Origin of the sequence: Paenibacillus kribbensis, assembly GCF_002240415.1 — a bacterium.
Taxonomy (GTDB): Bacteria; Bacillota; Bacilli; order Paenibacillales; family Paenibacillaceae; genus Paenibacillus; species Paenibacillus kribbensis.
The window spans coordinates 1,846,544-1,904,214 of record NZ_CP020028.1 but is presented as its reverse complement, the minus strand read 5'-3'; the positions used below and the strand labels follow the sequence as shown (position 1 = coordinate 1,904,214).

Below are 57,671 nucleotides of genomic sequence, written 5' to 3'. Positions count from 1 at the left end.
CTGAAATGAGAATAGCTCCTTTTTTGACACGTGTATTTTTATGCACAACAGGGCGACCCTGCTCGGCGAAAATTTCAGTGACTACCGCGTCGGCGTTGCTGATGAGATGACGTGGGCTGTAGAGCGGCTCAGGAGCAGGCTGTGAGGCTTCGACCACCTGAATCGTCACCAGTGTTCCCTGCTTCTCTACACCGATCCAGGATGCCTGTGGAAGCTTTTGCATGAGCGCACGCGAAAGCTTGTCCTGGCTGGAAAGACGAAAGCTCCATTGAAACGGATAGAGCCCCTCCTGTCGGGCAGCTTTGAGAACGGATTCCGTCGAGAGCTTGTCATTTCCCTTCACTTCAATATCCCAAATGAGTGATGACATCAGGAGGAGACCGATCCAGAATAAAGCCAGTCCTGCCAGAAAAAATTTGCGTTTGGCAAGTCGGACAGCGACGAAGGGAAGTCCTTGTCGCTTCAGAATATGCATTTTACAGCCTGTCCTTCTCAAAAGCGGACGCAGCAGGAAGACGTGCGGCAGCAGAAGGTTCATTTCTGCAAGTTTCGTACCCATCGGCCGCACGTTCCAAACAGGTATATGATGCTCGGTGAGCAAATTGATGAAATCTTCCACGCTTTCGCCCCTAACGGCAAGCGTCACCGTGCCACGCAGCTTTGTTAAAGCAGGATGTTTCATGAGCCTTCCTCCGTTCCTTCCATTTGAATATCCGTGATCTGTCCTTCCACACTGACCTGGTCCGGCAAAATGGACGTAATGACCAGGTTATGCCCTGACACCCGCAGCTTGCCTTGCGCAAGCGCCAGTACAAGCCGATCCGGTGTGAAATCCATAACCCCCCGGTGATTCTCCACATAAAGCTGGCGACTGCCAATGAGGGTTAACCGCGGCAGGTCAAATAGAATGTCCTGCGGAAGCTCCAGCGTTTCGCTGACCCACTTTCGCAGTTTGCGGCTCATCCGGCTCATACGGCGAAATCTCCTTTCCTGTCATCAAAGCAGCTGTTATCCAACAGCTAGTTGAAGTTTTGATGATAGCTATGCTTCTATTTACATGAGCTGCCGATAGCGCTTATATGAACGTCATCACACCAGCGCCACAGATATCTGTACTGTACATTTTATGATCCACTCATCAGATTTATGAGGCGAAACTGACAATTCATAACAACCACTATATTGCATCTCAAGCAGAGCAACATTTACAAAAATCTACATCAAAAAAAGACAACCCCGTTTTGTATTTCAAAACAAGGTTGTCTTTTGCCATTTTATCGTATAAACGATTATTTCTCGTGGTCATGATTCAAAAGTGAATTTTTTCTGGAGTATAAAAAGTAAACCACCAAACCAATGACAAGCCAAATGATAAAGCGAATAAAGGTCTGGCTATTCAAGTTAAGAATGAGTACAGCACACGAAATGATGGCCAGGATCGGAATATACGGGACCCCGGGACATCGAAACGCTCTCGGCAGATTGGGTTGTGTTTTTCTCATAACGATGACGGCGACCGAAATCAGTATAAATGCTGACAGGGTTCCGATATTCACCAAACTTGCCAACTCATCCAGCGGGATTAGCCCGCCCATTAATGCAGATAAAGTACCAAAAAACAACGTGTTAATATACGGCGTTTTATATTTAGGATGAACCTTTGATAATACTTTGGGCACCAAGCCGTCACGTGACATGGCAAACATGATGCGAGTTTGACCATAAAGCATAACCAGCATGACCGTTGTCATCCCCAAGATGGCCCCTATATCCACAATACCCGCAACCCAGTTCTGACCTGCAACCTGCAAGACAAGTGACACCGGGTGGGAAATGCCTTCAAAATCCATAAATGGCACAATACCTGTCATAATCCCGCTGACAATGACATATAAAAGCGTGCAAATGACGAGTGAAAAAATGATCCCCCGCGGTAAATCACGAGCCGGGTTTTTAGTTTCTTCTGCGGCAGATGATACGGCATCGAAACCAATAAAGGCAAAAAACACAAGTGCCGCGGCTCCAAACACTCCACTAAAGCCAAATGGCAAAAACGGTGTCCAATGAGCTGGCTTCACATATTTAACAGCAACGATGATAAATAATAAAATCACAATAATTTTTACAACAACCATGATATTGTTAATTCGTTTTGATTCCCGGATTCCAAAATAAAGTAATAACGTAATACCCATCAAGATCACAAAAGCCGGAAGATTAAAATAGGTGGACTGGTCCTTTAAAGCGCCTGGTGCAGCAGTTAATTCAAGAGGAATATGAATGCCGAGTCCATTCAGGAATGACACAAAATACCCGGACCAGCCTGCGGAAACCGCACTGGCGGCCAGCATGTATTCCAAAATTAAATCCCATCCGATAATAAAGGCCAGTAGCTCCCCCATCGTGGCATATGTAAAAGTGTAGACAGAACCGGACACTGGTACAGTGGATGCAAACTCGGCGTAAGCCAATGCAGCGAATAAACAGGCAAGCCCTGCAATCACAAAAGAGATAACCAAGCCCGGACCAGCCGTGACTGCTCCTGTGCCTGTCAAAACAAAAATCCCTGTTCCGATAATGGCTCCAATCCCGAGCATGGTCAAATCAAACGCGCCAAGGTCTCTTCTAAGTGTTTTTTCTCCCCGCGTAGCAGCAACCAGCTGTTCAATGCTTTTTTTTCTGAACAGGCCTTTACTCATCCATTCCATCCCCCTAAAATTTAAATTTTATACGTCTTACAAACCGTGTTTCCTCACCTCGATAAAACGCATATTTTAGCTAAATTTGGAGTAATTTTTCATAACTATTTATCGTTGAGAACATTATATATAAAAAAGAAAAAATGAAAACTGCTTTTGGAAAGCTCCATTTATATTGTTACATTTGATCATTTTTCACGTAATTATTTTCACAAATAAACCACTAAACTAGACAAAATGCCACCTTTTTTGATGACAACAAATGTTAGAATGCTGTGCGTTACATGGGATTATCACATTCATTGTCAGGTAATTGGAGCATTTGTCGTTAGCAGCTTTTTTATTCTGGACATGATTATGTATTCCTGATGTATTAGTAAAAAAAGATCCGCCACAGTCAAAGCCGTGACGGATCTCACTATCATTTAACGTCTACCTTTACTCATATACTTTTTGGCACGCGGAGGACCTAATATTTCAGCCCAAATCACACCTCTGCGCAGGTCAGCCGCATTGACCGTACTGCGTTCTTGCTCTACTGGCTCTAACCCATCTGTGATCTCCCCTGACTCTCTCTGATTGGATATGCGGTCGAGGCGGGCTAAAACCATTCTGCGCTCTTCCTCCATGGCACGAATCCGCTCTTCCAGTGTCGAACCGTTATCCGAGGATTCCTGTTCCATTGGTCCTGCCAATTCCGTCCGATCGCCCATTACTTCTTCCATCCGACGAGCTTCCATCACCGTTCGTCGTTCATTAGGAAATTGGCGTTGCAATTCTCCGGTAACATCCTGTCTGCTAGTCGGACTTTGCTCCTGTCCATGTTCCACGGTGATAGGTCTGGATGACGCCTGGGGTCTGCGCGAGCTCTGATCACCGCCAAAGGTGGGCATCCCATTTCCCGAAGGAGATTTTCGACCCGTGCCTTGAATGCTTTTTCCCAGAAAGGATACCAATGCAAAGCCAATCACGATCAGGATGTACAAATGCTCAAAGATCCAGCTGCTAAAGTTCATTACTCACCGCCTTGCTGCCGTCATTCATCGGCTATATCCCGTTGCTTAATCCCGGTTTTTGTTGTCATTCCCCGAGTTCTCACTCGGTTTGCCCAAGGAGCCGCGCATTTGCGTATCTGCCTCAATATTTTTCAAATTCATATAGTCCATGACGCCAAGCTTTCCACCACGCAGCGCTTCAGCCATAGCCAACGGCACTTCAGATTCGGATTCCACCACACGCGCTCTCATTTCTACCACACGCGCCTTCATTTCCTGCTCCTGCGCCACTGCCATCGCACGCCGCTCTTCTGCTTTCGCCTGGGCAATACGTTTGTCTGCTTCCGCCTGCTCGGTTTGCAGGAAAGCTCCGATATTTTTGCCTACATCCACATCCGCAATATCAATGGACAGGATTTCGAACGCTGTCCCTGCATCCAAGCCTTTGGACAATACAGTTCTTGAAATCGAATCCGGGTTCTCCAGCACGTCCTTATGCGAATTACTGGAGCCGACGGTTGTAACAATACCCTCACCGACCCGTGCAATAATCGTTTCTTCTCCGGCCCCCCCGACAAGTCGATCAATGTTGGCACGTACCGTAACACGTGCTTTAACTTTTACTTCGATACCATCCTTGGCAACTGCAGCAACAATAGGTGTCTCAATAACTCGCGGATTAACGCTCATTTGGACCGCTTGCAGCACATCCCGCCCCGCAAGGTCAATCGCAGCAGCACGTTCAAATTCAAGCGGAATATTAGCCCGCTGCGCAGCAATCAATGCATTGATCACGCGGTCTACATTACCACCCGCGAGAAAATGGCTTTCCAACTGGTTGATATTCAATCCCAGACCGGCTTTGGTCGCCTTAATCAGCGGATTCACAATTCGGCTTGGCGTGACACGCCGCAAGCGCATGGCCACCAGCGTAATGATACCAATCCGCACTCCTGAAGCCAATGCCGAAATCCACAGCATCACCGGGAAAAAACTGAAAAATACGCTCAATACAATAACCACTAATACGGCAAGCAGCAAAATGCTGACGATACCCGATTCGAACACTCGCATCATCCTCCAATAATTTAATTCTTCGTTTATCTGCGTGCTTAGACGCTAATGTCCGCCTTGACCACAATTCGTCCGCCTTCTACTTTGGATACGATGATCGGCGTATCTGTGGCAATAAACTCGCCATTCGTTACAACATCGACACGCTCATCAGCAATAAGCACCGTTCCGGCTGGACGAAGTGGTGTCAGACTCACACCCCGCTGACCTAATAATATTTCCCGATTCACAACCGAAGAAAAACCTTGGTCAGCCGTTAAGCTTTCTTTAAGTATAAAACGGTTCCATATCCCTCGGTCCTTGAATACAATCGCAATAATCGCCACCACAGCAACGGCAGCTACAAAGGCAATGCCCAAAGATATAAATGCATGCTGCATGTCGTAAGCCGCTCGAACAACGCCAGCGACCAAGCTAACGGAACCCAATATGCCCAATATACCAAAGCTTGGAATGAACATTTCAAGTATAAGCAAAGCCAGGCCAATGATAAACAACAGCCATGTCTCTGGACCTGCAAAACCAGCGATATAATTGCCGAAAAAATATAAACCAAATCCGAGTATGCCCAAAATTCCCGGTACACCAAAGCCGGGTACAAGCAGTTCAATAACTACACCCGCGATACCGATAAATAAAAGCAATGTCTGTACGATCGGGTTGGTTAATATTTCGGCAGCTTTCTCAGCCGATGTTTGCTTCACATAAAATACATCATCTGTGCTGTAACCCATCCATTGGATCACCTCTTGTTCTGAGGAGGCAATGTGATCCGCATAACCCAGCTTAAAGGCTTCCTCGCTGGTTAAAGAAATGATCTGGCCTTTTTCCTTATTAAAGTTCAGTTCCGGGATAGCTACCGTAATTTTGGAGTCTACCATCCCCCTCGCAATATCCGGATTACGTCCGCCAGATTCTGCGGCAGATGCCATGCTGCTCTTCCACCAAGCTATTATTTTCGGGTCGGTAACAGCCTGCCCCTTGCCGTCTACCAACGCTGCAGCTCCAATAATACTTCCCGGCTCCATAACGATCTTGTTTGCACTAAGCGCAATATAGCTCCCCGCCGAGGCCGCTTCGCCCCTGATGTAGGCTACGGTCGAAATCGGGCTGTCTTTAATCAGTTTGCCCAGCTTCTCCGCTGTATCTACCCGTCCGCCAGGCGTGTTAATATCCAGCAAAATCAAACCTGCTTTGGACTCTGCTGCTTCCGCAAATCCACGTTCCATAAAACGGCTCAGGCCTTGTTCAATTTCCTGATCTACGGGTATAACGAACACGGCTCCGCCTTTGGCTGCGGCCTCCACTGATCCGGAATGAAATAATGGCAGCAGGATAACTGATACCACAATCCATAACGTTAAAAAGATCATTTTTCGACTGGAGTGGTGCTGTTCTCTGTGCATCTCTCTCCCCCCTTTCGATCTTGCTTTATTACAGCATACCAAACTTTGTTAGGTAAACTACACAATTTTCAGGATTTAATGTGAAATTATTGGGGTTGTTGCTATTCCTGACGGCTGTCACATACTTTACGCATTCAACAGTCATCACGTTTCACACAACTAAAGATAGCGCTTTCATTAAAGGAGTTTTTCACATTATATGATTCTACGATAAACACATGGCAGATGCAGAAATAACACCCTCTGTGAACAGAGGGTGTTGTGTTTTCCTGTTTGTCGCAGGTTTATTGCAGAAATTGTTGAACCGCCTGGTTCACGAGCTTACCGTCAGCGCGACCTTTTACCTTAGGCATCAAGGCCGACATTACTTTCCCCATCTCGGCTTTCGAAGAAGCACCGGTTTCCTGGATGGTCTGCTGTACAATAACTTTAATTTCTTCTTCTGAAAGTTGTTCAGGAAGGTACTGAGCGATGATCTCTATTTCTGCTTTCGTGCTTGCCGCAAGTTCATCGCGACTGGCTTTTTCAAATTCATGGAGGGCATCTTTTCGCTGTTTGATCTCACGACTCAGAATATCAAGCACTTCGTTGTCGTCCAAATCCCGTTTCAAATCTATTTCAAGATTTTTAATCGTAGAACGAACCATTCGAATGGTGGAGAGTTTGAACTTGTCCTTACTCTTCATAGCTTGCTTCATATCTTCGTTTAATCGTTCGCTCAAATTCATGGTTGCTCAGCTCCTCCTAGAACTTTCTCTTACGAGCAGCCTCGGACTTTTTCTTGCGCTTTACGCTTGGCTTTTCATAATGCTTGCGTTTCTTCACCTCAGCCAATACGCCATCCTTAGCAATGGAACGTTTAAAGCGACGAAGTGCAGCATCAATTGTCTCGTTTTTGCGAACTTTAGTTTCAGACACCAGTTTTCCCTCCCTCCGACCAGACCGTCCAAGAGCAATAACACGGTTCATCAAATTTTATTATAGGTGATACGGAAACCGGGTGTCAACCTATAAGAAAAAATGAATACTTACAAGGAATCTTTTTCTCCATTCACTTCAGTATTACTAAAAGACAAGCTCTGTCATTTTTAAGCATGTGAGTCCGAAATACTTGTCAGGGCCCCTAATTTAGCGCCGCCCAGCAGGTGATAATGCAGATGCCCAACCGCTTGCCCACTATCCGGACCGCAGTTGTTAATCAGCCGATAGCCGGACTCAGCGATTCCCAGCTTTTTTGCCACCTCAATTGCAACACGATGAATCTCTGCGATGAGAGGAAGATCCTCCTCCGTCACAGCATTCATGGAAGGAATGTATTTCTTCGGGATGATAAGTACATGTACTGGCGCCGCAGGCTGGATGTCATGAAATGCGAGCACATTCTCAGTTTCCAGTACCTTTTTGCTAGGGATGGTTCCATCCACAATTTTCAAAAACAGATCGTCCATTCAAAACTCTCCTTTGCCAATGAGCCGATCATAAGCAATAAAAGCAATTGCTCTCGGCATTCAAAGTTATGTATGTCCTACAACCGAATAGAAGCATATACAATTATATGTATCATAACGGAAAAAGGGGCTTAATACCAGTTCCCCTTCACCACTTCCTCTATTATAGATTTCACGCCCGCATCAATCTGATCCGGCTGTGCACGTGAAATGCTGATGCGTAAAAACTTTTCTTGTTCCCTATAGCTCGTCAAATAAAAACCTTTGCCAGATACAACCTGGATCTTCCTCTCGGAAAGGCGCTGTACCAAACGCTCCATATTCACGGTTCGAGGCAGCTTAAACTGCATATAAACTCCTGATGCTACAGTTGAGGCTTCAATGAGTCCGGCCTGATTATATCGTTCCACCGCCTGGTTGAGAATATGGATGCGCTCTGAATACAGTTTGCATATCGTATGCTTATGGCGTTCATACATTCCGTTTTTAATATAAATATCAAGCGCAGCCTGAGATAACATGGAAGTATCGACGTATCGTTTATATGCCTGGAACGTCTTTAATAGAACTTCTGGCAAAACTGCGACCCCTAGACGCAAGCCCGGGAAAATGATTTTGGAGAAGCTTTTCAAATAAACAACATGATTCGTCTGGTCATATGCATATATGGGGTCAAAGCTATAATCGACCTCCAAATCAGCCATATAATCATCCTCTACGATGTACACATCATATTTGGCGGCCAAGGCAGCTATAGCCTTTCGCTTTTCCGCATTGTATGAGCTTCCCAAGGGGTTATGATATCTTGACATGGTATAAAAAAACTTGATGCTTCCGCTTTTAAATTGATTCTCCAATTCCTGCAAATCTATACCTGCTGCTGTGCGGACAATCGTGCTGACAGGTATGTTCTCTTCCTCCAAAAAACGCAAATAAATATCGTAGCTTGGCTGCTCAACCAAAACCTTTTCTTTACCGTTAGGAAACGACATCTTAGCAAGTATTTCCAGAGCCTGCTGAACACCTGAAGTCACGATAATCCGATCCATTTTTGCAAACACCTGATTATCAGCCAAATGGGAAACCAATGTATGACGCAGTGTCTCCAGCCCTTGCGAATCCCCGTAAGTGAACAGATGATATTTGTAGGTATCTATAGCCTGATTTAGACAATGCTGAAAATCCAAATATGGAAATACGTTTAAGTCCGGGGATGCGGAAGTAAAATCAACGACGTCATTCATATGGCTATGGCGCACATCACCGTAATTCTCCACTACATAGTATCCGCTTTGCGGTATGGAATAGATAGCATGCTTCTTCTCAAGTTCGGCATAGGCCCGCAAAATCGTACTTTTGCTGCACCCGTATAACTCCGAAGCGTCACGGACAGACGGCAGCTTGTGACCGGATTTGTATTGACCCTCACGAATTTTAAGCTCTATATCCGATAAAATGGAAACATATTTTTTCACAAATATCCTCCTATCGTAATTTTTCTTTATATACCTGATGTTAACACGCCTGGTGGATAACAGTAACGGGACCTTCGTCCTGTCCAGTATATATCATGGAGGATATAGATAAAAAAGCTGCTTCTTCTTGGCGGAAGAAACAGCTTTTATGGTGTGATCATCTATAATTCGTCAGTAAAACCGCTTTGCTGTACATGTAGAAGATGTTTATTATGCGAGCTGACTAAACGAAGACAGTAGGGATATTCACTATGGCGATGAGGCAACCTCTGCTTAATAATAAGGCAGCAAGGCAATCGCAGTCAGCGCAGCCAGTGGCAGAATCAGACGATTAAAGCGTCGGCGACCGTAAGGGAAGCCGTATCCGTATCCGTATCCATATCCATAGGGAGGATAAGGTGGATAGAACCCATATCCCCCATAGGCTCGGGAGCCGCCACAGCCGCAGTTGCTGGGTGGATAAGGGAGATTGACGTTTGCGTTCACATTCGCGTTGACGTTCGCGTTCTCCATCTCGCCCACGGGAACGGCTAAGTACAATTTTTCATCATCGACATGTTCTACAATCCCATCATACATGGTTCCATCCTTCACCCATACGCATACATAACGATACATATGCTTTTGACACAGTGTTTTAGCATCCGTTTGTTCCGGTGCTGTAACGGTTGGCATGCTATTTTCCATGGTTATTTCCTCCTAGGCTCTTGCATGTATACCGTATGTTATTCAAAAACGGGCTATGTGCTACAGAAAATTGGGCGAATTTCGGGTTGCAAAAAAAAGAAGCACCCCGGAGGCTCTTGGCAGAGCCCCTCTGAACGGACGTATACCGGGAAATCCCTTCCTCAGCATACGTCCGCCGGGGTGCTGTATGATTAACTTGTCGGCTTAGCTGTATTATAACAACGCTTTGAAACTGTATCTGTGATCTGCATCACGTTGTTTTAAAATGTTTCCATAACGACTCTGGAGCCGCCTCCAGCCTGCTCAGCGGGTAGAACGACCAGCTTGCGCGGAAGTCGGGCCCGCAGCTCAGGCACATGGCTGATCACACCAACAGACAGTTGATCATGATGCAGCTTTTCCAGGGAGGTAATCACCGTGTCAAGCAACTCAGGGTCCAATGTTCCAAAGCCTTCATCCAGAAAGAAAAATTGAAGCGGGTATTGGCCCCGCAATTGAATCTGAGCCGATAGTGCAAGCGCAAGCGACAGGGAGGTTAGAAACGTCTCTCCGCCGGACAAAGTCGATACCGGACGCTTGACACCACCGTTGGCATCATCACTAATGACAAAACCACCACTGGAGTCTACCTCCAACGCGTAACGCTGCTTGGTCAGAAAACGCAAACGACGTGAAGCCGACTGACTGACCTGCATAAGCTGCTCCTCAGCAATGTATTCAACAAAGGCATTGCCCCGAAAAACAGATTGGAGCTTGGACATCTTTTCTGCCTCGCTACGCAATTGTATACGATTGGACTCCAACTCCACCCAGCGAACATGCCTACGCTGCAAATCCTCCAGATCACGCTCGGCCTTGGCACGATTCTGAAGCGCCTCTTCGTCACGTATACGGCACTCGCGGAGCTGCGCGGCAGTCCTTTCCCACTCTTCCTCCGTAACGGTTGCTCCATCCAGTTGCTCTTCCACATGTTTTAAGCGGGAAGACAGCTCTTGTTCTCGCTGTCGGTGCAGGCTCACTTCACGTTCATAACGTGCGGCTTCATCGGGTCTCAGACAGCATTCCAGAACCTCTGCTTCTGTCGCAAAAGTTGAATCTTCCAGACGACTGCTCCAACGGGTCTCAGACATCTGCCGTCTTTCTTCAGCCGAGTCGGATGCCTGCCGGGCAATCAACGAAGCATGAACAGCCTGCTGCTTGCGTTCCTCCGCTTCAGTATGGCGACGTGCTGCAGCTGCGGCTTCGTTTTTGAGTCTCTGCAGGCGTGAAGCCGTTTCTTCCAACAAGGAAGCTGCCTGTCCTTCTCCAACCCATTTTCGGAGCTGTTCCCGCTTTTCGCGCAACGAATCGTCTTTGCTCTGGAGCCGTGCACGACGGTCAATCATGATTTTATCTTCCTCGACGATGCTCTGCTGTATCTGCTGAATACGTGCAGCTTTTTCTTCGAGGAAGGTCACGCTCGTCTCCAGCCGCGACCGCAGCTCCTCTGCACGCCCATCGCGTTCCTGCATGGCGCGATAACGCTCCGCGGCTTCGTCCGGCGCCACGTCCGGCAGCTGCGTCGCCCATTCGGCGCGCAATCCTGCGCAGCGCGCAGCGCATGCCTCGCGCCTGCTCCGCGCCTGCGCCAGCGCTGCGGCAGCCGCCTCCTGCTCCGCAGCTGCGCGGATACGCCGCTGCTGCCCGGCGGCGTCTGCCTCGCGCAAGGCGTGCGCCTCCGCAGGCAGCGCACGGGCACGGGCGGCCAGCTCAGCCGCTGCCCGTTCCAGCGCCGTGCAGCGCTCCGCCCAGGCGGCGGCACCGCGCGGGTCTGCCGGCGCTGTGGAGGGCGCGGCAGACTCGCCCGTGGCAGCAGCGCCGCTGTCTGCGACGGCGGGCTGTGCCAGCAGGCTGCGCTGCTCGTGCAGCTGCTGGCGCAGCGTGAGGCGCAGCTCCTGCAAGCCGAGCCGCAGGTGCTGCAGCTCGTCCGGTGCAGCCGCATCCGCGCCATGGACCACGGCGGCGGCAGGTGCAGGGTGGTGCAGCGAGCCGCACACCGCGCACGGCTCGCCCTCGTGCAGCTCGGAGGCGAGACGCTGTGCGAGATGGCCCAGCTCCTCGGCGCGGAGCTCACGGCGCAGCTGCTCCTCCTCGGCTGCCAGTGCCGACACGTCGGCTGTAATTTCTGCCTCCAACGTTAGCAATGCCTCGATGCTCTCAGCCGCCTGTACAGCAAGGGCAGAACGTCGCGCCTCCGTATCCTGTGTCTCCTGCTCCGTCAGCTTGAGGTGTCCGTCAGCTTGCGCAAGCCGTTTCTCCTGAACGGCGTACTCCTGTTCAGCTTCGCGCAATTGCTCATTTGCTGTCTCCAGCTGCTGCAGCCGTTGCACCGCCTCTTGCAGCATACGCCGCTCATCTGCCCGCACTTCATTTTGCTTTAGCTCCTGTTGCAGCTCCTGCTGCCGCTTCAAGCCTCGTGCCTGCAGCTCTTGCTCCTTGGCGAGTCCTTCGCCATATGAAGCAAGGGTTTGCTCACTTTGCACCAGCTCTGCCGCGAGACGCTCCCGGTCGGTCCGTAGCACCTCCGTATCACGCTCCAGCTGAAGCGCCTGTTCCAATTGATCGATCCGAAGCAGCAGCCTCGGCTCCTCCGCACCCAGCGCTTGCCGGGCCTGTTCGTCTGCTTGTGCAGACACAAGCGCAGCCTCCTGCGCTGAGACGGCCTGAACCGCCGCTTCTTCGGCGGCCTTTTGACGTTGATTCGCTTCGGCAGCGGCTTCCTTCCAATCCGTCAGCACTGGCAGCAACGCCTCGGCTGCCGACGCTTGCCGCAGCTTGTGCTCCAGCAAAGCAATGGATGGCTCCAGTGCTGCCAGCTGCCCCAGCTCATTCGCCCGGCGACTGTGCTCCATAACCAATTCGCGGGTTTTGTTCAGCGCTTCCGCCTCGCGAGCAACACGCTCCAGCTCATGACGTGAAGACTCTGCATTGGCAATTGCTTCTTTGAGACGCACCTCCACATGTTCAAGCGCTTCAGCACTCGCATCCCCCAGGCCTTGCTGCTCCGCTTCCAGCTCTTTCAATGCAATGTCATTGTCCTTCACACGACGGCTGAGCTTCTGTGCCAGTTGATCGCCGTATTTCTCCAAATGGAACAAACGCTGCAGCATCTGCCTGCGTTCACTACCCTTTAAGGACAAAAATTCCGCAAACTTTCCCTGCGGCAATACGACGGCACGCGTAAAATCGTCCATTTTCAGGCCGATATACTCCTCCACACAGCGCGTCACATCCTGCACCTTGTCAGCAAGCACTTCCTCGCCGTCCTCTGTGAGCGCAATAAAACGACTGAGCGTATTATTAACAGATACGCCTCCAGCGCGTTTGAAACGTCGTTCCACACGGTAACGACGAGGTCCCTGCGCTGACATGAGTTCAAACGTAAAGGCCACGGACAGCGTGTCTTCAGCATGATTCATGATGCCTTGAGTACCATTCACCGCCCGCTCCACCTTACCGTACATAGCCAACGTAATGGCATCGAGCAAAGTTGATTTGCCACTACCAGTTGGACCAAAAATCCCAAACAGTCCGGTTTCGGTCAGCTCGTCAAAACGAATTTCCTGCGGCTCCCGATAGCTTTGCAGCCCCGCCAATTTCAGAAGAATCGGTTTCATACATCCTCCTCCTCAGCGTGGTCTCTTGCATTATCCTGCTCCACCAGCTCCAAAAAAAGCTGCACCAATCCATCATCCGGCTGTGCCCCGCCTGTCTGTCGCTGATAGAAGGCTCGGAACAGCTCATGAACCGGCAATTCTGACCGTTGATGCTCCAGCTGTGCTGCAGCCATTTCCGGATACAATGGACGAATGTGAATGATGCCTTCACGGCTTTTACGCAGCCGCTGAATATCCCCCATCGACATCGCTTCATCGAGCGTAATCTCCAGATCAATAAAAGCATCCATATCCAGCCCTTCGTCCAGCCAGCGGTATACTTCTTCCAGACCTCCCCGTGCGCGCCACCTTACCAATGGACGTCCACTGGTAATATACAGTTCCTCGACCTGTGCAGGCTTGCCAGCAACCACGTCAATCAACGTAACCGATTTGGCTTGTCCCGCCTCGGAAAAGCTGTATGCCAGCGGAGAGCCGCTATAACGCATCAGCCCGTCTCCCTTGACATACTGGGGACGGTGCAAATGTCCCAGCGCTGTATATTGCGCCCCGATGCTCAGCGCTGACGGATCAACCGTATAGGCTCCCCCGACCTGAATCGGACGTTCGGAGTCTGACTCCAGCCCGCCAAGCACATAAATATGGCTCATCGACAAATTAACGGTGTCGGGCCGAAACGCTGTACCCAGCTGTGCCATCAGCAACCCTACACGGCGGCTATATGCCTCGCGTAATACCGTTTCATCTCCGTCCTCAGACAACAGCTCGTTCAGACGAGACTCGGAGGGATACGGCAGGGCTGCGATGCATGCCATTTCGCCCGTTCGTGGTGTATGAACACGCACCGCTTTCCCGCTGGGCAGTCCCAGCAGTGTAATTCCGCGCCCGCTTACCAGCGGCGTGACCGAGGATACCCTTTCCGGCTGATCGTGATTGCCTGCAATAACGACCAGAGGTCTTCCTCCAGCCGTAAGACGGGCAGATGCTTCATAAAACAACTGCTCGGCGGCCGCCGAAGGATTGACCGAGTCGTAGACATCTCCAGCCATCATAATCAAATCTGCCTGCTGATCGTCAGCCATTTTTTCCAATTCTTCCAAAAACGCTTCCTGCTCCTTCAAGCGACTGCGTCCTTCCAATGTTCGACCCAAATGCCAATCACCTGTGTGCAAAATCCGCATACTATTCCTCCTCTCTCACATAACTACAGCCGCACACTCTCTCCAGCCTCTAAAAAATACAGCCACTTCTCAGCAACCTTTTTACCTGTAATTGCTTCGATCACACGGGCATAAAGCTCCAATTGAAAACGATACTGCTCCGTTAAATGAGACAGCGTACGGTATTCGGATACCCGGTCTGTTTTATAATCCACCAGCACAAGCCCTTCCGGCGTTTCAAACAGGCAGTCAATAATCCCGTTCATCAGCACTTTATCGTCCTGTCCGCCTTCCGGACCTGCTTTCTGTGTTTCCTGTGCTGGCAGCATCGATGGCAGGCTGTGGTTCCAGTAATCGACTGCCTGCATCGTATAAGTAAACGGAAGTTCACGTTGAACGTGGGTTGCCTCGAGCATTCTGCCACCCAGCTCACTGGTGAAAAAGCGCAATATTTTATCCGTATCCAGCGCCTTCGCATGAACCTCCAGCAATATGCGCTGATTCAGCAGACGGGCCTTGGTTTCCTCAATAACATCGGCGTTCATCACCCCATCCAGCGGCAAATGCAGCATCAGCGTATGATACACCGTTCCGCGTTCCGTTGGTGTCAGACGTTGATTTCCCATAAACTTAGGTCTGCGTAAATGTAATGCATTGCCCCCTGTGTGAGAATCTTCTTGATCCTCCGGTGACTCTGCTCGTTGAGAGGCAGATAGATTCAGCCAATCGTCCGCTCCAATCTCCTGCATTTCGAGCCATCTTTTCATCTCGGTAACCGATGTATTGGCTGCCGTCCTGCCTGCCCGTTCATATGGATAGGTCCAGGAAAGAGCCGCAGCAATATCCGTTTCACTTTCTCCCTTCATGGCCAGGGGCATGACCAGAGGCTCCGCATTTCTCAGCGCTTCTGTCTTCATGTGGCGCTCTTCACCCGGCACCTCTTCCTCATGATCCGAGCTCGCACGGGAGCCGGAAAGAGTTTCCGCTGCCACAATTGTAAAAAGCCAGTCTGCCCCCGGTATGTGATCCAGCCTGTGAAAATACCCAGCTTGGACACCCGCCGCTTCCCTCAGTGCGACAGCAGAAGGATGGCGAATCAAAGCAGGACCTACCCAGTCCAGATAACTGCGTCCTGCCGCCAGCATATAGTCCGGCAGGACGGTTTCCGTATGCTCTTTGGCACGTGCCCAGCCTGCAGCGCGTGAAGCGATATCCTTCACCGTTCCGGTCATAATAAGCTTTTCACGAGGACGTGTAAGCGCCACGTACAGCACCCGCATTTCCTCAGCCAATAGCTCTAGCTGGGAGCGTCGACGAATCGCTAAATTAGGCAGCGTCGGATAGCTGACCCGGTTTTGTTCTTCCACATATTTGGGGCCAAATCCCAGCTCCTTGTGCATAAGAAACGACGCATTCAGATCCTGCTGATTGAACATTTTAGCCGTCCCGGCAATGAAGACAACCGGGAATTCAAGTCCTTTACTTTTATGAATGGTCATAATACGAACCGCCTGATCAGGCTCTGTACCGCCACTGCTGGAACCCAGATCACCGCCTCGCTCCCGCAAACGGGAAATGAAGGTCAGAAATCGGAACAATCCACGGTTAGACGTTGAAGTCTCATATTGTCTGGCCCGGTCATACAGCGCCCGCAAGTTGCTTTGACGCTGTGAGCCGCCAGGCAGTCCGCCTACCCAATCCAGATATCCCGTTTCCTCCAGCAAATTCCAAATCAAAGCACTTAAGCTGCCTTGTCTGGCTTCCTTGCGCCATGCTTCCAATTTACGCAGAAATAAACGTAAACGGGCATGCAACGTATTTCCGTCATTCCTGTCACTTAATTCAAATGAAGATTGTGAGTCCTCAGTGAAAAGATCCAGCTCCATGATGTCAGTGGAAATGCCTTTTTCACTCCCCTTGAGCGGGTCCGCCTCTGCTGCCGCCAGCAAAGCGCCATAAAATAGTCCGTCCGGCTTCTCTAATCGAATTTGAGCCAGCTCATCCTCGGTCAGGCCTACAATTGGCGAACGAAGCACGGAGGCAAGCGGGATATCCTGCTGCGGATTATCAATAATGTGCAGCAGAGACAGCATCACCTCAACCTCCGTTGCTTTGAAAAAGCCTGTCGTCTGCTCTCCGGAAGCCGGAATGCCTTCAAGCCGCAGTTCCTCCACAATTAGGGGAGCCCACACGCTGGCCGAGCGAAGCAAAATGACGATATCGCCGTAAACTGCCGGGCGCATCGCTTTTAAACCTCTGTCGTAAATCAACAGTGGTTGTCCTGTATCTCCAGTCAGCTCCTTAATCCGTTGCGCGATCGCACGCGCTTCTAATTGCGCCGTTTCCAGCTCCGCAAGCTCGGCCAGTTCGTTTTCCTGTACGCCTGACTCATCACTTAATTCAGCTCCTTCCAGAGCATCCGAAAGACCGTTCCCGCCTTTATCAACTAACAGCAGTTCAGGTACGTAGGCAGATACAGCAGCTTGCTCCGTTTGCTCGGGATAGGATGCGCCGTGCACCAGCCACGCCCGTTCGTCATATTCAATTTCAGCCACATCAACACTCATAATCTGCCGGAATACCAAATTAACCGCATCGACAACTTCCTTCCGACTGCGGAAATTACGCGCCAAGTCTATCAAAAGGCCATCTTCCTGCTCCTGCATGCCATACCGTTGATACTTATTCAAAAACAGCCCCGGCTCGGCCAGCCGAAACCGGTAAATACTCTGCTTCACGTCTCCTACCATAAAACGGTTGCCCGGTTCCTCGCGCGATACCAGCCTTACGATATCTTCCTGTACGGTGTTCGTATCCTGATATTCATCCAGCAGCACTTCATCAAATTGTGCCTTGTATTCAAGCGCAGCGTCCGAAGGCAGCAGTCGATCCGGTGTAGAATCGGGATGACGCAATATTTTGAGACAATAATGCTCCAAGTCCCCGAAATCCACCATCCCCTTGGACTGCTTGTGCTGTTGAAATCGTTCTCCGAAGGCAATGACGGTCTCTGCCAGTTCGTCCATCAGAGGAGCTGCTGCGTGCAATTCCTCCAGATAGGCTTCCGCTCTTCTGCCGAACAGGGAAGCTTTCATATCTGTAATCATTTTTTTCGCTGCCTCACGCAGCAGCTTGACCCGCTCCTGCAATGCAGGCTCGGTCTGATCTTTTTTGACCGGCTTGAGCTTGCCGAAGGAAGCCATCTGAAAGTGATCATACAGCGTTGCCCATGGCTGTGTCTCCAGCTCCTGCAGCAATCCCTTCACCATCGCCGCATCCTCTTGCAGCGTTGCTGCATAAGGTGCAGGACCGCCGGGCTGCATAGCTGCTTCATGCGCCTGTTCCAGCAAGCTTGCAGCCCCACGTAGGGAAAGCGCGGCATCCGCCAAAATGCTGCGAACCCAAGGAGTCTCTCCCAAAGCGGCCACATCCTGTACACGAAATGCTGCCGCCGTCTCCCTCAACCAATGCTCCGGCCAAGGATGACTTTGAGAAAAATCGTACAGCCGCTGAACAAGCACATACATTGCATCATCGGTGCGTTCCCCACTAAACCAATCCACCAGCCTGCGGAACGTGCTGCCTTCATCATGAGCCTCATATTTTTCCTCAAACAGCTCTTCCAATAGCTCCTGTCGCAGCAATTCCGTCTCATGCTCATTCATAATCCGAAAACCGGGATCCAGGGGAATGGCCTGATAATGCCTGCGAATAACCTCCATACAAAAAGAGTGAAGCGTCGTAATCGAAGCCCGATTCAGCAACGATAGCTGACGGCGTACATGCTCACTTTCCGGCTCCTGCTCCAGTACGCGCTCCAGCGCTTCCCGTATCCGCTGACGCATTTCGGCAGCTGCAGCCTTTGTAAAGGTCGCCACCAACAGCCGATCCACGCTGAAGCCGAGCCGGGGATCGACGATTTTACGAATAATACGCTCTACCAGTACCGCTGTCTTACCAGACCCCGCCGCCGCTGCCACCAGCATGTTGTTGCCGGACTCCGCAATGGCACGCCACTGGTCATCACTCCACATGCTGCCTTCCGGCTTCGGTATGTCTTTTGCGTTGAGTATGCCTTTTGTGCTGAGTATGCCTTTCGTGTTAGAAGCTCCTATCATTGGTCCATTCCTCCTTTCCCTTCCTGTGTATGACCCAGCAGATTCCATATTTGATCCTTGCCAGGTTTGCCCCATTGATTGTAGCCACTGCCTTCCAGACTGTCGTCAAATTGACAAACAGGCTTGAATGAGCAGAACGTACATGCTGTCTCCTGCTGAATACGATAAGGCTCAATGGCTACATCGCCCTCTGTCATCCGTGTTCCAATCGTTCGAATATTGTTACGCACCGAAGCCAGCAGACTATCCCACTGTTCCGGCGAAGCGACGGACGCACTGCTGTAAAAACTGCCGTCTGCCTTCACCGCAACAGGTAAAATGGAGGAATACCCCTTATCCAGTGCTGTATCCATTTGCCCAACCACGTCTCGATCCGCAAGCAATAATCCTTTCATTTTGAAGCGTTTCAAAAGCTCCTGACGAGCCTGTTCCGCGCTAAGGCCGTTAGGCGACTGCAACATTGGATTGTGAACGTGAAAATATAGTGTCCCCGCCGGATAGGCCGTTTCGCCCAACCATTCCTCTGCCGCATTCAGCAGCACGTCCAGATAGGTGAGCATTTGCAGGGACAAGCCATAGTACACCTCATGCAGCTTCAGATCCTTTTGGCTTGATTTGTAATCGATAACCCGCAATAGCAGGCCTTTTTCTCCCTCTGCCACATCCACACGGTCAATCCGTCCGACGATTTCCATGACAACGCCGTTATCCAGTCGAAAGGTCAGGGGCGGAAGCGGTTGGCCCGGTCCAAAGTCCAGCTCCAGCCCAATCGGCTCAAAGCTGCCTCTACGCGCATGCTCACCCAAAATCAATGAAGCACGGCTCACAATATCCTTCAGCTTGCGTAAAATATAGCCATAGCGCTTGGAGCTCATTAAAATCTCGCCTTGCAGGCGAGGAGCCAAACGCTCCACTGTCGTTTCCGCCTCCTGGCGGCACTCCTCCGTGCTGAGACTCCCCCAGCTTATGTTTCTTTCCCGCAGATTGATCGCCATTTCCCCGAGCGCTGCATGGAATAATTGTCCGATATCCGGTGCCTTCAGGCGATACATTTGCCGCTCCTTCAAACGAAGACCGTGAGAGGCAAAATGCGAAAACGGACATGCGACAAAACGTTCCATCCGGGATACACTGGTACGCAGCTTGCTGCCGTACAGACGGTGACTCGTTTCCTTCTGCAATTCGGCGTGGTTTTCGTAAAAAAGAGAGGTCAGCAGCTGACGCAGCTTATCCTTCTCACGCCCTTGCTGGCTGGCATACCAGCTGTATACCTCCCACCAGGGAGACAGAATATCTCCGCCACGCCGCCAATGCCTTAATTGCGCAATGAGCTGTGGCAAAGCCTCGGACGGATGGGAAGCATACTCCCATTGGGCTGCCCAGGCATCTCCCGGCAATGGGTATCCAGCCAATGGACGTTCTTCCAGATGCGGAAACAGCTGCCGGACATGGCGAACCAACTCTGATGGCAGCAGCGACTTCCCTTCTTCATCGGTCACAGCATAACTCATCCACAGGCTTTTGCCAGGGGACGTAAGAGCCGAATAAGCGAGAAAGCGTTCATCCAACAGACGTCTTGTCATATCCGGTGCCAGCTCTACGCCTCGTTCGTTCAAAGCGGTACGCTCCTGCTCATTCAGCACGCCGTCCTCATGAAACACAGCCGGCATCACACCTTCGTTCATACCGAGCACAAAGGCATGCTGTATGCCAGCTACACGTGTACGATCCGTGTTGCCGACCAGCACCTGATCCAAAGCTGGCGGTACAAGTCCCATACGGAACTCAGCCAATCCCGTTTCCAGCACACCCGCGAACAAAGAGGTATCCAGCCTTTCATCACCCATCATTTCGACAATCTGATCCAGCAGCTCAAGCACCGCATCCCATACCTGACGATGCTCCTTGGCCTGCTCGGGATTTCCAGCTTCCTCAGCCTGACGAACAAAGACGTCCAGTTTTTGACCGATTTCTGCATCCTCCAGCAGCAGATATACCGCTTCACACTTCTCGAGTGCTGTGCGAGCCTTGCCGAGTCGCTTCTCAAACGCACGTAAAGGCGTCACGATCACATCACGGCAAAGCTCCATCAAATCGAGTGTTTCATCCCGTTGCCGGTTCCGCTCCTGCTCCTCCAACTCCAGCGACAGACTGGGTACAGCCTGCCACGGTCGTCCGTCTGTCCAGCGGCTGCCTTGTATTCCACAGGCCAGTGCATAATTTTCCAGACGGTCCATGTCCTCACGGCTAACCCGACCATCCAGCGGCAACAGAAGATCCGTTTTGACCGCACGGAATACATCTTCATACCGCCAACGCCGCTGGACGATATCCAGCGAAGCCCGAATCATTTCCACTAAGGGATGATGCAGTACACTTCTTCGCTGATCCAGGAATACCGGAACCCCATATTGCTTGAATATCGGTTCCACCCACGGCTCATAATCCTCAATATGACGTACAAACAAAGCCATTTCCCGATAACGCGCGCCTTCATCCCGGGCCAGACGGCGCATTTCGCGTACGGCCCCTTCCAGCTCTGCACGACGATTGGCAGCAGCGTACAGCTTTATGCCCTCCGGCTGCTTGTCTGCCCATTGATCCCGTAGCTCCTGCGGTATCCGATACCCTGTACGATGTTCAAAATATGCCTCCAAATACGCCAACGCCGAACGCTCCTTAAACCTCGGCATTGGATCTGGGCGCAATAATTGGGTCCGCATCTCTATCATCAGCTCGTCGGCCATTCCTTTAAGCTTTACATAGGTAGCTGCCGACGGATGAAACAAATCCAGCTCATGCGGAAGCTGTCCGCTCTCGTAGCTGCGGTTGCAGGTCAGCGCCACCGTCAACGAAGAGGCGTGCAGCATAAGCTGCTCTACCACCTTGTATTCATGCGGCGTAAACCTGCGGTAGCCATCCATCCAAATATCTGCCCCGCGCACAAGAGATGACTCGGCAATCTGTTCTGCCAGCATGCGCAGCGTATCCTCACCGTCAATATATTTAAGCGCCAGCTCTCGTTCAAAATCCTCATAGATTAAACTGATATCCTTGAGCTTACCGCGCAAAATCGGGACCGTCTCCCCTGCGGCATGCATGCGCTCCAGCTGCTCTGGTACAGACCGGGTATCATTCCCATACTGCTTTAGCTCCGTAAACAACGTATTCAACCGGTCCACAAAGCCAAGCTGATCCCCCGAGTCTTTGAACAAACTCAGTTCATCCTTGCGACGACGTATAATTTTATATAAAAGCATCTTCTTGCCCTCTTCCGTCACCGGCACCAGCGCTGAACCTCCGGTTTCCTGCATGACTAAATAAGCAAGACGATGAAATCCCATCACCTGGGCGCGCACCGACCCCTGAATACCGTTTCCGGCTTCTGTAAGCAACGCATGCTCGGAAGCAAATGACGATTGCTCCGGTACGAGCAGCAACATGGGCTTGCCTAGCGGCTGCTCGCGTAGCATAGATGTCATTTCATGACGGATTAGCGTGCTTTTACCACTGCCTGAGCGGCCAATCAACAAACGGACCGACATGATGCGGCCTCCTCTCCAACGAACAACATTCTATTTAACAGTATAGCACACGAGGCAAGGGAGAAAAGAACGTACGTTTGCCATTTTGCAGCAATATATCCTTCCTCAAAAAACAAACAGTCCCGCAGGTTGGCTTGATGCATGCCTTCTCTACAGGACTGATGTATACATTAAACGAGCCTATTTTACTTATTTAGCCATCTTTAGCTATCCCAAAGACGATTCACTGTGTTTCCACACCTACAGCTGTTTTTGGCTGCGCACCTCAAAGATCGCGAATTTCAAATAATGGCCTTCCTCCACGCCCAAAATTTGCGGATGATCCTTGCCGGCTGCTCTCCAGTCCACCAGACGGAGGATTTTTCCTGCATCAGCCGCCGCTTCCTTAATCGTGTCCAGAAACAGTTCGGGACGCATATGGTACGAACAGCTCGCTGTCACCAGATAGCCCCCCTCATTAACGAGCTTCATCCCGTGCAGGTTGATATCTTTATATCCCCGCGTAGCTCCTTTGACCGCACTTTTCGTTTTGGCAAAGGCTGGCGGATCAAGAATAACCACGTCAAACGTACGTCCGCCACCAGCTGTTAGCGGCTTGGACGTATCCCCCTTGCCCCCGGCTCTGGCTGCTCGTTCCTCTACACCTTTGACCTGATTGCGCAAATATTGAAAAGCATCATCGACGACAAACTCGACGCGTTCCTCGAAGCCGTTCAGCTTGACATTATCCCTGGCGCTTTCAATCGCATGCTCGGAAATATCAAGACAAGTTACTTTTTTGGCCCCGTATTTACATGCATGAAGTGTAAAGCTTCCGGTATGTGAAAAGCACTCCAGTACGGTTGCGCCATCCCAAAACGGGAATTCAACAACCTTGCCGCTTTTATTTACAGGCTTCATAACCGTGGTGCCAGAGCCGCCTTGTTCTGCAACTTCCTGCATTGTAATTCCGCTGCGCGCACCCCAGCCTGTCATCAACGGTGCAATCGCCGCACGATTCTCACGCTGGTCGAAGAAATAACCTGTCTTCTGGCCCTCCACAATATCGACCTTGATTTGCAAGCCATTTTCCGTTACCACGACATGGCGCGGGCAATCACCGTACAAAGGCCCCTTCGTCTGTTCCAGTCCTTCCAACTCGCGGACGGATACATCACTGCGTTCATATATACCGACAGGTCCCATCACTTCAACGAGCGCGTCCCTGATTTCTTCCCTGCGCCGATCCATGCCCAGCGTTAACAGCTGCACGACCAATACATCACCAAAACGGTCTACAATCAGTCCAGGCAAAAAATCAGCCTCGCCGTACACTAGCCGATACGCATCTCCTCCGGTCACAAAACGTTCACGGTGTTCCAGACAATTGCGGAAGCGTTCAACAAAGAAGCTTTTGTCCATGGCTTCCAGCGGCTCGTACGATAGCACACGCACCGTAATTTGTGAAGCCGGATTATAGTAGCCTGTCGCCAAATATCGACCCTGATGGTTAACAATGCTGACCAGCTCGCCCGCCACCGGATCGCCCTCGACCTTGGCTATTTCATTTTTAAACACCCAAGGGTGTGCGTGCTCCAGCCTTTTTTTTCGGCCTCGTTCTAATATTACTGAAGGCAAAACCCTCACTCCTATTCTTGGATTACTCAAAGTCCTTATAAGCGTGGTGTTCGATGGGGTGCGGCTCCGCGATTCATTTGATCTTACGATCGCTGTTGCACGGGGATTCTTGGGATTTTATAAATGTTTTTAATGGTAAGAATCCCCCTGCAAAGGCGAACGCTACCGCTTCTCCAGATTCAAATGAACCGCTCCGCTACTACCCGCCCTTATATCAACGTCACGCTTTTAAAGCTTGTGAAGATACTACAAAATTATCGTTCCGTAAAAAACAACTCGGCCATGCTTGTCATGGCTGTCCTCGACAGATCATAGGCTGTTACATAACTGGTTTAGCGTTACTGTAAAAGAAGCGACATGCTTCAGTTAGCGTCAAAAGTAATTCATGAAAATATCCTGATTTCAAGGCATTGTAATAGCGATCGAAAGATCAAAATTAGCCATATGTTGCCTAAGTCACCAACATTAAATTACCTTAGAAGAGAGGTTCATGCCCGTGTTTATACACGTTATTTTGCCGCTGTGCGGTGGGCTGCTTATTTTTTTGGGCGGAATGAAGCTGATGGAAGCTGCTCTCCGCCATTTGGCTGGCCCCTTCCTTACTCGCTGGCTGAACCGGGCCACCGTCTCCCCTTGGCGGGGCTTGCTGTTCAGCTCATGCATTACCGCCCTGCTGCAAAGCAGCACCGCCGTAACGGTGCTGACCATCGGGCTGGTCAATGCTGAGCTTTTATCCTACGGCCGTACGCTCGGCATCATCCTCGGCACCAATATCGGCACCTGCCTGGTCACCGAACTGATGGGGCTGCAGCTGGGCAAAGTGGCTGTGCCGCTGCTATGTGGCTCACTGCTATGCTGGAGCACCGCCGTCCTGTGGGGAGAAGCTGTCCCCGGCCGCCAGTATGTATCTGCCGGAGCTCCCCACGGCTCCAATGGACTCAGCCGCCCGCAGACTGTACAATTTATCAGCCTTGCCTTTGCCGGATTTTCGCTGATTCTGATCGGCATCCGTGTAATGCAAGCAGTCGGCCCATGGATTGAGCAGGCCGGACTATTCCGCTGGTTTCTGGATCACGCTGCGGCCAACATGTGGTGGGCCTTCGCCGCCGGAGCCTGCCTGACTGCACTGGTCCACAGCAGCGCAGCCGTTATCGGCATGGCGATCAGCCTTGCGGCCGCAGGTGCCTTGCCGGTCGATGTTGGGATCGCCATTGTCATCGGCTCCAATGTAGGCACATGCGTGACTGCTTTGATCGCCGCTGTAGGCGGCAGCACGTCCGGCAAATTTGTGGCCTGGTCCCATGTGCTGCTGAATGTAGGCGGAGCCTTGCTTTTTATGCCGTTGATCCCCGGGCTGGAAATGGCTGCCGCCTGGATATCCGCCGAGCCCGGAGCCAAGGTCGCCCATGCCCAAACCCTGTTCAACGTGATCAGCTCTCTGATCGCCTTGCCCGCTTGCTATTTACCTGTATGGACTCGCTTAGAGCAACGCATGTCTCACCCTAGAATTAAACGTTAAGTCCCAGCATAGACAGCGCCTTGCTCAGAATGACATCATTATTATCATATCCACCTTGGCGCTGGAGACGCCATGCTTCCTCAGGCGTATGCCACGCGACACCTTTTATTTCTTCGATCTGCGCCTGTAAATCTCCATCCAGTGCCTCTACGAGATAATAATGAACTTCCTTGTCCACTTCCCCATATTCAGCGTGCTGGTACGTATAAGCAATCATATCCACATGCTGAATAATTCGCCCGTTTAGCCCTGTTTCCTCGCGGATTTCACGTAAAGCCGTTTGTTCGATCGTTTCTCCCGGCTCCATTTTGCCTTTAGCCAGGGATACCTTGCCATATCGGTCGGTAATCAGCTGGATTTCAAGCTGCTCCCCCTGTTTGCGAAACACCACACCGCCTGCTGAAATTTCCTTTTTTGCTGCCATCCTGTAATCTCCTTTCCTTGCGCAACAAGGATTCCGTCCTCTCTGTAAGGAAAGGCGAAATCCTTGTTGACCATCGCTATTGCCTGTTCAGGCTTTTTACACTCTTAAAGAGCTGTTTGCAGTCCATTCTCCAGTACGCGAACCAATTGACCTTCACTTTCATTAATGCCCGCCTTCGTCAGCTTCACTTGGCACACCTTGCCGACCAGATCTTCAGTACCTTCAAATACCAGTTGAATGTAATTGTCACTATAACCATAGAGTATGCCACTACCTTCGGTCCCTTTCGGCGCAACTTCCGGAATGACCTCCAGCACCTGACCTACAAACTTCTCAGCATACGCCAGCTGCATTTGCTCTGACAGTTCAATCAGCTCATGCACACGTGCATTTTTCACGTCCTCGTCGACCTGATCCTCCATACGTGCCGCAGGCGTTCCAGTGCGCTTGGAATACGGGAATACGTGCATTTCTGAGAAATTGATTTTTTTCATCAGCTCATAGCCGTTGCGGAACATTTCGTCCGTTTCCCCGGGGAATCCGACAATCACATCTGTTGTAATCGCCACATCCGGCATTGCTTTTCGAATCATAAACATCTTGTTATAAAATTCTTCTGTCGTGTACTTGCGGCGCATCCGTTTCAGCACGGTGTCGTCTCCTGCCTGAAGCGGTATGTGAAAATGACGAACCAGCTTGTTGGAGCGTTTCAGCACATCAAGCATTTTTTCATCGATCTGGCTGGCTTCAATCGAGCTGATACGAATGCGTTCCAGCCCTTCCACCTTCTCCAAATCCCACAACAGATCGGACAGGTCATAATTTTCCATATCGTCACCATAGCCGCCAGTATGAATACCTGTGAGTACAATTTCCTTATAGCCCGCATGCACCAACTGACGCGCCTGTGCGATAATGCTCGCGGCATCACGGCTACGGGATAGACCGCGCGACCACGGGATGATGCAGAAGGTACAGAAGTTATTGCAGCCATCCTGAATTTTCAAAAACGCACGGGTATGGTGAGCAAAATCAGGCACATCCATTTCCTCAAACACACGAGTCTTCATAATATTACGCACGGCATTCACCGGTTGACGTGACTCTTGAATCTCCTTCACAAACGGAATAATCTTGTCCCGATCCTGTGTACCAATTACGAGATCGACACCGGGAATATCCATAATTTCAGCAGGAGAAGTTTGAGCATAGCAGCCCGTTACTGCCACAATAGCATCTGGATTTCGGCGAATCGCGCGACGAATAATCTGACGGCTCTTTTTATCACCAGTATTCGTAACCGTACATGTATTAATCAAATAAACATCAGCAGTCTGCTCATCAAAATCCACCTGCTCATAGCCTTCTTTTTTGAATAGCTGCCAGATTGCTTCCGTATCATAAAAGTTTACTTTACAGCCCAAGGTGTAAAATGCCACTGATGGCATATTAAATCCCTCCCATTTCTCCTGTCTCATATAAAATGCACGCCAATGCAGCCATACCTGCGGTCTCTGCACGCAAAATACGTCTTCCCAGCCCTGTAGACTGAGCCCCGGCCTGCTCGGCCTCCAGGCTTTCCGCTTCAGTGAAGCCGCCTTCCGGGCCCACCACCAGCAGAACACGCGGCTTATCTGCCGACGCCCATGGTCCTGCCAAAGGCTGGATCACATCCCGTAGCTGCCGCCCCTGCTCTTTTTCATAACAATAGCATATCAAATCATACCCCGCAAAAGAAGCCAGCAGCTCTTTCCACGTCATGGGTGCGCTAATTTCGGGAATCCGATTACGATGGCTTTGCTCAGCCGCTTCCTTCACAATCTTGCGCCAGCGCTCCAATCGCTTGCCTTCTTTTTTGGCATCATACTGCACGACTGTACGCTCGGACAAAAACGGTATAAAGCCCGCTGCTCCGATTTCTGTACATTTTTGCATCACCGTCTCCATCTTGTCTCCTTTAGGAAGACTTTGGGCTATGGTGACCTGCACATGCGGTTCAGAGGTCATCTCCAGCAGCTCGACGATCGTCGCCGTAACATGATCCTGCTCAATCGTATCCAGCGCAGCTAGCGCTTCTCTGGATACCCCGTCACTGACTATAATTTTGTCACCGCTGCGGCCGCGCATGACTTTAGCGATATGCCGCGCATCCTCGCCCGCAACAATCACGTGATCTTCCAGAAATTGCTCTGCCGGAATAAAATAACGCTGCATTGTCTCTCACACCTATTCTAAAAATAACTAAACACCATCATATCATCTTTTGCGCCTGTATGACCAGCCTGTTCCCTTTTCCATTGACTTAATATTTATCTGTTCTCGCAAAAAAGGAGCCCTTAGGCTCCAAATAATCCGGTGATGTAAAAAGAGAACTGCAAAAACTGTATATATATCACTTGGGCCAGCGTGTAAAGAGGTTCAATCGTTACAGCCCGCACCTGCGGAATGACCAGTATAAGCAGAAAAATAAAGATGGACCACTGTTCAAACTGCTGAAGCTTGCGGCGCACAGGAGTTGGAGCCACATCCTCCACAATCCGGTACCCATCCAGCGGAGGCAGTGGGATCAAGTTGAAGATAAACAAAAACAGATTCAAATTGATCAGTGCATTGATAAACAGATAAATCGCCTGAGCTACCCGCTGGTTCTCCATGCCCGGCAGCACTTGAAAATGAAGCAGCATGGCATAGATCAATGTAGTGACAAATGCAAGCAGCAGGTTACTCAGCGGACCAGCAGCTGAAACAATAATGCCCATGAGGCGCGGACGGTTGAAATTGTCACGGTTAACCGGAACAGGCTTGGCCCAGCCAAAGCCCCCGATCAGCAGCAACAGCGTACCCAGCAAATCAATATGCACAGCTGGATTTAAAGTCACGCGCCCAAGCAGCTTGGCTGTGGGATCACCAAATTTATTGGCATAATACGCATGTGCAAACTCATGCACCGTAAAGGATATAATCACAGCCAGTAAATAAAATGGAAGAACATTTAAATTTACGCGAAAAATACTTTGTAAAAAATCCATACTTACCTCTTTCTCGCCACAAACGCCAGCCAATCTTCATCGCGGCGTATTTCGGCAATTTCAAAGCCAGCTGCCTTTAACGCAGTTTCGACAACCTCTTCTTTGTTCTTCCAAATCCCTGAAGCAATATAAGTACCGCCTGGCTCCAGAGCCTTATAGACATCATCAATGAACAGCAAAATAATCTCGGCTAAAATATTGGCAACCACCAGCTTAACCGGCAGCTGAATACCCAGCGTTGGATCGCTTGCATTGAGCACGGACAGCAAATCGCTCTCCTTAATAGTAATGCGCTCTTCCAGTCCATTCAGACGCGTATTTTCTCGCGCGCTTGATACCGCTACCGGGTCCAAGTCCAGGGCAAGCACATGCTTCGCCCCCAGTTTTACAGCCCCAATGGCCAAAATACCGGAGCCAGTACCGACATCAATGACTTCCTCTCCACCCTTAATCACAGATTCCAGTGTTCTCAGGCAAAGTGATGTCGTAGGATGCGTCCCAGTGCCAAAGGCCATACCAGGGTCCAGCTCAATGATTTTTTCATCCTCACTTGCAGGCTCATAGTCCTCCCAAGTCGGTTTGATCGTTAAACGATCCGATACACGTAAAGGCTTGAAATATTGCTTCCAGGCATTTGCCCAGTCATCCTCATTGACCGTTTTCAGCTCATACTTTACCTCACCAGGGTCAATATCGAAGGTTCTTAATTGTTCAACACGCGGCTCAATTTGTGAACGTATGCTGTCCATGTCCACTTCTTCGGCAAAATAGCCCTTGATGATCGCTTGTCCTTCAGGAATGTCGTTCAGAGGGCGATCATACCACTGCCCGTAAGACGTATCCCGCGGTTTGTTGAGCGAACCGGATTCTTCAATGGAAACCCCTCCCGCACCTGCTTCGTGCAGAAAATTCGAAATCATTTCGACGGCTTCTTCACTTGTATGTATTGTTATTTCATTCCACAGCATGGTTTTCATTTCCTCCTCATTTCACGTGCATACATTACATTGTACTATATACATGCATAGGAGTTCAAAAAAGCTAGAATCAACGGTGTTCAAAATGTTTTTGTAGTACTGGCGGGTGAAAAAAGAGAAAAACACAAATAAGACGGGCTATCCCACAATCGACCTATTGATGGAGATAACCCGCCCTTTTAAATTCTACTCGCTGTCGTTTATGATACGCTCCTGACGACGATCAGCTGCTTCGCTCCGCCGAATCGCTTCCAAATCCTGAGCATCTGCCTGCTCTGCCGAGAACTCAACATCCTCGTTTTTGGCAGATTGCGCACGCTTGATTTTCTCCGTTTTGGTCAGCACTTTATCGTATCGTTTGTTTGTTGGCATCTGTCACAGCTCCTTCCAAACTTCTCACAGCATTCCACCCGCTTGCTCCACAATGGACATCGCCTGATGATGAATGGACTCATCAACCACAGCAGTCAACAAAATATCGTGGCCAGTCGGTCCACCCTGTCCCCCATCGCTCATGCCGCTGGCGGATGGATCAGCCGCAGCCAGTATCGCTGGAGTTGCATCTGTAAAATCCACTCCCTGCGTTAGTGAAGACAAGCTGCTAATTTGTCCTGAAAATACAGGTAATCCAGCGTTGCCAGTGGACTGTCGCGGATATCGGCTAAATCGGTCTATCGACACATCCGCTACCCGAAGAGCTTCCAGTTTTCTAGCGGCTCCCTGTGCTTCCTCAGGACTTTTAAAATACGCCAAAATATTTTTTTCACCCATCCCCAAAAACTCCCTGTGTGAGATTGAGCGCAACTTTTGTTCAAGAACTATACAGTTGCGCTTTGCTATATCCTGCTCATTGGCACGAATTTATATTCTCCACAGAGACGGAACGGACAGTACCGAATTTAGTAGGCGGAATGCTGGGATTATAGTTTGTAAAGATTATGACTTTTCCGGATGCAGGACAGCGGCGGGCATCTCTCCTGCCTTGGCTACCCCCGTCTCCCAAGCAGCGCGAATGACAGCTTCCCGAACCTTTTGCACCACCTTTGGATTAAACACATTAGGTATGATATAAGTTTCACTTAGCTCTTCGGGACTGATCGCATCCGCAATGGCAAGCCCGGCAGCCAGTTTCATTTCTTCATTAATCGTCGTGGCATGGCAGTCCAGTGCACCCCGGAAAATTCCCGGGAAGCACAGCACATTATTAATCTGATTTGGAAAATCGGAGCGGCCTGTGGCCAATACACGTACGTGCGGCGCTGCTAAAGCCGGGTCAATCTCGGGCTTAGGATTCGCCATGGCAAAAACGATAGGATCAGCGGCCATGCTCTGAATATCCTCCACAGTCAATAAATCCGGGCCTGACACACCGATGAAAACATCAGCTCCCACAATCACCTCGGATAAACTACCACTCAGATTTTGGGGATTGGTCATATTGGCATACTCTGTCCAATGCGGGTTGCTGTATTCCACTCCACGATGAATGGCTCCTTGTCGATCAACGCCAATCAGATTGCGCACACCTGCCTTGAGCAGCATACGAGAGCAAGCCATACCAGCCGCACCGATACCTGCAAATACAACTTTGACATCCTCCATTTTCTTGCCGCATACCTTCAGTGCATTGACCAGGCCAGCTAATACGACGACTGCCGTACCGTGCTGATCATCATGAAATACCGGAATGTCCAGTTCCTCTTTCAATCGTCTCTCGATCTCAAAACAGCGTGGTGAAGAGATATCCTCCAGATTAATGCCTCCAAAAGCAGGAGAAATCATTTTGACGATTTGAATAATTTCATCAGGGTCCTTCGTATTGAGACAGATTGGAAAAGCATCGACGCCTGCAAACTGTTTAAACAGCACCGCCTTACCCTCCATCACAGGCATCGCGGCCTCCGGGCCGATATCTCCTAATCCAAGCACCGCTGTTCCGTCCGAGACGACGGCTACTGTATTTTTTTTGATTGTGAGCTGGTACGCTTTGGCCGGGTCGTTCGCAATTTCCATGCAAATTTCCGCCACACCCGGCGTGTAAACTTTAGATAACCCTTCCATCGACTCGATCGGCTTTTTCGGTAAGGTCTCCATTTTGCCACCTGCGTGTAATTCTCTGATTTCATCCAATAAACTACTCATATTTCTCTCCATCCTTTCAGGTCTGTATTTTTAAGCTATGATTTCTATGCTTAGAGATAAAACTCGTTAGCTCCATAATTTGAGTAACAAAGTTGCTAAAATGACCGTGGCTGCCCCGCCGATACGAGTTGCAATTTGTGCGAAAGGCATCAGTTCCATCCGATTCGATGCAGACAAGATGGCCACATCCCCCGTACCTCCCAATCCGCCACGACAACTGGTCACGATTGCAGCTTCTACCGGGTACATGTTAATCCATTTTCCGGTAAAATACCCAGTAACAATCAGTGCAACCACGACAGATGCACAGGTAATGGCATAAGGAATCGTCAAAATCCCAACCACACTATCCAGAGGCACATATAAAATCCCCAGACCTACCATCAATGGCCACGTCAGGCTTGCCGTAATGAATTTGTACAGATGAAAAGCTCCTGTTTCCAGCTGATTCGGCATGACTTGAACACATTTGATGATCGCCGCTGCCAAAATCATCAGAATCGGGCCTGGAATATGAAGATACGGCTCCAGCAGCTTGCCTACGATAAAGAAGGTACAGGCTAATAGCAATCCACCACCCATCAGTGGAAAAGAAATAGGTTGCTCCAAACTTGCAGGAGATAACTTCTTCTCTTCATCGAGTTTCAACAACTTCCCGTTACCAGAAGTACTCGGTTTCTTCTCTGCTAATCTCTTAAGAACACCCGCCCCTATAATTGCAACGATGTTCCCGATGATGGCAGCAGGGATAAACTGGGATACGAATATCGCCGAATCTTTGCCCAGGACCAATCCATACGAAATGGACAAAGGCAAAATTCCTTCCCCAATCCCACCGGAGATAATCGGAATAATGATATAAAAGAACGTATGGTAGGCACTGTAGCCAAAAGCCATTCCTACGACCATGCCAACCGCAACGGCTGCAATAGAACCAATGATGATAGGGGCAAAAATTTTCACGATCCCGTTAATCAACATTTTGCGATCCATACCAAGAATACTGCCGGTTACCAGGCAAGCGATATAGAAATAAAGGAAATTCGAAGTCTTCATAAGCGTGTGTACAGCATCCATCGCGGACGGACTGAACATATTCCAGAATACCATCAACGATGGAACCATGAGTGACAAAATGGCCGGACCGCCAATATGCTTGAGCAACGGAAGTTTGAACCCCAGTTCACTGAACAGTATGCCTAAAATCATGATGACGGCGAATCCGCCCAACATATCGTTCGGAAGTTTTTGTGTAACCGCAGCCAAGTATATAACCAGCGCGATCACGAGGTAAAGCGGGAGTGGAATCACCCCGAGTTTTATCTTGCCTAGCATCTTGATTGCTTCTACAGGATTTTTATGCCATTTTTGTTCCTTTTGAATGACACCCTGGTTTGTTGCATTTTCCATAAAGCTCCCTCCTTGTGTTAAGAACCATGATCAGGTCTCGTAGTAACGAACGATGATCATGATTTCATTGTACACCTTGGAAAACGCTTTATTTGGTTTTAAAACTAATAATGCACTTTTGTAATTAAAGTAATCAAAGGGAGCCTAAATCATAACCGGCCATGATTTCTTCTGCCTGTGGCAAAATACGATATTGGTACACAGGTCGTCCGATCGTACCATAAATCGTTTCCATGGCAAGCACCTCAATCTCCGTCAAAAAAGTCAGGTATTTGCGCATAGACACTCTGGATATCCCTGCACTTTCTGCAATGTCCTCGGTTGAAAATAGCGTCGCTTCATGCTGCCTGATACAATTCCATATCATGGCCAGCGTTGACTTGGTTACCCCTTTGGGCAATCGGGCCAAGTCCTTAGTAGAGCTTTTATGATATAAAAGACGGTCCAGTTCCTCCTGTGAAAGCAAACTGCTTTCACGCACGATGCTGATATGCTCCCGATAACCCGTAAGTGCCTCCAGAAAGCGATTAAAGTGGAACGGCTTAATCAAATAATCCACCGCGCCGAAATTCATCGCTTTCTTGACACTGTTCATGTCACTTGCAGCCGAGATCACAATGACATCCACATTCACTCCTGCCTCCCGTATGAATGACAGCAAATCCAGGCCGTTGCTTTCCTGCATATACACATCTAGTAAAACCAGATCAACGGCCTGCTCAGCCAAAAATTTCTTGGCCTCTTCTACAGAAGAAGCCCAGCCTTTACATTGAAAACCCTCTACCTGCTCCATATATTTGCGGTTAAATTCGGCAACCATCGGATCATCTTCTACAATCAGGACATTAATCATGTTCATCATTCCTCGTCATATATGGGATCGTAATCTCAAAACAGCACCCTTGCTCGGCTGGAATCAGCTCTACACTACCCTGTAATCTTTTCACGCTTTGCGCCACCAGATAAAGCCCCATTCCCCGCGACTCTCCCTTGGTCGAAAAGCCTTTTTCAAATACCGTCTTTACGAGCTCTTCCGGTATACCTGGACCATTGTCACTCATGATACAGGTCAGACATCCGTTCTTCTGATGTTTATCATAATAAAGCGAAAGGGTAATCCGCTTATACTGGAGAGATTCCATCGCCTCCACTGCATTATCAAACAAATTACCAAGAATCGTAATCAACTCATGAATCGTTTGGGTTTGACCCGATTCGGGCAAATAGCTCCCCGGAGTCAGTTCAAAACTCACCCCGACCTCTCTGGCCCGGCTTAATTTCCCCAGCACAAAACCCGCCATAACAGGGTCCTTAATCTGCCGGGTAATGGAGCCAATCTCCACCTGATGATGCTCAACGGCATCCATAATGTAATGCTCCAATTTATCGTACATTCGCAGATGTACCATCCCCATAATAACATGCAGCTTGTTCATAAATTCGTGGGCTTGTGCACGCAGTGCCTCCGTATACAGAGACACCCCTGTCAAACGCTCGGCCAGCTGCTTCATCTCCGTTTTATCCCGAAAGGTTACAATCGCTCCCACGATTTCCCCTTTTACGCGTATCGGAACACTGGTAGTAAGAAAAGTGATTCCCCCCAGCTCTATTTCCTCATCCATCTGCAGAGTGCTTGCCTCCAAGACCTCTTGCAATCGGAAAGCGGATAAATAAGCGGTAATTTCCTGTCCAGTGGATGAAAAATCTTCAATTCCCGCTTGCCTTAGCAAACGAATCGCTTCTGCATTCATTAACATGACACGTCCGGATTCATCCACCGCAATGACACCTTCCTTAATGGACTGCAGCATAGCACTGCGCTCCTCCAGCAAGCGTGCGATTTCCGGCGGTTCCAGACCGACCAGCATATTTTTGATTTTACGGGCCAGCACAACAGCCCCTCCGGTGCCGATTAACATTCCGACACCAATGGCGATAGCAATAAGGCGGTAGTTGCCTTCCTTGGCTCTCAGTACATCTTGCATGGATATACCGACGGCAATCGCTCCCAGTCGCTTCCCTGTCGAGCTGAACACGGGAGAAAAGGCGCGCATGGACAGGCCCAATGTTCCCTTCGCAACAGATACACTCTCATGACCATGAAGTGCAGTATATTCGTCTCCTCCAACAAAGGCTTTGCCGATCATCCTGGCATCCGGGTGCGTTTTACGAATGCCCTTCATGTCCATAACGACGATAAACTGAACATGATTAGCAGATGAAACCTTCCGCACATACTCCTGCAAGGAGGAAGACGAACCGGGTTGTTGCAATTGTTCAACAATAATAGGTGTGTGAGCGAGTGTACGTGCGATGGACATGGCCTTTTCCTCCAGCCCCATTTCGGTTTCATGCTCAACTCTGTCCGCAAACAAGAGTGTTACTGGTAAAAGTACAAGTGCCATAACGAGACAAACCAGCAGTGTAATCAACCTTCTGAGTTTTATTTGCGGTTTCCCCCGACGCAGCTTTAGCTGTGAAATTGCGATGAGACTCACCCCTTTCTACTTAAGATTAAGCGCCAATAGCTCAGTACGCTTATACAAAAATGGTTATGTATGTGTTTACGTAAATCCAGAATAAAAAATGGAACTACCCCGCAATTGCGGAATAGTCCCCTCTGATTCATGGTTGAAGCTCCGCGATTCTTTCCTTGGATTAGTCGCCTCGGAAGGCACGCTTCACACGGTCAAAAAAGGATTGCTCATTTTCGTGTGTCTGCTCTCCGCTAAGCGCAGAGAATTGACGCAGGAGGTCCTTTTGCTCCTCACTCAGCTTGCTAGGTGTTACTACAACCACCTTAATATGCTGGTCACCCTGACCTACACCACGCAGCTTCGGCACACCTTTGCCTTTAAGACGGAAATAGGTGCCCGTTTGCGTACCCGCTGGAACTTTCAGCTTCACTTTCTCGGTCAGCGTCGGAATTTCAATTTCATCTCCCAGTGCCGCCTGCGAGAACGTCAGCGGAATTTCACAGTAGATGTCGTCTCCCTCGCGCTCGAAGAAGTCATGCGACTTCACACGGAACACGACGTACAGGTCACCTGCCGGTCCTCCGTTGATACCGCCTTCGCCCTCACCGTTGATACGCATTTGCGAGCCATCATCCACCCCCGCTGGAATACGGATATGAATTTTACGCTGCTTGCGCACACGGCCAGAACCGCTACAAGTTGTACATTTTTCCTTAATGATCTTTCCTGCACCGCCGCAATTGGAGCAAGCCCGACGATTAACCATACGACCAAATGGTGTATTCTGCACCACTTCTTCCTGTCCGCTACCGTGGCAGACGGAGCAGGTTTGTGGCTTGGTGCCCGCTTTGGCTCCCGTACCGTGACACGTATCACATGTTTCCGTACGTCCAATATGAATGTCGGTTTCCTTACCGAACACCGCTTCCTTGAATTCGATCGTCATCGTATATTGGAGATCATTCCCACGTTGTGGTGCATTCGGGTCACGCCGACCGTTGCCGCCACCACCAAAAAACATATCAAAAATATCGCCAAACCCGCCACCGAAGTCGGCTCCACCGAAGCCGCCTCCCATGCCCTGGTTCGGGTCTACATGACCGTATTGGTCATATCTTGCCCGCTTCTGACCATCGCTGAGAACGTCATAGGCCTCTTTCACTTCTTTAAATTTGCTTTCCGCGTCCGCAGCCTTGTTCACGTCCGGATGATACTGACGCGCAAGCTTACGGTAAGCCTTTTTGACTTCTTCATCCGAAGCGCCCTTCGCGACGCCCAGCACCTCATAATAATCACGCTTATCAGCCAATGTTCCACCCCCATGCCTACAACGCGTCTGCACTACATATAAAAGGAAAGCCAAAGGCACGGGATGACCCGGCTTTGACCTTCCCATCATTTCAAGGCAGTACAACCCGTAATATGCTTATTTATCCTGAAAATAACGGTTACTCTACAGTCTTATCGTTATTTATCAAGGCAGCTACGCTGCTAGATACTATTCAGTGTATTATAACGCACCGGTGTACTGTAATGCCACTCCCGATCCGTAGCTTAGTTTTTCTTCTCGTCTTCATTAACGATTTCATAATCTGCGTCAACGACATTGTCGCGGCCTTTGCTGTCTGCTGCGCCATTTTGGGCTTCTTCAGCCTGTGCCGCTTGAGCAGCTTGCTCGTACAGTTTTACAGACAATTGCTGAACAATTTCAGTCAGCTCTTCAGTAGCCTTTTTGATGTCTTCCAGGTTGTCGGTTTCCAGCGTTTTTTGCAGATTTTCTTTAGCTGCATTTGCCTTTTCGACTTCAGCTGCATCTGCTTTTTCGCCCAGATCTTTAATCGTTTTGTCTACGGAGTAGATCAGTTGGTCCGCAGCGTTTTTCGCTTCTACCAAATCCTTGCGTTTTTTATCTTCTTCCGCATGCAATTCGGCATCCTTCATCATACGTTCTACTTCCTCGTCGCTCAAGCCGCTGGAAGATGTGATCGTAATTTTTTGGCTCTTGCCAGTCCCTTTATCCGTAGCAGATACATTCACGATACCGTTCGCATCCAGATCAAAGGTAACTTCGATTTGCGGTACGCCACGTGGTGCTGGAGGAATATCTCCCAGTTGGAAGCGACCCAACGTTTTGTTGCCTGCTGCCATTTCACGTTCACCTTGCAGCACATGAATTTCTACGCTAGGCTGGTTGTCGGCATACGTCGAGAATACCTGCGATTTGCTTGTAGGAATCGTTGTGTTACGCTCGATCATTTTAGTGAATACACCACCTGCGGTTTCAATACCCAGGGACAGTGGGGTTACGTCGAGAAGAACGACGTCTTTCACATCACCTGTCAATACGCCCGCTTGAACTGCCGCACCCAAAGCTACTACTTCATCAGGGTTTACGCCTTTATGAGGCTCTTTGCCTGTCAGTTTCTTAATTGCTTCCTGTACAGCCGGAATCCGCGTGGAACCGCCAACCAGAACGATTTTGTCGATGTCGCTTGCACTCATGCCTGCATCTTTCATCGCTTGACGAGTAGGTCCCAAAGTACGTTCTACCAGACCTTCAGACAGCTCTTCAAATTTCGCGCGAGTCAGGTTCAACTCCAAATGCTGTGGAACGCCGTCAACGACTGTGATGAACGGCAGGGAAATCGTCGTAGTCAGTACTCCGGACAGCTCTTTTTTCGCTTTTTCCGCTGCGTCTTTCAGACGTTGTACAGCTGCTTTATCTTTACTCAAGTCGATACCTTGATCTTTTTTGAACTCATTTACGAGGTAATCAATGATCACTTGGTCAAAGTCATCGCCGCCCAGCTTGTTATCACCGCTTGTTGCTTTAACTTCGAAGAAACCATCGCCCAGCTCCAGAATGGATACGTCAAATGTACCGCCACCCAGGTCATATACGAGGATCGTTTGGTCTTCGGATTTTTCCATACCGTATGCCAAGGCAGCTGCTGTCGGCTCGTTGACGATCCGCAGAACTTCCAGACCCGCGATTTTACCTGCATCCTTGGTTGCTTGACGTTGGCTGTCATTGAAGTAAGCCGGAACCGTAATAACGGCTTGAGTTACTGTTTGGCCCAGATAAGCTTCAGCATCGGATTTCAGCTTTTGCAAAATCATAGCGGAGATTTCCTGTGGGGAGTACTCCTTGCCATCAATGCTTTCTTTATGGTTTGTACCCATATGGCGTTTGATTGAAATGATTGTACGATCCGGGTTCGTAATCGCTTGGCGTTTTGCCGTTTCCCCTACAGTACGTTCTCCATCTTTTTTGAAACCAACAACGGAAGGGGTTGTGCGCGCGCCTTCCGGATTTGGAATAACGACGGCTTCGCCGCCCTCCATAACAGCCACACAAGAGTTGGTTGTACCTAAGTCAATACCGATTACTTTACTCATCGGATAATTCCTCCTTCTGTATATACGAGGCCCGCAGGCCAGAATGGTTGAATTTCAATTCATGTGCTGCTAAATGTATATTGAAAAAGCTACATGCTTACTTTTACCATGGCTGGACGAAGTACCTTGTCCTTCAGCATGTATCCTTTTTGCACCTCTTCAACGACGATGCCTTCCTCATGCTCTTCGCTTTCCACCTGCATAATGGCCTGATGGAAATCAGGATTAAACGGTTGACCCACTGAATTCATGGCCGTCACTCCCTCAGCCTGAAGCACACCCTCAAACTGGCGGAAAATCATCTCTACACCCTTGGCGAACGACTCAGTCTCTGCTCCCTGCTGTGCTGTTGCCAGCGCACGCTCGAAGTTATCGAGAACAGGTACCAGCTCGGTGACCAGCTTCATAGACGCATACTTAGCGAGTTCTTCTTTCTCTTTTAACGTGCGGCGACGGAAATTGTCAAAATCCGCCTGTGCGCGCAAAAACCGCTGTTGATGCTCCTCAGCCTCTGCACGAAGCTTTGCCACCTCTGTGTCTTCTTCCTGGGCTTCCATTGCTGCCGCTTCATTCACCGGCTCTTCCTGCTCCTGGATCGTCTCGGTAGCTTCCTCTGTGCTTACATTTTGTTGTTTTTCTTCTTGGAACGCTTGTTCTTCCTTCAAAATGTTTCACCTCCTTCAAGTTGTAACTACCCTTACAAAAACACGCAGCAATACATCCGCGCAGGATACAAAACGTTTCCGAGCACGGAACATGTGGAACTATAAACTGCGCATTCTTGTTCTATTTAAACCGCTGCGTAAGCATTACGGTCAAATCCTTAGATAGAATATCCAGAATGTTAATCACTCTCGCATACTCCATCCGCGTCGGACCCAGTATACCTATGGTACCCAACGCTTCCCCATCTATCGCATACGTAGCGGTGATCAGACTGCAATTGGCAAACGCCTCATGATCATTTTCCGTACCGATGCGCACCTGCATTTCAGGCGCTCCGGGAACAGGTGTCATCAGTTTAAGCAGCGTTGGTGTTTCCTCCAGCAGATCAAGAATATGTTTAACCTTTTCTACATCTTTAAATTCAGGCTGATTGAGCATGTTCGTGGCACCACTCAAATACAGGCGCTGATCTGATTCATTATCCAGTGCTTTATCCAGTACCTTCATAGCGTCCTCAAAATGAGACACATGCTTCTCCATTTCCTGACCAAGCGCAGTGTAAAGACGTGATTTAAGCTGATAAATCGGCACACCGACCAGCTTGCTGTTCAGTAAATTCACAACTTTCTCCATCTCGGAAATCGAAATTCCCGGCGGAATATCCACCGTCTTATTCTCCACCTGACCGGTATTGGTCACAATAATCGCCACAGCCGTCGTTTCGTTGAGCGGCAATAGCTGAAAGTGACGCAATGAAGTATGAAAAACCTCCGGCCCAAGCAGGATGGAAGTATAATTGGTCATATGAGACAAAATGCCGGACGCATGCTGGATCACTTGCTCCATTACATTCAGCTTTTCGGCGTAAAAGGCTTTGAGTTCCCGCATTTCCACAGGCTTCAGTGTATTCAGTGGCACCAGATGGTCCACATAATAACGATAGCCTTTATGAGACGGGATGCGTCCCGCAGAAGTGTGGGGTTGCTCCAGATAGCCCTGTTCCTCCAAATCCGACATTTCGTTGCGGATCGTGGCGGGGCTGAATCCGACATCCTGCCTTTTGGATATGCTGCGGGAACCCACTGGCTCAGCCGAACGAATGTAGTCATCAATAATTGCATTCAAAATGAGTCTCTGACGTTCGGTTAACAAGTGAATCCCCCCTTATTGTTATCCATAATAGCCTGATTGTAAAATGGAATCATTAGCACTCGTTCGCGATGAGTGCTAACCATTAATACAAAAATACCAAACGGACCTGATCATTGTCAAGTCAGATCAGTATTTTCAATTATATAAGCCGAACTTTAAAGTTTCTTATTGTGCCACTACGCAGCCGGATGGTGCTTCCCATCGCCACCGCCCCCAGATTTCTTGAATAAAACCTTTGGTAAGGTAGAAATCCGGGGAAGTGATGCTTCCGAAGCGAGCTTTCCTACGGAAAGCTTTTAAAGCGACCGCTTCGCTTGTACAGCACCATTACGACCTAACGAAAAAAAGAACTAACCTCATTGCTTACAGGTTAGTTCAGTATTTTCAGCACTGCGATTTCATCGCAGTTATTTTGTTTGCTACAGTGAATGCAATCGGTCCATACCTTTTCAGGGAAAATCTCTTTGTTTACGACATCAAAACCGTTTTTTATAAAAAAGGAGACCTCATAGGTCAAAGCCATAATTTTAGGGATACGTTGTCGCCTTGCTTCTATTATAAGGCCCTCTACGAGCTTGGAGCCAATGCCCATTCCTTTATATCCCTCAGAGATGCCAAGGGAGCGAATCTCTACCAAATCAGCGCCCAGTTTGCATAAAGAACCACAACCCACGACTTCGCCGTCCACTTCTGCAACAATAAACAGCTCCAGTTGGCGCGTAAGTACTTCCCTTGAACGTGGCAGCATAATCCCTCGCTCCGCATAGCCGCTAATCATTTGATATAAAGGCTCCACATCTTCAGGAACCGCACTTCTGCACAATACATCTTTACACACTGAAGCCATCTTGCTCTCCCCCTGCCGCTTGCCGCATATAATGAATAAATATACAACATTACGCATAGAATCGCAATACTCCATTTACCCTGCTGTGACAGAATGATGTTATCAATAGATCGCTCCAGCTTGCGAAGTTGAAACGTGCTGTATTGAAGCTTATCCTTATGAATTTATGGACCTATGAATTTACCGTAATAGAACCGATGAACTCTGCAAATACATCATTTCCGAATAAAATACCGCGTTCGCTCAGACGGTAACCATCCTCGACTGCTTCGATCAACCCCGCATTCAGCATTTTCCCGAGAGGGACTGTGAACGTATCTTCCAGCGCCTGATCAAATTGAGCTTCAAAGCGGGACTTGGATACGCCCTCCAACATTCTCAGGCCAACCATAAGAAAGTCCTCCATCGCCTCTGCTGCTGGCACCTCAAAGCTGTCCAGACGGGGCAGACCGTTACGGGTAGCCTCTACATATGGAGTAATGCCTTTAATGTTCATATGACGTTCTCTGCCAACATATCCATGCGCGCCGGCGCCGAGACCGTAATAGTCCTCATTACGCCAATAGGTCATATTGTGCTTACTGCCCAAACCAGGTTTCGCAAAATTGCTAATCTCGTACTGCTCATAACCCGCTTCTTTCATACGGCGCATGAGAAGCAAGTACATTTCCAATTCATCATCCTCATGTGGAAGTGGAAGCTGATTTTTCTGGTATAGCGTGTGGAAGAGCGTATTTTCTTCAACCTTTAAGCTATAGATAGAGTAATGAGGGAGCTCCAGCTCCAGCGCTCTACTGACGCTCTCATTCAGCATGTCCACGGTTTGGTTCGGCAAGCCGAACATCAGGTCAATCGACAGATTGTCCAATCCGACCTTACGTGCATTTTCCAGACTACGATATACATCATCTGTATTATGAATGCGACCAATACCTGTAAGCAGCTCATTCTGAAAAGCCTGCACTCCGAAGCTGAGTCGGTTGACACCGCCCTCTTTCATCACGGAGAGTTTTTCATAATCGGTTGTACCCGGATTGGCTTCCATGGAAAATTCGATATCCTCCGACCAGTTCGGGAAGTAGGTTCGAACACTTTTCAGGAAATATTCCATTTCCTTCGGATTGAGCGTGGTTGGCGTTCCGCCCCCGACAAAAATCGTTTTGATTTCTCCTGGGGGGTGAAGCTTAACCGTATTTTCCATCTCCCGTTCCAGTGCATACAGGTATTCCATAACCGGCTGGTCCTTAAGCACATAAGAGTTAAAATCACAGTAAAAGCATTTATTCGTGCAAAAGGGTATATGCAGATAAACCGCTTGAGGCGCGGATGAATGTTCATGTTTTGGTATGGATGCGGTCATTCCGATCCTCCTTGTTAATTCAGAATATGGTGGTTGGAAAAAATGGCGAATGAGGAGGGAGGTCGCTTCGTCGATGGATCATTCTTCCGATCGCTGCCGCTTCTTCAGAACGATTCCATCCACTTCGCTGCTGCCCGCCGTCAATCGGCCATTTTTTATGGTGTAGGTGTTGCAGTAAAAGAAAAACAACTTGAACGAGCTCTCTATCCTGAATAGCTTGCTCAAATAAAGAAAGCCCATTCTCCATGCATGGCTAATGCCCCATGAAAGAATGGACGAATACTTCAAGCAGCTTTACTCATCTATTTTTAGTACCGCCATAAATGCTTCCTGAGGTACTTCTACGTTACCCACCTGCTTCATGCGCTTCTTGCCCTCTTTTTGCTTCTCAAGCAGCTTCCGTTTACGGGAAATATCGCCGCCATAGCATTTGGCCAAGACGTTTTTACGCATAGCCTTTACGGTTTCACGCGCAACAACCTTTGTTCCGACAGATGCCTGAATCGGCACCTCGAACATTTGACGCGGAATGAGCTCGCGCAGCTTCTCACAAATGATACGTCCGCGATGGTAAGCCCGCTCTTTATGCACGATGAACGACAGTGCATCGACCTGCTCGCCATTCAACAGAATATCCATTTTCACCAGATTGGACTGGCGATAGCCTGAAATCTCATAATCAAAGGAAGCATAACCTTTAGTACTGGATTTAAGCTGATCGAAGAAATCATACACGATTTCAGACAGCGGAATCTGATACGTAATGGTTACCCGTGTCGTATCCAGATACTCCATATTCACGTACTCGCCGCGCTTGCTCTGGCAAAGTTCCATGACTGTACCTACGTAATCGTTAGGCACAATAATGCCTGCCTTTACATACGGTTCTTCCACATGCTCGATCCGTCCTACTTCCGGGTAATTGGACGGGTTATCAATTTCAATGGTTTCCCCATTGGTCAATTGCACACGGTAAATAACGCTTGGTGCCGTTGTAATCAGCGGAATATTGAACTCACGCTCAATACGTTCCTGAATAACGTCCATATGAAGCAAACCGAGGAAACCGCAACGGAAGCCGAAGCCCAGCGCGCTGGATGTTTCCGGCTCAAAACTGAGCGAAGCATCGTTCAGCTGCAGCTTTTCAAGTGCCTCACGCAGATCGTTATACTCGGACGTTTCGATTGGATAGAGACCGCAATATACCATCGGATTGATCTTTCGATAGCCTGGCATCGGTTCTGGTGTTGGATTTTTTGCATCCGTCACGGTATCCCCGACACGTGTATCGCCCACATGCTTAATTCCGGCAACGATAAAGCCAACATCACCGACATTCAGTTCGTTTACAATACTCATGCGGGGCATAAATGCTCCGACCTCGATGACCTCAAACGTTTTGTCCGTCGCCATCATCTTGATTTTTGAACCTGCACGGATACTGCCATCCACAACACGTACATATACGATAACGCCTTTATAAGGATCATAATGCGAATCGAAGATAAGCGCCTTGAGTGGATTATCCGGATTTCCTTGCGGAGCAGGCACACTTCTGACTACCTGTTCCAGAATTTCCTTGATACCGATTCCAGCTTTGGCTGAAGCATGTACGGTTTCGCTTGTGTCCAAGCCGATAACATCCTCAATTTCCTGCTTTACCCGTTCGGGATCGGCACTCGGCAAATCAATTTTGTTAAGCACCGGCAAAATCTCCAGATTGTTGTCCAGCGCCAAATAAACGTTAGCGAGTGTCTGTGCCTCAATTCCCTGGGCTGCGTCTACTACCAGCAAAGCACCTTCGCAGGCAGCCAAGCTGCGGGATACCTCATACGTAAAATCGACGTGTCCCGGTGTGTCAATCAAATTCAAAATGTACTCTTCGCCGTCATCGGCCTTATAAGTGAGTCGCACTGCCTGGAGCTTGATCGTAATCCCGCGCTCCCGCTCCAGCTCCATCTGATCAAGCACCTGCTCCTGCATTTCACGGGAAGTGAGTGCACCGGTGTACTCCAGAATCCGGTCAGCCAGCGTGGATTTGCCATGGTCTATATGTGCAATGATACTAAAGTTCCGAATTTTACGTTGTCTTGCCAAAATGTCAGTCATGCCTTACCCCCACACAATGCCTAGTGTCAATCAGCTTATTATAGCAGTTGTAAGGGGGGTCAGCAATATTTCTATTCGGTTACTCCATCAAATACAGACACGACCCAGCGAATCCCCTTCCTCGACAGGTTTTGCAGCAGCCCAGCCGTTTTGTCTGCCATCGTATCCACCGAAGCCGGTTGCGCCTTGACGGCTAGCAGTTCACGAGGTGTCTCTCGGCTCTGCCGGGTACTGGCATCCTGTGCAGTTGTCGTATACCATTCACGTGTCTCATGTGCATACTGATCCTCATTGCGTTCGTCAGTATTCGCTTCATTCATGCCGGTTTGCGGCTTAATTTCGACAGTTCCACTTGCGTCATTCGTACGGCTATAGACACGGACATTGGCTGCCGGAGTATCCTCAATAACCGTCTGCTCATATTCGGCCTTCTGTTGATTAATGGATTGAATCGGGTCCCGGTCCCATTCCGGTCCATAGACTGAGCGCAAGCCAGAGCCTGCCAGTTGCATACCAAGTAACACGCCTACCCCAATCAGAAGCACAAATCCAAGCGCTTTTTTACGAAAATGTCCGGACATTATTTTTTCCCCTCTCCACTTTCACCTTTCCACTGTCAAACCGCCTTCATTTAATTGCCACTGTTGCTCTTTTTGGTATCCGATACATTCGTGCCCGCTTTCTGCGCTTTTTGGTCCTCCCAATATACTTCGCTGATCATATCCGCCAAAACGTCCGAGGTACGCTTTAACTCCTCCTCGGTGTTATCAATACCGCCAATTTCAATCAAAATGCTATGGGGAGACAGGCTTTGGTTGTACTCTCCATTGTTGCCTTTACCACCATCTTTTCCCCATACTCCGCGTGATACGCCGTGATACGATTTTTCCAGCTTTTCATGAATACGGGCAGCGAAAGCTTCATTTTTGCGCCAGTTTTTATTGTCATGACCGATAATGAAATAGACTTTGGCATAAGAAAGTCCATTAATGGTGGCTGTCGTTTTACTGTGACGCTGGGAATCTCTGTGGATATCAAGCAGATAAGTTAAATCCTTATTGCTCGCTAAAGCTTCCTTGACGGTTTCACGTGAATATTTATAGGAGTAGTTCCAATTGTAATTTTGCACAACGGAGGCATAGTCCCTGTTTACATGCAGCGTGTTTATTCCTTGCTTCTCCAGTCTCTTTTTCACAAAGTCCCCCACCCTTGACACATTCGCCGATTTAGAACCGGAATTGGGATTGGAACTGGTTTTGCTGAGTAGTGGGTTATACGCTTCTCTGGGATGAGAATGGTAGATTAATATACGCTTTTCTCCTTTGGCTGTATCACCTGAATCATCCTCTTTTGCAGGGTCCGTTTCCGGTGTTGTCGGCAAATCTGGCGTAGCAGCATCATGATTCGGCGGGTTCGCAGAAGCATCTGCGCCACCGGGAGCATCCGTCGTTCCCTGATCGGGCTGATAATCTGCAGGAGCCTCTACCTTGTCGTTCCCTGATCCCTTGCGCAGCAAGACAGGCGCATCTGCAGACATGCCGGGAATTTCGCGGGAAATAAGACTTTTCGGATCTTGTGGGTTAATGCCTGTAAGCATTTGAAAAACAAAAGGCGACCACTGTTCACCCGACAACGAAGATTGTTGCTTTTTCTGTGCCAGATGCGGCACCTCCATACCAAGCAGATCCGCAAAAAAACCGCTGGACACCGAACCTGCGAATCCTTTCATCGAAGAAACGGGAGAGGTTTGCAAACGATTTTCGGCCAGTCCCCCTAGCCCCAGTACGACAAATAAAAGCGCCGAGCCCATAATAAGCAGCACTAGCGTATGTCCCATCGCCAAAATTTCGATACCCTTTCTTCTCCATCTTCCGACGTTCCAGGTCTGAATTTTTTTCATGTGAGCCTTGTCCTCCTTCGTCCCGTCGAAACCCGCTTTTACATTCGGAACATAGGGTTCCTATCTGCTGCGGAAATCTCTTATACTTCAACTCTATGAACGAAGAACAATTGCTAGAACACAAAAAATCTCTATCTACAGGTAGAGCCCATCCCTTTTTGAGAGAGATAGGTTACCTGTTAAATAGAGAATTGGGTGTTTAGGAAAGATGATTTGACTAACCTTGCATTAATGCGTATAAGCGGCGACATTGCCGGGATCAACAGCCTCATGCAGAGCAGCGTTCAGCCCGGTTGCAATGATATTCGCGATATCCTCAATAAATTCATCAATCTCTTTAGGGGTCACAATCAGATCATGCCCCAACGGTTGAAGCACCTCTCTCACCAGCCCGAGTCTCTCAGGCTCTGAAATATCGTCCAGCATCCCCAGTATCGCCTTCGTAGATGCTTTTTCTTTGGCAAAATGTGTTTTCATCAATTCAATTACATTATTTACGATGGTTGAAGCGTAGCATACCGTAGGCACGCCGATGGCAATGCATGGAACACCCATAATATCCTTGGTGATGCCGCGTCGCTTGTTGCCAATTCCTGATCCCGGGTGTATCCCGATATCTGCCACCTGAATGGTCGTATTGACGCGCTCCAGTGAACGTGACGCCAGAGCATCAATAGCAATAATCAGCTCTGGTTTGGTGCGATCTACGATGCCTTGCACAATTTCACTGGACTCGATTCCCGTAATACCGAGAACACCCGGTGCAATGGCGCTTACATCCCGATAGCCCGGGTTGACCTGATCAGGCGTTAATTCAAAATATTGACGGGTTACCATCAGATTTTCAACGACAAGCGGGCCCAGCGAATCGGGAGTGACGTTCCAGTTCCCAAGACCGACCACAAGTACCCGTGCCGTTTTGGAGATACCTATTTTTTGTATAAAATGCTCCATCTCTTTCGCAAATGCAACAGCTACTCGTTCCTGGAGCCCGGTATCACCTCCTCGTAATCCAGGTACTTCCAGCGTGATATAATGCCCTTGTACCCGTCCAATACGATTAGCCCCTTCTTCATTAAGTACATCCAGACGCGTAATTTTAATCCCGTTATCTTCCTCTACATCCTCACTGATGCCCGCCAGCGGTGCAGGCTGATCCCGTGCTGCCAGCTCTCTTGCCTCCAGTGCCAAATCCGTGCGTACCGCATACTTCTGCAAGTCCAGATCCATCTTTTAAGCCTCCTTGTATACCATCTCTGGCTATAGTGTGCGAGACACCCAACAGGTTTATGCACATCCATTTTCATCCTGTCATTTGCGTAGCCGCAGAATGTTTTCTTATTGCATTTTGAGGTGTAGCGTGCTAAAATATTTTAAGTTGTGAAACGTTTGTGTTCATAAGTAATGCCTTTACAGGAGGTGAATGTAATGCCAAACATTAAATCCGCTATCAAACGCGTTAAAACGAGCGACAAACGCCGTGCGTTGAACGCTTCCCAAAAATCCGCGCTTCGTACAGCAGTAAAAGCTGCCGATACAGCGTTGGTGGGTAACGAAGCTGAAGTTGCTGCTGCTGCTTTCAAAGTAGCTTCCCAAAAGCTGGACAAGGCTGTAACTAAAGGTCTGATCCACAAAAATGCAGCTGCTCGCAAGAAATCCCGCTTGGCGAAAAAACTTAACGCTCTTACAGCTCAAGCGTAAGCAAGAGCTACTTTTATACGTTAATGAAAAAATCCTGACCAGCCTCGGCTGATCAGGATTTTTTAGTTTCCCTTAAAAATCACTCTGCACCTGGGAGGGGTTAAACTGAAGCCCCCATACCCATTTTCATCAAAAATAACTCCAGTCCCAGTACCTTATCAACAACACCTGTTTTCATATGATAATCCAGCTCGCCCAACTCGAAGAGAAGCTGACGCAGTTGTTCGGGACGGAACCTCCTGGCCTGCTCCCCCGCAACTTTTACCCCGTAAGGATGCAAGCTAAGCTGACTCGCAATTTGCTGCTGGGAATAACTTTGACCTGCCAGTTCCTTAACCTGCAATATAATGCGGAACTGCCGTGTGATCAAAGCTGCAATCTTGATTGGTTCCTCTTTTTGCTTGAGCAGCTCATAAAAAATACCAAGCGCCTGATCCAGCCGCAAATTAGCCAGATTCTCAACCATCGCAAATACGTTTTGCTCTGTACTACGAGGCACAAGAGATTCGATATCCGTAGATGAAATCGTTCCTTGTGCTCCTGCATACAAGCACAGCTTGTCTATCTCGGCAGCCAAGGATTGCAGCCCTGTACCTGTATATTGAATGAGGGTCTCTGCAGCTCCTGCAGCTAATTGGACCTCCCTTTCCCCTGCACGCTTATGAACCCAAGCTATAAGGTCATCTCCACCCAACGGGGAAAAGGCAATCACCGAAGCATCACTTTTCAGTCTTTTGACAATCTTTTTCCGTTCATCCAGCTTTTCGGCCTGAACCATAAAAACGATAACGCTATAATCAGTCGGGTTATCCATATAAGCCAACAGCGTCTCAATGCGGTGCTCAATCTTGCCGCTATCTTTGCCTGCTGCAAATACACTTGTATCCCGGACAATAATCAGCTTTTTCGGCACCAGAAAAGGCGCAGTTTCCGCTTCCTCCACGACCAGCTCGATTGGCGTTTCCGTCAGATCATAAGGAATAATGGCAAAATCACGATGCTCCTCTTCCACCACTTTTTCCTTGAGCATCTCGACGAACTGCTTCATCTGGTATTTTTCACTGCCGTATAGCAAATACACAGGCGAAATATCGCCCTTGCGAATAGCCTTAGCAGCTGCTTTTACATCCATATTCCGTTCCCCCCATCCATTGATCGTACCCGACATCCGACCGGAAGGCAAGTCATGATACAAACAAAGGGACCCCGCCTATAGGCAAGATCCCTTCACCACCATCTATATCAACACGGCAGCAGAAAGCTCTAGAAACTTTCGACCGTCGGGATACGACGTCGGTTCTTATAATCTATTCCTTAATTTTAAATGTGTGACTACTTACGGCAATTATTTTCCAGTGCTGCGCGGGACCGTATACGTATATTTACTTGCCGTACCGTCTTGCTCCGTCTCGTACATAAAGGTCTGACTATCATCCGACCAGCTTCCCTTGACCCAGGCTCCTTTTAAGGTACGAACCTCCAATGTTGTTCGGTCTACACCATTATCGGCGAGCTTATATACTTTCAGCTTTTTGCCTTCAATAACCACCTCATAGCTGCCATCAGGTGAGTCCAGTTGATCTTCGGACGTAGACTGGGCGCCAAAGGTGGAGGCACTATTACTGTCTGGAGAGACCAGTGAATTAGATACAAAGCCCTCTTTGCGTACCGGGTCCTGTGACACGGAAGATGACTGATCGTTAGTGGCTCTCTTGCTGGTATCCCCCAAGGCATTGCCTGAATCCTTGGTAATGCTTTGGGAGCTTGTATCTGTTGGCGTTCCATTCGAAGCTGTTTGATCCTGCGTCTTCAGTTCCTGACTCAGCGAAAAAGATGAATCATCCGTAGCTGTGTTGTTGTTATTACCATCCTGAGCAGTCCCTGCACCCGCTATAGGTGCATTTTCCATTCTTGATTCCTGCTGCTGATCAGGGGCTATCGTCGATTGTTTGGATTTTTCCTGCATTAGCCGTTTGTCATCGGACTTGGGAGCATCCTGTACGAAATTCTCCATCGACGGATTCTCCTTGGTCGCTTGACTATCCGATTCTGGCTGTTTCTGCTTTCGATCCTGCTGAGAAGAAGCTCCAGCTGACGCAGACTTCGCCGAGTCTCCCTCCCCACGCTGATTGTCACGTTTTGCAGCATCCGGGTTGGAAGGATTATTTTCATGATCTGCGCCTGTTACACCCTGTTTGCTCGAATCAGGCTCTTCACCTGCAGATGGCTGAGAGGCATCCGTTCCTTGTCCCTGCTCTAACGGCGGGTTGGTCGAGTCCGATCCAATGGCTGCATCATGGCCTCCACTACCATTCGTCGCATCTGAAATTCCAGTCTGATTCTGCTGAGTCGTCACTTCAGGCGACTGGGATGTAAGTATGCCTTCCGCATCCTGCACTGTTTTAGGCTGGAAATTGAACACTACAATTCCCAGTACAACAGCAGCGGCAGCCACGCCCATGGCCGCACGTCCTCCCATACGGTTCCACCAAGGCGTAGGCTGGGTACGCTGTCTAGGCCCAGGTCCAGGCTCAACAGCCAACGGCTGCATTTCCTGAAGCGCACTTCCCTGCTCCTCACGTGCGCGATCAATGGCATCCAGCTGAGGCATGATGGAATCCACCAGGCTGAACGCCGGGGAAACCGCAGGTAATTCCTCCAGCTCGCGAGAGAGTGTCTGAAGAATATGAAATTTTTCCGCACAGTCCGGGCAAGTCGCAATATGGTTCATTAATTGGGACGTCTCTTCTTCGCCCAGCTCATGATCCACATAACGCTGCATCCAATCCATCACCTCTTCCTCACACTTCATCCTGATACACCACCTTTCTGATAATCCTGAAGTAGCCCTTGCAACTGCTGTCTTGCACGATATAAGTATGACTTGACCGTATTGAGCGGCAAATCCAAAGAATCGGCAATTTCGTTATAGGAGAAATCCTGCAAATATCTCAAGACGATCACTGTCCGATGGTGCTCTGGAAGCTGCTGTATCGCTTCACGAACATCCTGTGCCATGTAGGAGGTTAACACCTCAGCCTCTACATTTTGGGGATCGTTGAAGATCATGTCGTGCTCCTCAATGGAAACCGAGGGTTTCGTCCTTCTGAATTTGTCGATACATATATTCGTAACAATGCGTTGAACCCAGGTTTTGAACTGCGCTTTTTCCTCATAAGAGTTAATTTTGGAATAAATCCGTATGAGAGCTTCCTGTGAAGCATCCATGGCGTCCTGCTCATTGTTCAGAATGTAATATGCCGTACGGTACACATGCTGCTCTATCTCTCTTAATAGGGTAATGAGAGCGTCGCGATCGCCCGATTGAGCGGCTCGAATGAGTCCCTGCTCTACCACAAAGGATCCCCCTCTCCCTGCAATATTACAGACGCATCCTCTTTGCAAATTGTTGCAGGATAGACGTCTGACGCTAATTTTATTTTTTTAATGTAAAAAATTATACCAAAAAGCCCAGAATCCCCATTGTAACCTTCCTTAGAATAACAGAAAAAAGGAAGGTAGTCACCTTCCCTTGGCTCACAAGACATCACAATGTTGGAATCTATCGAACCGTATTGGCATGTTGTTGCTATTCGGGTTATTTTTTAGAAATTAGAAAATCCGATATCCGTTCTAATTGATACGTCAGAGCAATCGGATCTTGAAAATAAAAGTCGTCGATCGAATATTGGTACACCTTTGCTGCCCAGCCCTTCTGAATCAATGACATCAGACAAGGCTTGCTTTTTCTCAGCGATTTTAGACGTAAAATCAGCATGACACTCCTTCGCTTCCTGCTCTTTATTCAGCACTTTGCCCAGCTCCAATAGTCGATTCTTGTAATATTTTCAACCCCATTCAAGTATTTCTTATAATATGGAGCATTAAAAACGGGATCTGGAGCCCCTACGGGTGTAACCCCAAGTGCAAGCACATCGCCCACATAGTCGCCAACTGCTACAACGACACGCTGCGGATGCTCAGGAAGAGTAACTGTACCTTTATCACTTTCATATGTACGTGTAGCAATTGTATCACTGGTCGAGGCGGTCTTGAAATCCGCTGTTTGGCCATCAACCACTGCACTCCCGTTCCCACTTGTAGCGCATGCACTCAGCACCAGCATCAACGAAATAAGGAACAAGCAAGCCGATACTCGAATATTTAGTAGTTCACAATAATCCTCCAAACTAATAATGATTCTCATTTTCCATTTATATGTAATTCTATCGAACCTTACAGATGATGTCCATGCCAATTCGACTTAAGCAAACAGCCCACTCTTGAGAGTGAGCTGTTTAATATTTTAATCGAGAGACTCATATACTTACTTGTTTAAGGAACTCATATGGGCGTCGGCATATCGATTGCCATGCACCTCATTTTTCGGACTTACGACTTCAATGAGTGCTAATTCCTCTGAGGTCAGTTCAACGTCCACGGATGCTGCATTTTCCTCCAAATATTTTATACGTTTGGTTCCGGGAATCGGCAATGCGCCCTTCGCTATCGTCCAGGCTAGTGCCAATTGGGAAGGAGTGCAGTTTTTTTCTTGAGCAACTTCTTTAAGTTTATCAACAAGAGCCACATTTTTTTGGAAATTATCACCCTGGAAGCGCGGCATATGCCGGCGAGCATCATCAGGTTGAAGATCTTCAAATGTACGCAGCTCACCAGAAATAAACCCTCTGCTCAAAGGACTGTAGGCCACAAGGGTTATACCCAATTCCTGGATCGCAGGAAAAATTTCATCCTCAACATCCCGGCTCCAAAGAGAATACTCGGTTTGCAAAGCAGAAATCGGATGTACCGCATGTGCGCGTCGAATTGTAGAAGCAGAAGCTTCGGATAAGCCCAGATAACGAACCTTCCCTGCCTTAACCAGCTCAGCCATGGCTCCAACGGTTTCTTCAATAGGGACATTGGGATCTACCCGGTGTTGATAATAAAGATCAATGTAGTCCACACCTAACCGACGCAGGCTTTCGTCCACTGCTTTTTTAACGTAATCCGGGTGACCATTAATACCTTGGAAATTTGGACCAAAGGAAAATTTTGTAGCAATAATCGCTTGATCCCGGCGGCCTTTTAAAGCCCGACCCAGCAATTCTTCATTGTGCCCATTACCATACACATCTGCAGTGTCCAGCAAGGTAACACCCAGTTCCAAAGCACGATGGATTGTACGAATGGATTCGTCATCATTGGTTTGACCGTATATTCCAGGAGACATGCCCATTAAACCCAAACCAAGAGACGAAACGACCAAATCACTGTTGCCCAGGCTACGTGTTCTCATCTAGCAAACCTCTCTTTCCAATCTTCATTTTTAACTTCGAGCTTCATCATAGCATAGGAGATATTACATTTCAAACAAAAAATATGTTTTTTGTCTATTTTGTTTTCGGGATACGTTTTGAAATGTATAATGTATATTCCAAAAATGATATCAGGTATAATAAAGCTGGATTGGAGGCTAATGATGTGACCGACGATAGCAAGGTAGACAATAGCAATGCAATAGATAAAAAAAATGAGACCTGCATTAAACTCAGCATGAAACTGGCTCCCTATGTAAAAAAGCACGGATTTCAGACATTACGTATGGATGAAATTGCAAAAATTATGGATATCAGTAGGGCAACCCTATATAAATACTTTTCTACTAAAGAAGAAGTAATGGAATTTGTTGTGAACAATCTCATTGAGTTTATCAACGACTTGGCTATGGATTCATTGGATACAGATCAATTGTACGGAACCCGGTTTCAGCAGCTATTTGAAAAATCAGTTTTACTTGCTGTGTATGTTACAGACATTCTCTTAAAAGAATTTGAGCACATATATCCTGAGAAATATGACCGCTTGAGAACGGCGTTGCAGTTGCGAGAACAGCAATTGTTGGATTTTTACAAGGAGGGTGTACAAAAAGGTGTGTTTAACGAAATCAATGCAAAATTATTGATTTTGCAAGATGAGATGCTACGATCTATGCTTGATGCTAAATACTTAATGTTAAACCATTTGACAATTTATCAGGTCTTGTATGACTACTACCAACTAAAAAAGGTTCAATTGTTTAAGCCTGAGAAAATTCAAAGCGTAGATGACGCATTAATGATACCTAGAATTGAGTACTTGACCCAAAAAATCTCCAAGGAGCTATACTAAAATGTATTAAGGATTAGGTTCCTTCAAATCAGAAGCAGGCTGCTGTGCCTGCTTTTTGTATTTGAGGAATAGCAATTCTTATTTTTTGATGTCTATAAAAACAATAATCGGAAAATCATTTTATCCCCGTTTGTTCACGTTTGCGTTTGTACCGCACACTCATTTTTCCTTGCTGCGCACGGATTTGTATCTCTCCCATCGTATCTGTTCGATATATAGCAGAGCCTGCCGACGATAAACGCTTCAATACCGCTTCATTCGGGTGTCCATAGGTATTGCTCGCACCGACCGAAATGACAGATATCTCTGGTCGCCAGTAGGATAGCCACTCTTCCGAAGTGGAATACTTGCTGCCGTGATGTGCTATTTTCATAACGTCTACAGCTTGCCTTGCAGTTCCCATTTCCCCCGTATCTTTCATACGGGATGAAGAATGGGCTAATTCAGAAAGCAATAGCGATTCTGCCGCTTCATCCATATCTCCAGTGAACAAAAAAGTGACTCCCTCCATTTCCAATATCATGGCAACGGAATAATGATTTTGCTCCTTTATAACAGGTAACGATTCAGATTCGTTCTCCTGCAACGGAAACGGATAAAGAAAGTGGATTTTCGTATCCTGATCCGGCTCCCATCCCATACCATGGTATGCACTGTACAGCTTGATCTGCTTGTTTAAAGCCGTGCTCAACAGCTTGTGAAACGGTGCTTTGTCTGTCAGGGTACCGTTGAAAAACAAGCTTGTTACGGGAATCTGGTCAAGCACAGCCTGTAATCCTCCAGCATGATCATGATCTCCATGTGTTAAAATAACGGCATCCAGCCGCTGCACACCACGCTGCTTGAGCAAGGGGACAATCGTATCCGTACCGACCTCGTAAGGATCTTTACGCTTGCGCCAGTCATTTTTCCCTGTTGCAAAATCCATTGTGCCGCCGCCATCCACCAAAATGTGTTTGCCGCCCGGCGTTGTAATTAGAATGCTGTCACCTTGGCCCACATCCAGGTATTGAACCATCCCCATATCCCCTCCACCTGGAGATTGATAGCCTACACACAGTATGCCAATCCAGGCTATACCGCTTAAAACCAATGCCAAATAACGATAACTACTCCATTGTTGACGCGCATATTGGCCTGCACCCTCAGGCTCATGAGCCGTTTGCAAGATAGCTGCCCATTCTGCAGAAGCTGCTAATCCTGTATGTACGGGCGATGAAATGGGGGGAGAGCTTATAGCAGTCATTTTTTCGTCTGCTTGCCTTCGGGATGTCAGCCACGTTTTGAGCCAATACAGAACACTGTACAAAGCTGCATAATACGCCATGACCCACAGGATGGAGGAAGATGGCCAAATACTCACATAAACATCATCCACATTCAACCACTTCACAAGCAAAAAGGTCAGCTCGTTTAATTGCTCTGCTGGCCACGCAAGAATACGAGCCCCATCCCCCCACAAAAAGGCGATTCCCATCGCTACTGTACCCAATGGAAGTACGATATACGTGATCAGTGGTACGAGCACAAAGTTAGCTATAAACGATAACAGCGAAAATTGATTAAAGTAGAATACTGTCATTGGAAACGAAACAAGCTGCGCCGTAATGGTAATGGCAATCTCACCGCCGAGCAGAAGAGGCCATTTAGCAAAAAACGGCTTCATAAGCGGCATGTAAATGAGCAGCCCGCCTGTCACCAAAAAGGAAAGCTGAAAGCTGACGCTAAGCAGGTAATAGGGATTCCAAAGCAGCATCAGCAACGCTGATATACTTAAAATGTTAAGCCCGTCTTTGAGCATGCCTCGTCTGGCTGCAAATAACCCGATCATCGCCATGATCCCGGCCCTCACAACAGATGGAGAAGCACCTGTCAGCAGAACATAAGCCGGAATAAGTACCATCACGATGGTCAGTGACGTCTCGCGACTCACTCGCATCAGCTTGAGTAAATATAGCAGTGTAGCTGCATATACCGCCACATGCATACCGGATATCGCTAAAATGTGCGTTAACCCGAGTTGCGTAAATTCGTTATACGTTGCCGGGTCGAGCTCATCTGTAACTCCCAGTACCAGTCCATTCATATATCCTGCGTGATTAAGGGATGTAAATGCCATTTCCATTCGTTGTCCCAGCTGCTCCCTAAGCTGATCATTCCACCTGAGCAAAATGTAACGGTTCCACAGGGAAGCTTGCTGCTTCTGTAGTGAAGCGGCTCCATTCCCTTTAAAAAGCCAGTGAATTTCCTGGGTGTGAAGGTATTCACTATAATCAAAGCCGCCAAAGTTCCCTGCTTTGGCAGGAGCCTTCAAGCTGCCACGTATTTGAATTGCATCTCCACGCTGCCATGCTGCCGCAACTTGCTGCTCCTGCTTGGCAGCCAGCTTGATGTGAACGATGACCTGTTCAGAGATAGATGCAAGCTGCTTGCTTTTTTCTGAATTACGTCCCATTTGATGAATAGCAGTGACTCTCATCTCAAACTGCGCTCGATCTCCATCTACCT

General features: G+C 48.7%; 48 protein-coding genes (2 of these 48 running past the window's edge). 4 read left to right on the top strand and 44 right to left on the bottom strand.

The window, feature by feature from the left end; translation table 11 throughout:
• From yqfD to B4V02_RS08380, 16 genes are all read right to left on the bottom strand, one after another.
• Positions 1–682, bottom strand: partial view of a sporulation protein YqfD gene (gene yqfD, locus B4V02_RS08455; protein WP_094154461.1) — the 5' portion only. It extends 512 nt beyond the left edge of the window; 682 of the gene's 1,194 nt are visible here — the first part of the coding sequence; its start codon is at positions 680–682; its stop codon lies off the left edge, out of view.
• Positions 679–972, bottom strand: a complete 294-nt coding sequence (gene yqfC / locus B4V02_RS08450) for a sporulation protein YqfC (protein ID WP_094154460.1) — start codon at positions 970–972, stop codon at positions 679–681. The genes yqfD and yqfC overlap by 4 nt, the downstream gene beginning before the upstream one ends.
• 317 nt (positions 973–1,289) lie before the next feature.
• Positions 1,290–2,699, bottom strand: a complete 1,410-nt coding sequence (bcaP, locus tag B4V02_RS08445; RefSeq protein ID WP_094154459.1) for a branched-chain amino acid transporter BcaP — start codon at positions 2,697–2,699, stop codon at positions 1,290–1,292.
• Positions 2,700–3,124: 425 nt separating this feature from the next.
• The gene (locus B4V02_RS08440; protein ID WP_094154458.1) at positions 3,125–3,715 is read right to left on the bottom strand and encodes a hypothetical protein; all 591 of its coding nucleotides are present in this window, start codon (positions 3,713–3,715) and stop codon (positions 3,125–3,127) included.
• Positions 3,716–3,760: 45 nt separating this feature from the next.
• The gene (gene floA, locus B4V02_RS08435; RefSeq protein WP_007431246.1) at positions 3,761–4,762 is read right to left on the bottom strand and encodes a flotillin-like protein FloA; all 1,002 of its coding nucleotides are present in this window, start codon (positions 4,760–4,762) and stop codon (positions 3,761–3,763) included.
• Between the two features lie 44 nt (positions 4,763–4,806).
• The gene (locus B4V02_RS08430) at positions 4,807–6,174 is read right to left on the bottom strand and encodes an NfeD family protein (protein WP_094154457.1); all 1,368 of its coding nucleotides are present in this window, start codon (positions 6,172–6,174) and stop codon (positions 4,807–4,809) included.
• A 284-nt stretch (positions 6,175–6,458) separates the two neighbouring features.
• A complete protein-coding gene (locus tag B4V02_RS08425; RefSeq protein WP_007431248.1) occupies positions 6,459–6,902 on the bottom strand; it encodes a GatB/YqeY domain-containing protein in 444 nt (147 codons plus the stop codon).
• A gap of 16 nt (positions 6,903–6,918) precedes the next feature.
• Positions 6,919–7,092: a 30S ribosomal protein S21 gene (gene rpsU / locus B4V02_RS08420; protein ID WP_005547957.1), complete on the bottom strand. Its 174-nt coding sequence runs from the start codon at positions 7,090–7,092 to the stop codon at positions 6,919–6,921.
• Between the two features lie 170 nt (positions 7,093–7,262).
• The gene (locus tag B4V02_RS08415) at positions 7,263–7,622 is read right to left on the bottom strand and encodes a histidine triad nucleotide-binding protein (RefSeq protein ID WP_007431249.1); all 360 of its coding nucleotides are present in this window, start codon (positions 7,620–7,622) and stop codon (positions 7,263–7,265) included.
• Between the two features lie 131 nt (positions 7,623–7,753).
• A complete protein-coding gene (locus B4V02_RS08410; RefSeq protein ID WP_094154456.1) occupies positions 7,754–9,097 on the bottom strand; it encodes an aminotransferase-like domain-containing protein in 1,344 nt (447 codons plus the stop codon).
• A gap of 273 nt (positions 9,098–9,370) precedes the next feature.
• Positions 9,371–9,784: a hypothetical protein gene (locus tag B4V02_RS08405; RefSeq protein WP_094154455.1), complete on the bottom strand. Its 414-nt coding sequence runs from the start codon at positions 9,782–9,784 to the stop codon at positions 9,371–9,373.
• Between the two features lie 260 nt (positions 9,785–10,044).
• Positions 10,045–13,440: an AAA family ATPase gene (locus B4V02_RS08400; protein WP_094154454.1), complete on the bottom strand. Its 3,396-nt coding sequence runs from the start codon at positions 13,438–13,440 to the stop codon at positions 10,045–10,047.
• Complete coding sequence (locus B4V02_RS08395) at positions 13,437–14,621, bottom strand: exonuclease SbcCD subunit D (RefSeq protein WP_094154453.1); 1,185 nt, start codon at positions 14,619–14,621, stop codon at positions 13,437–13,439. The genes B4V02_RS08400 and B4V02_RS08395 overlap by 4 nt, the downstream gene beginning before the upstream one ends.
• 23 nt (positions 14,622–14,644) lie before the next feature.
• The gene (addA, locus tag B4V02_RS08390) at positions 14,645–18,718 is read right to left on the bottom strand and encodes a helicase-exonuclease AddAB subunit AddA (RefSeq protein WP_425270783.1); all 4,074 of its coding nucleotides are present in this window, start codon (positions 18,716–18,718) and stop codon (positions 14,645–14,647) included.
• Complete coding sequence (gene addB, locus B4V02_RS08385) at positions 18,715–22,263, bottom strand: helicase-exonuclease AddAB subunit AddB (RefSeq protein ID WP_094154452.1); 3,549 nt, start codon at positions 22,261–22,263, stop codon at positions 18,715–18,717. Before addB ends, addA begins: the two co-directional genes overlap by 4 nt.
• A 240-nt stretch (positions 22,264–22,503) precedes the next feature.
• The gene (locus tag B4V02_RS08380) at positions 22,504–23,880 is read right to left on the bottom strand and encodes a class I SAM-dependent rRNA methyltransferase (protein WP_094154451.1); all 1,377 of its coding nucleotides are present in this window, start codon (positions 23,878–23,880) and stop codon (positions 22,504–22,506) included.
• Positions 23,881–24,376: 496 nt separating this feature from the next.
• Here B4V02_RS08380 and B4V02_RS08375 point away from each other — a divergent pair, with 496 nt between their 5' ends.
• Entirely contained in the window at positions 24,377–25,399 is a 1,023-nt protein-coding gene (locus tag B4V02_RS08375) for a Na/Pi cotransporter family protein (protein WP_094156968.1), read from the top strand.
• Here B4V02_RS08375 and B4V02_RS08370 read toward each other — a convergent pair.
• The 17 genes from B4V02_RS08370 to hemW all read right to left on the bottom strand — a co-directional run bounded on the left by B4V02_RS08370 (position 25,389) and on the right by hemW (position 43,282).
• Positions 25,389–25,823: an NUDIX hydrolase gene (locus tag B4V02_RS08370; RefSeq protein ID WP_094154450.1), complete on the bottom strand. Its 435-nt coding sequence runs from the start codon at positions 25,821–25,823 to the stop codon at positions 25,389–25,391. The genes B4V02_RS08375 and B4V02_RS08370 overlap by 11 nt on opposite strands.
• 104 nt (positions 25,824–25,927) lie before the next feature.
• Positions 25,928–27,271, bottom strand: a complete 1,344-nt coding sequence (mtaB, locus tag B4V02_RS08365) for a tRNA (N(6)-L-threonylcarbamoyladenosine(37)-C(2))-methylthiotransferase MtaB (RefSeq protein WP_094154449.1) — start codon at positions 27,269–27,271, stop codon at positions 25,928–25,930.
• Between the two features lies 1 nt (position 27,272).
• A complete protein-coding gene (locus B4V02_RS08360; protein WP_094154448.1) occupies positions 27,273–28,037 on the bottom strand; it encodes a 16S rRNA (uracil(1498)-N(3))-methyltransferase in 765 nt (254 codons plus the stop codon).
• A gap of 122 nt (positions 28,038–28,159) precedes the next feature.
• Entirely contained in the window at positions 28,160–28,852 is a 693-nt protein-coding gene (locus B4V02_RS08355; protein WP_094154447.1) for a site-2 protease family protein, read from the bottom strand.
• A 2-nt stretch (positions 28,853–28,854) separates the two neighbouring features.
• Positions 28,855–29,820: a 50S ribosomal protein L11 methyltransferase gene (gene prmA / locus B4V02_RS08350; RefSeq protein WP_094154446.1), complete on the bottom strand. Its 966-nt coding sequence runs from the start codon at positions 29,818–29,820 to the stop codon at positions 28,855–28,857.
• Positions 29,821–30,015: 195 nt separating this feature from the next.
• A complete protein-coding gene (locus tag B4V02_RS08345; protein WP_007431268.1) occupies positions 30,016–30,201 on the bottom strand; it encodes a YfhD family protein in 186 nt (61 codons plus the stop codon).
• A gap of 24 nt (positions 30,202–30,225) precedes the next feature.
• Positions 30,226–30,600 carry a hypothetical protein gene (locus tag B4V02_RS08340; protein WP_007431269.1) on the bottom strand — a complete coding sequence of 125 codons (375 nt, stop codon included), beginning with the start codon at positions 30,598–30,600 and terminating at the stop codon, positions 30,226–30,228.
• A 165-nt stretch (positions 30,601–30,765) separates the two neighbouring features.
• Positions 30,766–31,971 carry an NAD(P)-dependent malic enzyme gene (locus B4V02_RS08335; protein WP_094154445.1) on the bottom strand — a complete coding sequence of 402 codons (1,206 nt, stop codon included), beginning with the start codon at positions 31,969–31,971 and terminating at the stop codon, positions 30,766–30,768.
• A 66-nt stretch (positions 31,972–32,037) separates the two neighbouring features.
• A complete protein-coding gene (locus B4V02_RS08330) occupies positions 32,038–33,381 on the bottom strand; it encodes a 2-hydroxycarboxylate transporter family protein (protein ID WP_007431271.1) in 1,344 nt (447 codons plus the stop codon).
• 133 nt (positions 33,382–33,514) lie between these two features.
• The gene (dcuR, locus tag B4V02_RS08325) at positions 33,515–34,234 is read right to left on the bottom strand and encodes a two-component system response regulator DcuR (protein ID WP_007431272.1); all 720 of its coding nucleotides are present in this window, start codon (positions 34,232–34,234) and stop codon (positions 33,515–33,517) included.
• Positions 34,227–35,879, bottom strand: a complete 1,653-nt coding sequence (dcuS, locus tag B4V02_RS08320; protein WP_094154444.1) for a DcuS/MalK family sensor histidine kinase — start codon at positions 35,877–35,879, stop codon at positions 34,227–34,229. Before dcuS ends, dcuR begins: the two co-directional genes overlap by 8 nt.
• A gap of 160 nt (positions 35,880–36,039) precedes the next feature.
• Positions 36,040–37,167 carry a molecular chaperone DnaJ gene (gene dnaJ / locus B4V02_RS08315; protein WP_094154443.1) on the bottom strand — a complete coding sequence of 376 codons (1,128 nt, stop codon included), beginning with the start codon at positions 37,165–37,167 and terminating at the stop codon, positions 36,040–36,042.
• Positions 37,168–37,412: 245 nt separating this feature from the next.
• Positions 37,413–39,257, bottom strand: coding sequence for a molecular chaperone DnaK (gene dnaK, locus B4V02_RS08310; protein ID WP_007431275.1), 1,845 nt, complete (start codon positions 39,255–39,257; stop codon positions 37,413–37,415).
• A gap of 89 nt (positions 39,258–39,346) precedes the next feature.
• Entirely contained in the window at positions 39,347–39,922 is a 576-nt protein-coding gene (gene grpE / locus B4V02_RS08305; RefSeq protein ID WP_094154442.1) for a nucleotide exchange factor GrpE, read from the bottom strand.
• Between the two features lie 121 nt (positions 39,923–40,043).
• Positions 40,044–41,075, bottom strand: a complete 1,032-nt coding sequence (hrcA, locus tag B4V02_RS08300; protein WP_007431277.1) for a heat-inducible transcriptional repressor HrcA — start codon at positions 41,073–41,075, stop codon at positions 40,044–40,046.
• 370 nt (positions 41,076–41,445) lie between these two features.
• The gene (locus B4V02_RS08295; RefSeq protein ID WP_007431279.1) at positions 41,446–41,922 is read right to left on the bottom strand and encodes an N-acetyltransferase; all 477 of its coding nucleotides are present in this window, start codon (positions 41,920–41,922) and stop codon (positions 41,446–41,448) included.
• A 172-nt stretch (positions 41,923–42,094) separates the two neighbouring features.
• Positions 42,095–43,282: a radical SAM family heme chaperone HemW gene (hemW, locus tag B4V02_RS08290; protein ID WP_094154441.1), complete on the bottom strand. Its 1,188-nt coding sequence runs from the start codon at positions 43,280–43,282 to the stop codon at positions 42,095–42,097.
• 42 nt (positions 43,283–43,324) lie between these two features.
• Between hemW and B4V02_RS25860 the strand changes: the two genes are divergently transcribed.
• Complete coding sequence (locus B4V02_RS25860; RefSeq protein ID WP_157739725.1) at positions 43,325–43,498, top strand: hypothetical protein; 174 nt, start codon at positions 43,325–43,327, stop codon at positions 43,496–43,498.
• 78 nt (positions 43,499–43,576) lie between these two features.
• On the opposite strand, the gene lepA is transcribed toward B4V02_RS25860, so the two are convergent.
• The 4 genes from lepA to gpr form a co-directional block, all read right to left on the bottom strand.
• Positions 43,577–45,391: a translation elongation factor 4 gene (lepA, locus tag B4V02_RS08285; RefSeq protein WP_007431281.1), complete on the bottom strand. Its 1,815-nt coding sequence runs from the start codon at positions 45,389–45,391 to the stop codon at positions 43,577–43,579.
• 71 nt (positions 45,392–45,462) lie between these two features.
• Positions 45,463–45,972 (bottom strand): DUF3679 domain-containing protein, encoded by a 510-nt coding sequence (locus B4V02_RS08280; protein WP_094154440.1) that lies wholly within the window; start codon positions 45,970–45,972, stop codon positions 45,463–45,465.
• A gap of 50 nt (positions 45,973–46,022) precedes the next feature.
• Complete coding sequence (locus B4V02_RS08275) at positions 46,023–47,291, bottom strand: stage II sporulation protein P (RefSeq protein WP_094154439.1); 1,269 nt, start codon at positions 47,289–47,291, stop codon at positions 46,023–46,025.
• 228 nt (positions 47,292–47,519) lie between these two features.
• Positions 47,520–48,521 (bottom strand): GPR endopeptidase, encoded by a 1,002-nt coding sequence (gpr, locus tag B4V02_RS08270; RefSeq protein WP_094154438.1) that lies wholly within the window; start codon positions 48,519–48,521, stop codon positions 47,520–47,522.
• 198 nt (positions 48,522–48,719) lie between these two features.
• On the opposite strand from gpr, the gene rpsT reads away from it, so the two are divergent.
• The gene (gene rpsT / locus B4V02_RS08265; protein WP_007431285.1) at positions 48,720–48,992 is read left to right on the top strand and encodes a 30S ribosomal protein S20; all 273 of its coding nucleotides are present in this window, start codon (positions 48,720–48,722) and stop codon (positions 48,990–48,992) included.
• A gap of 100 nt (positions 48,993–49,092) precedes the next feature.
• Here rpsT and holA read toward each other — a convergent pair whose 3' ends face one another.
• The 6 genes from holA to B4V02_RS08240 form a co-directional block, all read right to left on the bottom strand.
• Positions 49,093–50,124, bottom strand: a complete 1,032-nt coding sequence (gene holA / locus B4V02_RS08260; protein ID WP_043891110.1) for a DNA polymerase III subunit delta — start codon at positions 50,122–50,124, stop codon at positions 49,093–49,095.
• Between the two features lie 213 nt (positions 50,125–50,337).
• Positions 50,338–51,804, bottom strand: a complete 1,467-nt coding sequence (locus tag B4V02_RS08255; RefSeq protein ID WP_094154437.1) for an anti-sigma factor — start codon at positions 51,802–51,804, stop codon at positions 50,338–50,340.
• Positions 51,801–52,349 carry an RNA polymerase sigma factor gene (locus B4V02_RS08250; protein WP_007431288.1) on the bottom strand — a complete coding sequence of 183 codons (549 nt, stop codon included), beginning with the start codon at positions 52,347–52,349 and terminating at the stop codon, positions 51,801–51,803. Before B4V02_RS08250 ends, B4V02_RS08255 begins: the two co-directional genes overlap by 4 nt.
• 248 nt (positions 52,350–52,597) lie before the next feature.
• Complete coding sequence (locus B4V02_RS25855) at positions 52,598–52,804, bottom strand: hypothetical protein (RefSeq protein ID WP_167383751.1); 207 nt, start codon at positions 52,802–52,804, stop codon at positions 52,598–52,600.
• Entirely contained in the window at positions 52,798–53,199 is a 402-nt protein-coding gene (locus B4V02_RS08245) for an ABC transporter substrate-binding protein (protein ID WP_157739723.1), read from the bottom strand. The genes B4V02_RS25855 and B4V02_RS08245 overlap by 7 nt, the downstream gene beginning before the upstream one ends.
• A 120-nt stretch (positions 53,200–53,319) precedes the next feature.
• A complete protein-coding gene (locus tag B4V02_RS08240) occupies positions 53,320–54,291 on the bottom strand; it encodes an aldo/keto reductase (RefSeq protein ID WP_094154436.1) in 972 nt (323 codons plus the stop codon).
• 185 nt (positions 54,292–54,476) lie between these two features.
• Here B4V02_RS08240 and B4V02_RS08235 point away from each other — a divergent pair, with 185 nt between their 5' ends.
• Complete coding sequence (locus tag B4V02_RS08235) at positions 54,477–55,163, top strand: TetR/AcrR family transcriptional regulator (RefSeq protein ID WP_007431292.1); 687 nt, start codon at positions 54,477–54,479, stop codon at positions 55,161–55,163.
• Positions 55,164–55,278: 115 nt separating this feature from the next.
• Here the strand turns inward: B4V02_RS08235 and B4V02_RS08230 are convergent, their stop codons facing one another.
• On the bottom strand, positions 55,279–57,671 hold the 3' portion of the coding sequence (locus B4V02_RS08230; protein ID WP_244188535.1) for a ComEC/Rec2 family competence protein. The gene runs 202 nt beyond the window's last position; the window shows 2,393 of its 2,595 coding nt (coding positions 203–2,595); its start codon lies off the right edge, out of view — the gene reads right to left on this strand; it ends in the stop codon at positions 55,279–55,281.

Bases quoted from the DNA above. Each gene is read 5' to 3' on its own strand.
- yqfC (WP_094154460.1), bottom strand. From the start codon at position 972: ATGAGCCGGATGAGCCGCAAACTGCGAAAGTGGGTCAGCGAAACGCTG.
- bcaP (WP_094154459.1), bottom strand. From the start codon at position 2,699: ATGAGTAAAGGCCTGTTCAGAAAAAAAAGCATTGAACAGCTGGTTGCT.
- B4V02_RS08440 (WP_094154458.1), bottom strand. From the start codon at position 3,715: ATGAACTTTAGCAGCTGGATCTTTGAGCATTTGTACATCCTGATCGTG.
- B4V02_RS08430 (WP_094154457.1), bottom strand. From the start codon at position 6,174: ATGCACAGAGAACAGCACCACTCCAGTCGAAAAATGATCTTTTTAACG.
- B4V02_RS08425 (WP_007431248.1), bottom strand. From the start codon at position 6,902: ATGAATTTGAGCGAACGATTAAACGAAGATATGAAGCAAGCTATGAAG.
- B4V02_RS08415 (WP_007431249.1), bottom strand. From the start codon at position 7,622: ATGGACGATCTGTTTTTGAAAATTGTGGATGGAACCATCCCTAGCAAA.
- B4V02_RS08405 (WP_094154455.1), bottom strand. From the start codon at position 9,784: ATGGAAAATAGCATGCCAACCGTTACAGCACCGGAACAAACGGATGCT.
- B4V02_RS08400 (WP_094154454.1), bottom strand. From the start codon at position 13,440: ATGAAACCGATTCTTCTGAAATTGGCGGGGCTGCAAAGCTATCGGGAG.
- B4V02_RS08395 (WP_094154453.1), bottom strand. From the start codon at position 14,621: ATGCGGATTTTGCACACAGGTGATTGGCATTTGGGTCGAACATTGGAA.
- addA (WP_425270783.1), bottom strand. From the start codon at position 18,718: ATGATAGGAGCTTCTAACACGAAAGGCATACTCAGCACAAAAGGCATA.
- addB (WP_094154452.1), bottom strand. From the start codon at position 22,263: ATGTCGGTCCGTTTGTTGATTGGCCGCTCAGGCAGTGGTAAAAGCACG.
- B4V02_RS08370 (WP_094154450.1), bottom strand. From the start codon at position 25,823: ATGGCAGCAAAAAAGGAAATTTCAGCAGGCGGTGTGGTGTTTCGCAAA.
- mtaB (WP_094154449.1), bottom strand. From the start codon at position 27,271: ATGCCATCAGTGGCATTTTACACCTTGGGCTGTAAAGTAAACTTTTAT.
- B4V02_RS08360 (WP_094154448.1), bottom strand. From the start codon at position 28,037: ATGCAGCGTTATTTTATTCCGGCAGAGCAATTTCTGGAAGATCACGTG.
- B4V02_RS08355 (WP_094154447.1), bottom strand. From the start codon at position 28,852: ATGGATTTTTTACAAAGTATTTTTCGCGTAAATTTAAATGTTCTTCCA.
- prmA (WP_094154446.1), bottom strand. From the start codon at position 29,820: ATGCTGTGGAATGAAATAACAATACATACAAGTGAAGAAGCCGTCGAA.
- B4V02_RS08345 (WP_007431268.1), bottom strand. From the start codon at position 30,201: ATGCCAACAAACAAACGATACGATAAAGTGCTGACCAAAACGGAGAAA.
- B4V02_RS08340 (WP_007431269.1), bottom strand. From the start codon at position 30,600: ATGGGTGAAAAAAATATTTTGGCGTATTTTAAAAGTCCTGAGGAAGCA.
- B4V02_RS08335 (WP_094154445.1), bottom strand. From the start codon at position 31,971: ATGAGTAGTTTATTGGATGAAATCAGAGAATTACACGCAGGTGGCAAA.
- B4V02_RS08330 (WP_007431271.1), bottom strand. From the start codon at position 33,381: ATGGAAAATGCAACAAACCAGGGTGTCATTCAAAAGGAACAAAAATGG.
- dcuR (WP_007431272.1), bottom strand. From the start codon at position 34,234: ATGATTAATGTCCTGATTGTAGAAGATGATCCGATGGTTGCCGAATTT.
- dnaK (WP_007431275.1), bottom strand. From the start codon at position 39,257: ATGAGTAAAGTAATCGGTATTGACTTAGGTACAACCAACTCTTGTGTG.
- B4V02_RS08295 (WP_007431279.1), bottom strand. From the start codon at position 41,922: ATGGCTTCAGTGTGTAAAGATGTATTGTGCAGAAGTGCGGTTCCTGAA.
- hemW (WP_094154441.1), bottom strand. From the start codon at position 43,282: ATGACCGCATCCATACCAAAACATGAACATTCATCCGCGCCTCAAGCG.
- B4V02_RS25860 (WP_157739725.1), top strand. From the start codon at position 43,325: ATGGCGAATGAGGAGGGAGGTCGCTTCGTCGATGGATCATTCTTCCGA.
- lepA (WP_007431281.1), bottom strand. From the start codon at position 45,391: ATGACTGACATTTTGGCAAGACAACGTAAAATTCGGAACTTTAGTATC.
- B4V02_RS08280 (WP_094154440.1), bottom strand. From the start codon at position 45,972: ATGTCCGGACATTTTCGTAAAAAAGCGCTTGGATTTGTGCTTCTGATT.
- B4V02_RS08275 (WP_094154439.1), bottom strand. From the start codon at position 47,291: ATGAAAAAAATTCAGACCTGGAACGTCGGAAGATGGAGAAGAAAGGGT.
- gpr (WP_094154438.1), bottom strand. From the start codon at position 48,521: ATGGATCTGGACTTGCAGAAGTATGCGGTACGCACGGATTTGGCACTG.
- rpsT (WP_007431285.1), top strand. From the start codon at position 48,720: ATGCCAAACATTAAATCCGCTATCAAACGCGTTAAAACGAGCGACAAA.
- holA (WP_043891110.1), bottom strand. From the start codon at position 50,124: ATGGATGTAAAAGCAGCTGCTAAGGCTATTCGCAAGGGCGATATTTCG.
- B4V02_RS08255 (WP_094154437.1), bottom strand. From the start codon at position 51,804: ATGAAGTGTGAGGAAGAGGTGATGGATTGGATGCAGCGTTATGTGGAT.
- B4V02_RS08245 (WP_157739723.1), bottom strand. From the start codon at position 53,199: ATGAGAATCATTATTAGTTTGGAGGATTATTGTGAACTACTAAATATT.
- B4V02_RS08240 (WP_094154436.1), bottom strand. From the start codon at position 54,291: ATGAGAACACGTAGCCTGGGCAACAGTGATTTGGTCGTTTCGTCTCTT.